This is a genomic window from Streptomyces sp. NPDC002044 (genome assembly GCF_040296725.1).
Lineage (GTDB): Bacteria > Actinomycetota > Actinomycetes > Streptomycetales > Streptomycetaceae > Streptomyces > Streptomyces antarcticus.
Window position 1 is genome coordinate 1 of record NZ_JBEOXU010000029.1, and the last position, 56,960, is coordinate 56,960.

Annotated in this window: 49 protein-coding genes; 31 read left to right on the forward strand and 18 right to left on the reverse strand. The window is 73.1% G+C overall.

Annotated features, from left to right (window positions below; genetic code table 11):
* Together ABT106_RS10550 and ABT106_RS10555 are read right to left on the reverse strand one after the other, a co-directional pair.
* A partial coding sequence (locus ABT106_RS10550; RefSeq protein ID WP_351275090.1) for a DEAD/DEAH box helicase occupies positions 1-1,575 on the reverse strand: 1,575 nt, incomplete at its 3' end.
* A 2-nt stretch (positions 1,576-1,577) separates the two neighbouring features.
* Complete coding sequence (locus ABT106_RS10555) at positions 1,578-2,438, reverse strand: class I SAM-dependent methyltransferase (protein ID WP_351275092.1); 861 nt, start codon at positions 2,436-2,438, stop codon at positions 1,578-1,580.
* A 351-nt stretch (positions 2,439-2,789) separates the two neighbouring features.
* On the opposite strand from ABT106_RS10555, the gene rpsA reads away from it, so the two are divergent.
* The 4 genes from rpsA (at position 2,790) to ABT106_RS10575 (ending at position 6,671) form a co-directional block, all read left to right on the forward strand.
* Positions 2,790-4,301: a 30S ribosomal protein S1 gene (gene rpsA / locus ABT106_RS10560; RefSeq protein WP_351275094.1), complete on the forward strand. Its 1,512-nt coding sequence runs from the start codon at positions 2,790-2,792 to the stop codon at positions 4,299-4,301.
* A gap of 214 nt (positions 4,302-4,515) precedes the next feature.
* A complete protein-coding gene (locus ABT106_RS10565; RefSeq protein ID WP_267722278.1) occupies positions 4,516-5,454 on the forward strand; it encodes a PAC2 family protein in 939 nt (312 codons plus the stop codon).
* A 118-nt stretch (positions 5,455-5,572) separates the two neighbouring features.
* Positions 5,573-6,190, forward strand: coding sequence for a dephospho-CoA kinase (coaE, locus tag ABT106_RS10570; RefSeq protein ID WP_351275096.1), 618 nt, complete (start codon positions 5,573-5,575; stop codon positions 6,188-6,190).
* A 148-nt stretch (positions 6,191-6,338) separates the two neighbouring features.
* Positions 6,339-6,671, forward strand: coding sequence for a tetratricopeptide repeat protein (locus ABT106_RS10575; protein ID WP_351275169.1), 333 nt, complete (start codon positions 6,339-6,341; stop codon positions 6,669-6,671).
* A gap of 61 nt (positions 6,672-6,732) precedes the next feature.
* Here ABT106_RS10575 and ABT106_RS10580 read toward each other — a convergent pair whose 3' ends face one another.
* On the reverse strand, positions 6,733-6,993 hold the full coding sequence (locus ABT106_RS10580; protein ID WP_351275098.1) for a DUF6343 family protein: 261 nt from the start codon (positions 6,991-6,993) through the stop codon (positions 6,733-6,735).
* A 106-nt stretch (positions 6,994-7,099) separates the two neighbouring features.
* The gene (locus ABT106_RS10585) at positions 7,100-7,720 is read right to left on the reverse strand and encodes a hypothetical protein (protein ID WP_351275100.1); all 621 of its coding nucleotides are present in this window, start codon (positions 7,718-7,720) and stop codon (positions 7,100-7,102) included.
* Positions 7,721-7,874: 154 nt separating this feature from the next.
* Between ABT106_RS10585 and ABT106_RS10590 the strand changes: the two genes are divergently transcribed.
* From ABT106_RS10590 to ABT106_RS10600, 3 genes are all read left to right on the forward strand, one after another.
* Positions 7,875-9,515: a helix-turn-helix domain-containing protein gene (locus ABT106_RS10590; RefSeq protein ID WP_351275102.1), complete on the forward strand. Its 1,641-nt coding sequence runs from the start codon at positions 7,875-7,877 to the stop codon at positions 9,513-9,515.
* Between the two features lie 329 nt (positions 9,516-9,844).
* The gene (locus ABT106_RS10595) at positions 9,845-12,646 is read left to right on the forward strand and encodes an SCO1167/SCO6262 family helicase (protein ID WP_351275171.1); all 2,802 of its coding nucleotides are present in this window, start codon (positions 9,845-9,847) and stop codon (positions 12,644-12,646) included.
* Positions 12,643-13,848: an SWIM zinc finger family protein gene (locus ABT106_RS10600; RefSeq protein ID WP_351275104.1), complete on the forward strand. Its 1,206-nt coding sequence runs from the start codon at positions 12,643-12,645 to the stop codon at positions 13,846-13,848. Before ABT106_RS10595 ends, ABT106_RS10600 begins: the two co-directional genes overlap by 4 nt.
* On the opposite strand, the gene ABT106_RS10605 is transcribed toward ABT106_RS10600, so the two are convergent.
* On the reverse strand, positions 13,829-14,377 hold the full coding sequence (locus tag ABT106_RS10605) for an HAD domain-containing protein (protein ID WP_351275106.1): 549 nt from the start codon (positions 14,375-14,377) through the stop codon (positions 13,829-13,831). The genes ABT106_RS10600 and ABT106_RS10605 overlap by 20 nt on opposite strands.
* 150 nt (positions 14,378-14,527) lie before the next feature.
* Here ABT106_RS10605 and ABT106_RS10610 point away from each other — a divergent pair, with 150 nt between their 5' ends.
* Positions 14,528-15,217: a chaplin gene (locus tag ABT106_RS10610; RefSeq protein ID WP_351275108.1), complete on the forward strand. Its 690-nt coding sequence runs from the start codon at positions 14,528-14,530 to the stop codon at positions 15,215-15,217.
* Here ABT106_RS10610 and ABT106_RS10615 read toward each other — a convergent pair.
* Positions 15,210-15,869, reverse strand: coding sequence for a DUF2293 domain-containing protein (locus ABT106_RS10615; RefSeq protein WP_351275110.1), 660 nt, complete (start codon positions 15,867-15,869; stop codon positions 15,210-15,212). The two genes, ABT106_RS10610 and ABT106_RS10615, sit on opposite strands and share 8 nt — an antisense overlap.
* Before the next feature lie 140 nt (positions 15,870-16,009).
* Here ABT106_RS10615 and ABT106_RS10620 point away from each other — a divergent pair, with 140 nt between their 5' ends.
* Complete coding sequence (locus ABT106_RS10620) at positions 16,010-16,384, forward strand: cupin domain-containing protein (protein ID WP_351275112.1); 375 nt, start codon at positions 16,010-16,012, stop codon at positions 16,382-16,384.
* Between the two features lie 81 nt (positions 16,385-16,465).
* Here the strand turns inward: ABT106_RS10620 and ABT106_RS10625 are convergent, their stop codons facing one another.
* Positions 16,466-17,911, reverse strand: coding sequence for a WGR domain-containing protein (locus ABT106_RS10625; protein WP_351275114.1), 1,446 nt, complete (start codon positions 17,909-17,911; stop codon positions 16,466-16,468).
* Between the two features lie 90 nt (positions 17,912-18,001).
* Between ABT106_RS10625 and ABT106_RS10630 the strand changes: the two genes are divergently transcribed.
* Positions 18,002-18,673 carry a nucleoside/nucleotide kinase family protein gene (locus tag ABT106_RS10630; protein WP_351275116.1) on the forward strand — a complete coding sequence of 224 codons (672 nt, stop codon included), beginning with the start codon at positions 18,002-18,004 and terminating at the stop codon, positions 18,671-18,673.
* A gap of 29 nt (positions 18,674-18,702) precedes the next feature.
* Here ABT106_RS10630 and ABT106_RS10635 read toward each other — a convergent pair whose 3' ends face one another.
* A complete protein-coding gene (locus tag ABT106_RS10635) occupies positions 18,703-19,644 on the reverse strand; it encodes a carbohydrate kinase family protein (RefSeq protein ID WP_351275118.1) in 942 nt (313 codons plus the stop codon).
* Complete coding sequence (locus tag ABT106_RS10640) at positions 19,641-20,573, reverse strand: pseudouridine-5'-phosphate glycosidase (protein ID WP_351275120.1); 933 nt, start codon at positions 20,571-20,573, stop codon at positions 19,641-19,643. The genes ABT106_RS10635 and ABT106_RS10640 overlap by 4 nt, the downstream gene beginning before the upstream one ends.
* Positions 20,574-20,751: 178 nt before the next feature.
* On the opposite strand from ABT106_RS10640, the gene ABT106_RS10645 reads away from it, so the two are divergent.
* Positions 20,752-21,174 (forward strand): cupin domain-containing protein, encoded by a 423-nt coding sequence (locus ABT106_RS10645; protein WP_351275122.1) that lies wholly within the window; start codon positions 20,752-20,754, stop codon positions 21,172-21,174.
* Here ABT106_RS10645 and ABT106_RS10650 read toward each other — a convergent pair.
* From ABT106_RS10650 to ABT106_RS10660, 3 genes are all read right to left on the reverse strand, one after another.
* Positions 21,164-22,468: an MFS transporter gene (locus ABT106_RS10650; RefSeq protein WP_351275124.1), complete on the reverse strand. Its 1,305-nt coding sequence runs from the start codon at positions 22,466-22,468 to the stop codon at positions 21,164-21,166. The genes ABT106_RS10645 and ABT106_RS10650 overlap by 11 nt on opposite strands.
* 315 nt (positions 22,469-22,783) lie before the next feature.
* Positions 22,784-23,368, reverse strand: coding sequence for a methylated-DNA--[protein]-cysteine S-methyltransferase (locus ABT106_RS10655; RefSeq protein WP_351275126.1), 585 nt, complete (start codon positions 23,366-23,368; stop codon positions 22,784-22,786).
* 107 nt (positions 23,369-23,475) lie between these two features.
* The gene (locus tag ABT106_RS10660; protein WP_351275128.1) at positions 23,476-24,399 is read right to left on the reverse strand and encodes a glycerophosphodiester phosphodiesterase; all 924 of its coding nucleotides are present in this window, start codon (positions 24,397-24,399) and stop codon (positions 23,476-23,478) included.
* 237 nt (positions 24,400-24,636) lie between these two features.
* Here ABT106_RS10660 and uvrB point away from each other — a divergent pair, with 237 nt between their 5' ends.
* From uvrB to ABT106_RS10680, 4 genes are all read left to right on the forward strand, one after another.
* Positions 24,637-26,799 (forward strand): excinuclease ABC subunit UvrB, encoded by a 2,163-nt coding sequence (gene uvrB / locus ABT106_RS10665; RefSeq protein WP_351275130.1) that lies wholly within the window; start codon positions 24,637-24,639, stop codon positions 26,797-26,799.
* Between the two features lie 88 nt (positions 26,800-26,887).
* Positions 26,888-27,466 (forward strand): TerD family protein, encoded by a 579-nt coding sequence (locus ABT106_RS10670; protein WP_351275132.1) that lies wholly within the window; start codon positions 26,888-26,890, stop codon positions 27,464-27,466.
* 43 nt (positions 27,467-27,509) lie between these two features.
* Positions 27,510-29,480, forward strand: a complete 1,971-nt coding sequence (locus ABT106_RS10675) for a TerD family protein (RefSeq protein WP_351275134.1) — start codon at positions 27,510-27,512, stop codon at positions 29,478-29,480.
* Between the two features lie 265 nt (positions 29,481-29,745).
* Positions 29,746-30,747, forward strand: coding sequence for a TerC family protein (locus tag ABT106_RS10680; protein WP_351275136.1), 1,002 nt, complete (start codon positions 29,746-29,748; stop codon positions 30,745-30,747).
* 36 nt (positions 30,748-30,783) lie between these two features.
* On the opposite strand, the gene ABT106_RS10685 is transcribed toward ABT106_RS10680, so the two are convergent.
* From ABT106_RS10685 to ABT106_RS10695, 3 genes are all read right to left on the reverse strand, one after another.
* Positions 30,784-32,076 (reverse strand): MFS transporter, encoded by a 1,293-nt coding sequence (locus tag ABT106_RS10685; RefSeq protein WP_351275173.1) that lies wholly within the window; start codon positions 32,074-32,076, stop codon positions 30,784-30,786.
* Between the two features lie 226 nt (positions 32,077-32,302).
* On the reverse strand, positions 32,303-32,959 hold the full coding sequence (locus ABT106_RS10690; protein ID WP_351275138.1) for an MBL fold metallo-hydrolase: 657 nt from the start codon (positions 32,957-32,959) through the stop codon (positions 32,303-32,305).
* Positions 32,960-32,969: 10 nt separating this feature from the next.
* Positions 32,970-33,659, reverse strand: a complete 690-nt coding sequence (locus ABT106_RS10695; RefSeq protein ID WP_351275140.1) for a maleylpyruvate isomerase family mycothiol-dependent enzyme — start codon at positions 33,657-33,659, stop codon at positions 32,970-32,972.
* Positions 33,660-33,842: 183 nt separating this feature from the next.
* On the opposite strand from ABT106_RS10695, the gene uvrA reads away from it, so the two are divergent.
* Positions 33,843-36,875, forward strand: a complete 3,033-nt coding sequence (uvrA, locus tag ABT106_RS10700) for an excinuclease ABC subunit UvrA (RefSeq protein ID WP_351275141.1) — start codon at positions 33,843-33,845, stop codon at positions 36,873-36,875.
* A 187-nt stretch (positions 36,876-37,062) separates the two neighbouring features.
* On the opposite strand, the gene ABT106_RS10705 is transcribed toward uvrA, so the two are convergent.
* On the reverse strand, positions 37,063-37,713 hold the full coding sequence (locus tag ABT106_RS10705) for an NAD(P)-dependent oxidoreductase (protein WP_351275143.1): 651 nt from the start codon (positions 37,711-37,713) through the stop codon (positions 37,063-37,065).
* A gap of 68 nt (positions 37,714-37,781) precedes the next feature.
* Here ABT106_RS10705 and ABT106_RS10710 point away from each other — a divergent pair, with 68 nt between their 5' ends.
* Complete coding sequence (locus ABT106_RS10710; RefSeq protein ID WP_351275145.1) at positions 37,782-38,387, forward strand: TetR/AcrR family transcriptional regulator; 606 nt, start codon at positions 37,782-37,784, stop codon at positions 38,385-38,387.
* Positions 38,388-38,391: 4 nt separating this feature from the next.
* On the opposite strand, the gene ABT106_RS10715 is transcribed toward ABT106_RS10710, so the two are convergent.
* Positions 38,392-39,336: a carbohydrate kinase family protein gene (locus ABT106_RS10715; RefSeq protein WP_351275147.1), complete on the reverse strand. Its 945-nt coding sequence runs from the start codon at positions 39,334-39,336 to the stop codon at positions 38,392-38,394.
* 124 nt (positions 39,337-39,460) lie between these two features.
* On the opposite strand from ABT106_RS10715, the gene ABT106_RS10720 reads away from it, so the two are divergent.
* The gene (locus tag ABT106_RS10720; protein ID WP_351275149.1) at positions 39,461-39,892 is read left to right on the forward strand and encodes a Rieske (2Fe-2S) protein; all 432 of its coding nucleotides are present in this window, start codon (positions 39,461-39,463) and stop codon (positions 39,890-39,892) included.
* Positions 39,893-39,943: 51 nt separating this feature from the next.
* On the opposite strand, the gene ABT106_RS10725 is transcribed toward ABT106_RS10720, so the two are convergent.
* Complete coding sequence (locus ABT106_RS10725) at positions 39,944-40,876, reverse strand: hypothetical protein (RefSeq protein ID WP_351275151.1); 933 nt, start codon at positions 40,874-40,876, stop codon at positions 39,944-39,946.
* A 228-nt stretch (positions 40,877-41,104) separates the two neighbouring features.
* Between ABT106_RS10725 and ABT106_RS10730 the strand changes: the two genes are divergently transcribed.
* From ABT106_RS10730 to pgi, 13 genes are all read left to right on the forward strand, one after another.
* The gene (locus tag ABT106_RS10730; RefSeq protein ID WP_351275153.1) at positions 41,105-41,710 is read left to right on the forward strand and encodes a papain-like cysteine protease family protein; all 606 of its coding nucleotides are present in this window, start codon (positions 41,105-41,107) and stop codon (positions 41,708-41,710) included.
* 5 nt (positions 41,711-41,715) lie between these two features.
* A complete protein-coding gene (locus tag ABT106_RS10735; protein WP_351275175.1) occupies positions 41,716-42,504 on the forward strand; it encodes a hypothetical protein in 789 nt (262 codons plus the stop codon).
* Between the two features lie 156 nt (positions 42,505-42,660).
* Complete coding sequence (gene uvrC / locus ABT106_RS10740) at positions 42,661-44,685, forward strand: excinuclease ABC subunit UvrC (protein WP_351275155.1); 2,025 nt, start codon at positions 42,661-42,663, stop codon at positions 44,683-44,685.
* Positions 44,682-45,629, forward strand: a complete 948-nt coding sequence (rapZ, locus tag ABT106_RS10745; RefSeq protein ID WP_267722314.1) for an RNase adapter RapZ — start codon at positions 44,682-44,684, stop codon at positions 45,627-45,629. The genes uvrC and rapZ overlap by 4 nt, the downstream gene beginning before the upstream one ends.
* Positions 45,626-46,681, forward strand: coding sequence for a gluconeogenesis factor YvcK family protein (locus tag ABT106_RS10750; RefSeq protein WP_351275157.1), 1,056 nt, complete (start codon positions 45,626-45,628; stop codon positions 46,679-46,681). The genes rapZ and ABT106_RS10750 overlap by 4 nt, the downstream gene beginning before the upstream one ends.
* Positions 46,672-47,667, forward strand: a complete 996-nt coding sequence (whiA, locus tag ABT106_RS10755; RefSeq protein WP_267722317.1) for a DNA-binding protein WhiA — start codon at positions 46,672-46,674, stop codon at positions 47,665-47,667. The genes ABT106_RS10750 and whiA overlap by 10 nt, the downstream gene beginning before the upstream one ends.
* 169 nt (positions 47,668-47,836) lie before the next feature.
* Positions 47,837-50,797 carry a M14 family metallopeptidase gene (locus ABT106_RS10760; RefSeq protein WP_351275159.1) on the forward strand — a complete coding sequence of 987 codons (2,961 nt, stop codon included), beginning with the start codon at positions 47,837-47,839 and terminating at the stop codon, positions 50,795-50,797.
* 233 nt (positions 50,798-51,030) lie between these two features.
* Positions 51,031-52,035: a type I glyceraldehyde-3-phosphate dehydrogenase gene (gap, locus tag ABT106_RS10765; protein WP_351275161.1), complete on the forward strand. Its 1,005-nt coding sequence runs from the start codon at positions 51,031-51,033 to the stop codon at positions 52,033-52,035.
* Positions 52,036-52,177: 142 nt separating this feature from the next.
* Complete coding sequence (locus tag ABT106_RS10770) at positions 52,178-53,389, forward strand: phosphoglycerate kinase (RefSeq protein WP_351275163.1); 1,212 nt, start codon at positions 52,178-52,180, stop codon at positions 53,387-53,389.
* Positions 53,390-53,395: 6 nt separating this feature from the next.
* Complete coding sequence (tpiA, locus tag ABT106_RS10775; protein WP_351275165.1) at positions 53,396-54,187, forward strand: triose-phosphate isomerase; 792 nt, start codon at positions 53,396-53,398, stop codon at positions 54,185-54,187.
* A gap of 143 nt (positions 54,188-54,330) precedes the next feature.
* The gene (secG, locus tag ABT106_RS10780) at positions 54,331-54,564 is read left to right on the forward strand and encodes a preprotein translocase subunit SecG (RefSeq protein WP_267722499.1); all 234 of its coding nucleotides are present in this window, start codon (positions 54,331-54,333) and stop codon (positions 54,562-54,564) included.
* Between the two features lie 180 nt (positions 54,565-54,744).
* The gene (locus tag ABT106_RS10785) at positions 54,745-55,080 is read left to right on the forward strand and encodes an RNA polymerase-binding protein RbpA (protein ID WP_007263454.1); all 336 of its coding nucleotides are present in this window, start codon (positions 54,745-54,747) and stop codon (positions 55,078-55,080) included.
* A 176-nt stretch (positions 55,081-55,256) separates the two neighbouring features.
* Positions 55,257-56,912, forward strand: a complete 1,656-nt coding sequence (gene pgi / locus ABT106_RS10790; protein WP_351275167.1) for a glucose-6-phosphate isomerase — start codon at positions 55,257-55,259, stop codon at positions 56,910-56,912.
* Positions 56,913-56,960: the final 48 nt, after the last annotated feature.

Sequence of the window (56,960 nt, forward strand, 5' to 3'; positions counted from 1 at the left end):
GGTGGCCGGGGCGGTGACGGTGCCCGTGCCCTGGGAGGGGGCGGTGCTCTTGCCGGCTCCGCCCGAGGACCCCGCGGCGCGCTCCAGGCGTCCGGCCTCCGCCCGCCAGCGGCCCGCGTAGGCGTCGCCGCCCCGGCGGGCCGCCCGCCACGCGCCCGCCAGGTCGTCCCCGTACTCCCGCGGCGGTTCCTCGCTCAGCAGGGCCACCACCTCGGCCGCCCGCCGGGACCCGAGGGCCGGGGCGCCGTCGAGCAGGGCCCGGGCGAGCCGCGGGTGGAGCCCCAGCCGGGCCATCCGCGCGCCGCGCGGCGTCGGCCGCCCGGCGGGGTCCACCGCGCCCACCGCGAGCAGCACCTCGCGCGCCGCGGCCATCGCCCCGGCCGGGGGCGGGTCCAGCAGCGCCAGTCCCGCCGCGTCCGGGTCGCCCCAGCAGGCGGCCTGGAGGGCGAACTGCGCCAGGTCGGCGATGCGGATCTCGGGCGCCGGGTAAGAGGGGAGACGGGCGTCCTGCGCCTCGGTCCAGCAGCGGTACACCGCGCCCGGCGCCTCGCGCCCGGCCCGCCCCGCCCGCTGGCGCCCGGCCGCGCGGGACGCCCGTACGGTAGCCAGCGCCCCCAGTCCCCGCGCGTGGTCCACCCGGGGCTCGCGCGCCAGCCCCGAATCCACCACCACCCGTACCCCCGGCACGGTCAGGCTCGACTCCGCGACCGCCGTCGCGAGGATCACCCGGCGGTGCTCCGAAGCCGTCAGCGCCGCGTCCTGCACGGCCGCCGGAGCCCGGCCGTGCACCTGGAGCACCTCCGCGTCCACCCCGCCGAGCTGCCCGGCGACCCGGGCGATCTCCCCGACGCCGGGCAGGAAGCACAGCACGTCGCCGGAACGTTCCGCCAGCGCCCGCCGCACCACCGACGCCACGTGCGTCAGCTGCGCCGGGTCCACCCGCATCCCGTGCGGCGGCCGCACCGGCCGGGCGGGCGGCGCCCAGACCGTCTCCACCGGGTACGCGGTCCCCGCGGCCTCCACCACCGGCGCGCCGCCCAGCACCCGGGACCAGCCCGCGGCGTCGGTCGTCGCGGAGGCCGCCAGGAGGCGCAGCTCCGGCCGCAGGGTCTCCCGTACGTCCAGCAGGAAGGCGGCGACGGTGTCGGCGTCGAGGTGCCGCTCGTGGCACTCGTCCAGGACCACCACGTCCACGCCCGCCAGCTCCTGGTCCCGCTGGAGCCGCTGGAGCAGGACGCCCGTGGTGACCACCTCGACGACGGTCGACGGGCCCGCGACCCGCTCCCCGCGCACGGTGAAGCCCACCGAGGCGCCGACCCGCTCGCCCAGCAGCCAGGCCATCCGCCGCGCCGCCGCCCGGGCGGCGATCCGCCGGGGCTCGGCGACCACCACCCGGCGGCGCGGCCCGCCGCCGACCAGGCCGGCGAGGACCAGGGGCACCAGGGTGGTCTTGCCGGTGCCGGGCGGGGCGCACAGCACGGCGGCGCCGTGGCCGTCGAGCGCGGCGGTGAGCGCCGGCAGGGCCTCCCGTACGGGAAGGGCGTCGAGGTCGCGGGTGCGCGGGGTCGGGGACACGGTCAGTCGCGCTCGCAGACGAAGATCGCGGTGCCGGGGATCAGGTTGCCGCGCAGCGGGGACCAGCCGCCCCACTCCTGGCTGTTCCAGGCGGGCCACTCCGGCTCGACCAGGTCGACCAGGCGGAAGCCGCCGGCGACGACGTCGCGCACGCGGTCGCCGACCGTGCGGTGGTGCTCCACGTAGACGGCGCGGCCCTCTTCGTCCTGCTCGACGTACGGGGTCCGGTCGAAGTAGGACGCGGAGACGGACAGTCCCTCCGGACCCGGCTCGTCGGGGAAGGCCCAGCGCAGGGGATGGGTGACGGAGAAGACCCAGCGGCCGCCGGGCCGCAGGACGCGGCGGACCTCGCGCATCACGTTCACCGGGTCGGCGACGAAGGGGACGGCGCCGTACGCGGAGCAGGCCAGGTCGAAGGAGGCGTCCCGGAAGGGCAGCCGGCCGGCGTCGGCCTCGACGAGCCGGACCCCCGTCGCGTCGTGACCGCCGATGCGCAGCGCGTGCTGGAGCTGGCGGTGGGAGAGGTCGAGGGCGACCGGACGGGCGCCCCGGGCGGCCAGCCAGCGCGAGCACTGCGCGGCGCCGGCGCCGATCTCCAGGACGTCCTTGCCCTGGAGGGACCCGGCGGGACCGAGCAGGGCGGCCTCGGCCTCGTCGAGCCCCTCGGGGCCCCACACGAAGCGGTCGTCGCCGAGGAAGGCGCCGTGCTCGTTCTGGTAGTCGTCCGCGTTGCGGTCCCACCAGCCGCGGGCCGCCCGGCTGCTCTCCGCTTCCCCCGCGTCACGCCGCGTGGCATCGGCGTCGTCCCCGGGGCCCTGATCGGCTCCGCGGGCGTCTTCGTGGGCGTAGTCCTCTTGGTTCATGGGGCCCGTCGTCGTAGTCTGCGAATGTCTGCCGGATCCGGCAGGGAAGTCCCATCGGGGCGTCCCCGCCTACGAATTGTGCCGGTAATGCGGCGATCCGCCCGGGGTGTGCGCCTTCGCGCATTGACCCTGTCCGGCTGCCCCCGTATGCTACAAGTTGCGCTGCGAGCCTGTGCTCCTCAGACCTAGCAGGCTGCGCTTGTATTTGTTGAGGTCCCCTCGGTTTTCGAGGCCCCTCCGCATCTGCGGAACGGGGGTCTCCTTGGCTGTCCGGCTTCGACAGATGCCGATAAGGGCTCCCGGCGTAGCAGTACCTACGACTTTCTGTCCGTAACCGGAGCCCTTTCCCACATGACGAGCAGCACCGAGACCACCGCCACCACTCCGCAGGTTGCGGTCAACGACATCGGCGACGCGGACGCGTTCCTCGCGGCGATCGACGAGACGATCAAGTACTTCAACGATGGCGACATCGTCGATGGCGTCATCGTCAAGGTTGACCGGGACGAGGTTCTCCTCGACATCGGTTACAAGACCGAAGGTGTCATCCCGAGCCGCGAGCTGTCGATCAAGCACGACGTCGACCCGAACGACGTCGTCAAGGTCGGCGACGAGATCGAGGCCCTGGTTCTCCAGAAGGAGGACAAGGAAGGCCGCCTGATCCTCTCGAAGAAGCGCGCTCAGTACGAGCGTGCCTGGGGCACCATCGAGAAGATCAAGGAAGAAGACGGCATCGTCACCGGTACCGTCATCGAGGTCGTCAAGGGTGGTCTCATCCTCGACATCGGCCTCCGCGGCTTCCTGCCGGCCTCTCTCGTCGAGATGCGTCGCGTCCGCGACCTCCAGCCCTACGTGGGCAAGGAGCTCGAGGCGAAGATCATCGAGCTGGACAAGAACCGCAACAACGTGGTCCTGTCCCGCCGCGCCTGGCTCGAGCAGACCCAGTCCGAGGTTCGCCAGACGTTCCTCACCACCCTGCAGAAGGGTCAGGTCCGCTCCGGCGTCGTTTCCTCGATCGTCAACTTCGGTGCCTTCGTGGACCTGGGCGGCGTCGACGGTCTCGTGCACGTCTCCGAGCTGTCCTGGAAGCACATCGACCACCCGTCCGAGGTTGTCGAGGTCGGCCAGGAGGTCACCGTCGAGGTTCTCGACGTTGACATGGACCGCGAGCGTGTCTCCCTGTCGCTGAAGGCGACGCAGGAAGACCCGTGGCAGCAGTTCGCCCGGACGCACCAGATCGGTCAGGTCGTCCCGGGTAAGGTCACCAAGCTGGTTCCGTTCGGCGCGTTCGTCCGCGTGGACGAGGGCATCGAGGGTCTGGTCCACATCTCCGAGCTGGCCGAGCGCCACGTGGAGATCCCGGAGCAGGTCGTCCAGGTCAACGACGAGATCTTCGTCAAGGTCATCGACATCGACCTCGAGCGTCGCCGGATCTCGCTGTCGCTGAAGCAGGCCAACGAGTCCTTCGGTGCCGACCCGGCGTCGGTCGAGTTCGACCCGACCCTGTACGGCATGGCCGCGTCGTACGACGACCAGGGGAACTACATCTACCCCGAGGGCTTCGACCCCGAGACGAACGACTGGCTCGAGGGCTTCGACAAGCAGCGCGAGACCTGGGAGACCCAGTACGCCGAGGCGCAGCAGCGCTTCGAGCAGCACCAGGCTCAGGTCATCAAGAGCCGCGAGGCCGACGAGGCCGCCGCTGCCGAGGGCGCTGCCGCTCCGGCCGCGAGTGGCGGCAACGTCTCCGCGGGCATCTCGGGCGGTTCGTACTCCTCGGAGTCGGACGAGACCTCTGGCGCCCTGGCGTCGGACGAGGCCCTCGCCGCGCTCCGCGAGAAGCTGGCCGGCGGCCAGAGCTGATCGCAGCACGCTTCGCACCCCGGTGCGAGCATGCCGAGCAGAGCTGAACAGAGCTGAAAGGTAAGGCCCGTCCCCTCAGGGGGGCGGGCCTTACCGCTGTCCCGGCCGCGGCGGCCGGATGATCCGTTGCGTTCTCGTGAAGGGCGTCAACTGGGGAATGGCGGCGCGCGTTTGGACGTTCTTCCAGAGAACGAGGCGAGGAGGAGTGGTGACGGTGCTTGATCCACAAGGTCTGTACGAATGGGATGCCAAGGGACTGGCGGTGGCCGACCTGGCTCTCACCCAGGACTCGGCCGGGCTGGTCATGCTGTACCACTTCGAGGGGTACATCGACGCGGGCGAGGCGGGGGAGCAGATCGTCGAGCGGCTCCTCGACACGCTGCCCCACCAGGTCGTGGCCCGCTTCGACGCGGACCGGCTGGTGGACTACCGGGCCCGGCGTCCGCTGCTGACGTTCCAGCGCGACCACTGGACCGAGTTCGAGGAGCCCCAACTGGAGGTCCGGCTCGTCCAGGACGCCACGGGAGCGCCCTTCCTGCTGTTCTCCGGCCCCGAGCCGGACGTGGAATGGGAGCGCTTCGCGCTCGCCGTCCGGCAGATCGTCGAGCGTCTCGGCGTCCGCCTCTCGGTCAACTTCCACGGCATCCCCATGGGCGTCCCGCACACGCGCCCGGTGGGCATCACCCCGCACGGCAACCGGACCGACCTCATGCCGGGGCACCGCAGCCCCTTCGACGAGGCCCAGGTACCCGGGAGCGCCGAGTCCCTGGTCGAGTTCCGGCTCGGGCAGGCCGGGCACGACGTGCTGGGCGTCGCCGCGCACGTACCGCACTACGTGGCCCGTTCCGCGTACCCGGACGCCGCGCTGACGGTGCTGGAGGCGATCACCGCGGCCACCGGGCTGGTGCTGCCGGCGGTGGCGCACGCGCTGCGGACCGAGGCGCACCGTACGCAGACCGAGATCGACCGGCAGATCCGGGAGGGCGACGAGGAACTGGTCGCCCTGGTCCAGGGGCTGGAGCACCAGTTCGACGCGGCCGCCGGGGCCGAGACCCGGGGCAACATGATCGCCGAGCCCGCCGAGATCCCGTCGGCCGACGAGATCGGGCGGGAGTTCGAGAAGTTCCTGGCGGAACGCGAGGGCGAGAACTGACACCGGCGCCGATACCGGCACCGACACACCGGAACCGATACCGGCGGGGGAGCCGGCGGTGACGGCGCGGGTGCAGGGGGCTGTGGTGGCCACGGGGGCAGGGCCTAGGCTGCTGGCCATGCTGAAAGTAGGACTGACGGGCGGAATCGGCGCCGGCAAGAGCGAGGTCTCGCGGCTGCTGGCGGGGTACGGGGCGGTCGTCGTGGACGCCGACCGCATCGCACGGGAGGTGGTCGAGCCCGGAACACCCGGGCTCGACGCCGTCGTGGCGGCGTTCGGCGAGTCGGTGCTGACCGCGGACGGGACGCTCGACCGGCCGCGGCTCGGATCGGTCGTCTTCGCCGACCCGGAGAAGCTGCGGACGCTCAACGCGATCGTGCACCCGCTGGTCGGGGCCCGGTCCGCCGAGCTGGAGGCCGCCGCGGGGGCCGACGCGATCGTCGTGCACGACGTACCGCTGCTCACGGAGAACGGCCTGGCCCCGCTCTACGACCTGGTGGTCGTGGTGGACGCCTCCCCGCAGACGCAGCTCAGCCGGCTCGTCGCGCTGCGCGCGATGGCGCAGGAGGAGGCGCGGGCCCGGATGGCCGCGCAGGCCACGCGGGAACAGCGGCTGGCGGTCGCGACGCTCGTCATCGACAACGACGGGCCGCTGGAGGCCCTCGAACCGCAGGTGCGCAAGGTCTGGGAAGAGCTCACGGCGCGGGCGGCGGAGCGGTCCGCCTCCGGAGCCTGAGGCACTCGGGGAAGAGGCGCCTCGGGGCGGAAGCGTCGAACGCGCCCGCAGAGGGAAGGAACAGATCGTGTCCGACACCACGCCGCCGTCGTCGCCGTCGCCCTATTCGTCCTCGTCGTCCGGCGCGGCCAGCCCGGAGACGCACGTCATCGACTACCGGGCCGCCGAGCAGCTGCTCGCCGCACGTGATCCGCGCGGCGCGGTCAAGCTGCTCGACTCCGTCATAGCCGCCCACCCGGAGAACACCTCGGCCCGGCTGCTGCGCGCCCGGGCCTTCTTCGCGTCCGCTCAACTGCGCCCGGCGGAGCTTGAGTTCGAACTGGTCCTGGAGCGGGAACCGGACAACGCCTTCGCCCACTTCGCGCTGGCCCGTACGTACGAGCGCGCTGGCCGCCCCCAGCAGGCCCGCAAGCACTTCCGGCTCGCCGCGGCCCTCGACCCCCGGCCGGACTACCTCGCGGCGGCCCGCTTCGACGACTGAGCCGCGGTCCGGGCGGCCGCGGTGCCTGGTGCCCGCTGCCCGGTGTTCGTGGGGACGGGCCTCACGGGCCGGGCGGCGGTTCGTACGGCGGAACGTCCCGTCCGGGCTGGTAGTGCGGCCCCTGGCGGATGTGGCGGACCACCACGGCCAGGTCCACAGCCGCCAGCAGCGCGAGCGCCCCGCAGGCCGCCGCCCACCCGGGGCGGCCGGCCAGCGCGAACACGGCCGTCCCCGCGGCGGCCCAGATCAGCCCCCACAGGCTCAGCCAGAACCTCAGCCGCAGCGGACTGCGGGCGGTCACCGGCTCGTTTCCCGTACGCATCCTCATCGCCTCGGTTCCATGGTCCCACCGGGGCGGCCGCGGCGGGGGCTCCGGATCCCGATCCCGGGCCCCCGGCCCGGGGTCAGGGCCGGGGTCAGGGCCGGGATCAGGGGTTGAGCTTGTTCACGGCCTTGGTGGTGGTCTTCCTGAAGGCCGGGACCGGGGCGTCGGTCAGGTATCCCATCTGGCTCCACTTGACGACGGTCACGGTGGAGCCGTCCCGCCCGATGCCGAAGAGGGCCACGCCCGGCTCGGACTCGGGGATCGAGGTGTGCACGCCGTAGACGTGTGCGCCCTCCTCGACGGAGAGCTTCCCGTAGTCCTGCCAGGAGGCGGTGCCGCCCGGCGTGGTGCGCAGCCAGTCGGAGGCGCAGGCCGCGACCTTGCGCTTCAGGGCGGCGGCGAGCTTGACCGCCGCGGCGTCCGAGGCGGCCCGTACGGAGACCTGCACGGCGCCGGCGTCGACGTCGGTGCCGAACGAGCGGTGCCAGCTGCCGGCCGCCGGGAGAGCACCCTCCAGGCAGAACGGCGCGGTCTCGGGCAGCCCCTTGGTGACCTTGCCGGCGTACCAGGGCGAGCTGGGGTGCGGCGGCAGGTCGGTGCCGCTGATGAACCCGGGGGCGGTGACGGCCGCCGTGGCCGTGGACGAGGCGGTGAGGACGAGCGCGGCGGCCGCCGCGAAGAGCGCGGTGGCGAGGGTGGCGGAGGCGCCTGAGCGACGGAACATGGGTGGATCTCCCCGTTGGTGTCGGTGCGTTGCGGTACGGGGACAACCCTGCCCCGGTGCGGGGTGTCGGGCGACGGATCGCGGGGGATTCGGGACACTGGAACGGCCGTACGTGCTGTCACCTGGGGGAACACCCGCTGCATGGAACGGCGTCGTGGGACGGGGGAACGCCGTGGGCGTGGGTGGGGACAAGAACATGGGGGCGGGAACGGGCATGGGGACGGGTACGGGGACGGGTACGGCTTCCGGGGCGGGTTCCGGCACGGGTTCGGGCGAGTCGGAGCGGTTCGCGCGGCTGATGCGGGAGTTGAAGGAGCGCGCGGGTCTGAGCTACGGGGCGCTGGCGCGCAAGCTCCACACGAGCACCTCGACCCTGCACCGCTACTGCAACGGGGAGGCGGTGCCCACGGAGTTCGCCGTGGTGGACCGCTTCGCGAGGGTCTGCGGGGCTTCGCAGGGGGAGGCGGTGGACCTGCACCGGGCGTGGCTGCTGGCGGACGCGCGTCGCCGGGCGGGGGCTCTCGGGGCGGGAGCGCCGCCGGTGCCGGTGCCCGTGCCGGTGCCCGTGCCGGTTCCGATTCCGGTTCCGGTCGAGGGGGCTGAGGCGGCCCCGGAGGCCGGGGGAGCGGTGGCCGTCGTGCCGCCGCCTGCGGGCGGCGTCGCGCGGGAGTCTGCCCGGGGTGCGGATGCGGATGCGGATGCGGGCGTGGGTGTGGGTGCGGATGTGAATGCCGGTGCCGGTGTGGGGGGCGTTGCCGTCGCCGGTGGGGGCGGGGCCGGTGCGGAGGTCGGTCTCGCCGATGTGGTGGACCTCCTCCCCCCGGAGCCGGTGGTCCGGCTCCCCTGGTACCGGCGCCGGGCGGCCGCGGTCACCGCAGCCGGGGTGACCGCGGGCGTCGTCGCCGTCGCCGTGCTGGCCGCCGCCGGTCCGGAACGGCCCCTGCGGCCGGCCGGGACCACCGCCCAGGGGCCCTCGGCGTCCGCTGCCCCGGCTCCGGTTCCGGCGCCGCCCGGTGCCACGGCCACGGCGCCGGGTTCCGCCGTGCCCTCGCCGCCTCCCTCGGACCCGGCGGCGGTCCCGGGAGCGGACCCGGCCTCGGGAGCGCCGTCCGCGCCGGCGTCGGCGCCGGGGCAGCCGCCGGGTGCCTCGGCACCCCCGGCCACGGGTCCGGCGCAGGGCCCGGCGGTGCCGGTCAGGGCCGCGGTCCGGTCGCACGTCTGGGCTGCGGGATGCGACCACGCCTACCTGACCGAGCGCGGTCCCGCCGCGGTGCCCCCGCCGCCCGTCGAGGCGGACGCGCCCGCCTGGGCCTCCGCGCAGCGGGCCGTACACGCCGGGCAGCAGATCCTGGAGGTCACCGTGCACGGTGCGGGCGCGGGCGCGGTGGTCCTGGAGGGCCTGGACGTACGGGTCACAGCGCGCCGCACCCCGCCGGCCTGGAACCTCTACCAGATGTCGCCGGGCTGCGGCGGGGCGCTCACCCCCGCCGTCTACGCCGTCAACCTGGACGCGCCGCGCCCCGTGGCCCGGCCCGTCGACGGGGGCGACTCCGAGGGCAGGATCCCGGCACCCGCGTTCCCGATGCGCGTCTCGGCCGCCGAACCGGTGGTCCTGCGGGTCGAAGCCGCCACCACGGGCTGCGACTGCGACTGGTACCTCGACCTGCGCTACACCGGACCGTCCGGTTCCGGCCATCTGCGCATCGACGACAACGGCCGCCCGCTGCGCACCGCCGCCGCGACGGGGCGCCCGGCGTACGGGTACGCGTCGGACCAGGGCCGCTGGGCGCGCTGACCTCGCCGGGTGCCCGGCCCCGGCCGCGCCGCCTCCCCAGCCCCGGCCCCGGTCGTGGATCCGAGATACGTGCAGGTCAGCGGCGTTGTCAGTGACCGCGCCTAGACTCGGGCACACAGGAGACCCGTATCGGGACCTCGTGAGGATCCGGCTCGGATCCGCTCGGATCCGTAGCGACGGGGGAGGGAGGGGACGCGGTGAGGGCGACATCGGAGCCGCCGGAGGCGCAGCCGCGACAGCCGTGGCCGCGGTCACCACGGCAGCCGCGGCCGCACGAGCGGCCGACGCGCGCGTCGGAGCAGTCGCAGCCCGCTGGCGGCGCGCTCGCGCTGCTGCGCCATGCCGCCGTCTTCCTGCCCGCCGCCGTGCCCCGTGAGGGCCGTGTGGCCTTCTGGGCGCCCGACGGGGACGACCTGCCCGAGGCGGGCCGGCCGGCCCCGCTCACCGTCGTGCGCGCCTCCGGCACGGGGGTGCGCAGCCGGACCGTGCCCTCCGTGAGCCTCTCCGTCACCGCCGCCCTGCCCCTGCTGGTACGGGCGCCCCGCAGTCCCGCCGCGCATCCCGCCACCCGTGCCTGGGGCACCGCCGCCGTCCAGGCGCTGACGCTGGCGGCCCGCGGCCGCCTGCTCCCCGGCCTGACCCCCGAGGGGATCGACGCGTGGCGTGCCGGTCCGCTCGAAGCGGCCGATGTCGGCCACCTCCGGGCGGTCGCCGCCGCGCTGCCGCACGAGGGGTACGCGACTCCGCTGGCCGGCCGCCGCCCGCTCCAGCTGCCCGAGCCGGAGGCGCTGGTCCGCGCGTTCCTCGACGCGGTGGCCGACGGCCTGCCCCGTACGCCCGCCGCGGGCGCGGCCGCCGGGCGGCCGTTCGCCGCCCGGGAGCCGCAGCGGGTGCCCGGGATACAGGACTGGGCCGCCCAGGTCGCGGCCGGCTCCGACACGGGCGTCGGGATCTCGCTCCGGCTCGACCTGTCCTCCTTCCGCCTCTTCGACGAGGCCGAGGAAGAGGACACCCGGCGGGCGGGCGCCGCCGTGGTCCAGGTGCACAGCCTCGCCGATCCCACCCTGGTCACCGACGCCGCGACGCTGTGGGCGGGCGCCGCCGCGGCCGGGTTCGGCCCCCGGGCGCGGATCGACGCCGTGCTCGCCCTGCGCCGGGCCGCGCGGGTGTGGCCGCCGCTGCTGCGGCTGCTGGACCAGCCCGCCCCCGACGCGCTCGCCCTCTCGGACCCGGAGCTGGAGGACCTGCTGGGCGCCGCCGCGACCCGGCTGGCGGCCGCCGGCGTCCTGGTCCACTGGCCGCGCGAGCTGGCCCGTACCCTGTCGGCGACCGCCGTCGTCCGGTCCACGGCGCCCGGCTCCGCCACCGACGGCACGGCCTTCTTCGACGCCGAGCACCTCTTCGCCTTCTCCTGGGAGCTGGCGCTGGGCGGCGACCGGCTGACCCCGGGGGAGATGGACGCCCTCTCCCAGGCCCACCGGCCCGTGGTGCGGCTGCGGGACCAGTGGGTGCGGGTCGACCCGGAGCTGGTGCGCAAGGCCCGCAAACGGGAACTGGGCCTGCTGGACCCGGTGGACGCGCTGGCCGCCGCGCTCTCCGGCACGGCCGAGATCGCCGGAGAGCCGGTCGAGGTGGTTCCCGTGGGGGCGCTGGCCGCCCTGCGGGAGCGGCTGACGGCCGAGCTGGCCCCGCTCCCGCAGCCCGCCGCGCTCAAGGCCACCCTGCGGGACTACCAGGCGCGCGGCCTGGCCTGGCTGGACCTCATGACCTCCCTCGGTCTCGGCGGGTGCCTCGCCGACGACATGGGGCTCGGCAAGACCGTCACGCTGATCGCCCTGCACCTGCACCGGGACCGCCCCGAGCCGACGCTCGTGATCTGCCCCGCGTCCCTGCTGGGGAACTGGCAGCGGGAGATCGAGAGGTTCGCGCCGGGCACGCCCGTGCGCCGCTTCCACGGCGGCAGCCGCAGCCTCGACGGCCCGGAGTCGGGCGCCGGCGGGTTCGTCCTCACCACGTACGGGACGATGCGGGCCAGCGCCCCTCTCCTCGCCGGGCAGCGCTGGGGCATGGTCGTCGCGGATGAGGCCCAGCACGTCAAGAACCCCCACTCGGCGACCGCCAAGGCGCTGCGGACGATCCCGGCGCCCGCCCGGGTGGCGCTCACCGGCACCCCGGTGGAGAACAACCTCTCCGAACTGTGGGCCCTGCTCGACTGGACCACACCCGGGCTGCTGGGCCCGCTCACCACCTTCCGGGCCCGCCACGCCCGCCCCGTCGAGCACCAGCAGGAGGAGGACGGCGGGAACGAGGCGGCGGTGGCCCGGCTCGCCGCGCTCGTGCGGCCGTTCCTGCTGCGCCGCAAGAAGTCCGACCCCGGCATCGCGCCCGAGCTGCCGCCGAAGACGGAGACCGACCACCCGGTCTCGCTCACCCGTGAGCAGGCGTCGCTCTACCAGGCGGCGGTGGACGAGGCGATGGCCGTCATCGGATCCAGCGAGGGCATCGAGCGACGCGGCATGATCATGAAGCTGCTGGCCTCCCTCAAGCAGATCTGCAACCACCCCGCGCAGTACCTGAAGGAGGACCGGCCCCGGATCCCGCACCGCTCGGGCAAGCTCGCCCTGCTCGACGAGCTGCTGGACACGATCCTCGCCGAGGGCGGCTCGGTGCTGGTCTTCACCCAGTACGTGACCATGGCCCGCCTCATCGAGCGGCACCTGTCGGACCGCGGGATCTCCCACCAGCTGCTGCACGGGGGGACGCCGGTGCCACGCCGCGAGGAGCTGGTCGACCGCTTCCAGGACGGCGAGGTCCCGGTGTTCCTGCTGTCCCTGAAGGCGGCGGGCACCGGCCTGAACCTCACCCGCGCCGGACACGTCATCCACTACGACCGCTGGTGGAACCCGGCCGTCGAGGAACAGGCCACCGACCGCGCCTACCGGATCGGCCAGACCCAGCCCGTACAGGTCCACCGGATCATCGCCGAGGGCACCGTCGAGGACCGGATCGCCGAGATGCTGGAGGCGAAGCGGGCCCTGGCCGACGCGGTCCTCGGCTCCGGCGAGGCGGCGCTGACCGAGCTGACCGACCGCGAGCTGGCCGACCTCGTCTCCCTGCGCAGGCCCGCGTGATCACCGCGCGGGACGACCGCCGCCGCACCTTCGAGACCCTGCCCGCGGGGACGGAGGCCGCCAGCTGGTGGGGCCGGGCCTGGGTGACCTCGCTGGAGGAGACCTCCCACGACGCGGCCCGCCTGGGCCGGGGCCGTACGTACGCCGCCGAGGGTCACGTCGACGCGGTCACCGTCACCCCCGGCCGGATCGTCGCGTACGTACGGGGGAGCCGGGCCCGCCCGTACCGCACCGAACTGGCCCTGCCCGCCTTCGCGGACGCGCAGTGGAGCGAGCTCCTGGAGGCGGTCGCCGCCGACCCCGCCGCGCTCGCGGCCCTGCTGGAACGGGAGGTACCGCAGAGCCTCGCCGGGACGGTCCTGCCCGGTGCGGGCGAGCTTTCCCCGCGCTGCTCCTGCCCGGACGTCGCGCGCCCGCCGTGCAAGCACGCGGCGGCCCTCTGCTACCGCGCGGCCCGGCTCCTCGACGAGGACCCCTTCGTCCTGCTGCTCCTGCGCGGCCGCGGCGAACGGGAGCTCCTGGACGAGCTGACCCGCCGCAACGCCGCCCACGCCGCCCGTGAACAGCCCGACACCGCACCGGACTTCCCCGGCGTGCCGGCCCGGGACGCGCTGGCCCGCGGCGCCCTGCCGCCGCTGCCGGCGCCCTCGGCCGTGCCCGCCGTGACGGGAATCCCGCCCGCCTACCCCGCCGATCCGGCGGCCCCCGATCCGCTGGCCCTGGACCAGCTCGCCTCCGACGCGGCCGCCCGCGCCCTGGCCCTCCTCACCACCGGCGAGGATCCCCTCGCCGGCCTCGGGCTGTGGGAGGACGCCGTCCGGCTGGCCTCCGCGCACCCCACCGCCGGGCTGACCGGGGCGGCCCGCACCCTCTACCGCGACCTGGCCCGCGCCACCGGCCGCACCACCACCGACCTCGCCCGGGCGGCGGCGGCCTGGCGACAGGGCGGCCGGGCCGCGCTCGCCGCCCTGGAGGAGCCCTGGGATCCCCCGGCCGGTCCCTTCGACCGGGCCCGGCCGGCGCTCCTCGCCGCGGCCCGGGGCTCCTTCCGACCCGACCGCAACCGCCTCACGTCCGGCACGCGCCAGCTCCGCCTGGGCCGCGACGGCGTCTGGTACGCCTACGAGTCCCGCCCGGACACCGAGGACTGGTGGCCCACGGGCCGCCCCTCCCCGGACCCGGTCACCGCCCTGCTGGGCTGAGGTCCGCCGCCCAGCGGGTCAGGGCGCGGAAGTCGCGGTCGCGCAGGCCGTGGCGCGGGTGGACGCGCAAGAGGAGGGCCGGGGCCGGGTGGTGGGCGCCGACCCAGGCGCGGTCGAGGGGGGTGATCATGTCGTCGACCCAGGCGAAGGGCCGGCCGGCCGCCCAGTCGACGAGGGCGCGGGTCTTCCAGGAGAGACCGTCGGGGTCGGGAGCGAACAGTTCCGGCCACTCGATCACGGGAAGGTCGCCGGGAAGCCCGATGTGCGGCGCGATCATCGTGTTGGCCTGGTGCATCCAGGTGGTGGCCCAGGCGAGTTCGTAGGGCAGGGCCGTCAGCCGCGCGCCGTGGGCGGGGTGAAGACGCACCTTGAGACCCCGGCGGGCACTGCGGGAGTCCGGGGCCCGGCGGGACATCCAGATGGTCGGGCGCATCCGGTGGCCCGCGTAGCCGCGCAGACCCGCGAGACGCGACCGGAAAGGGTTGAGGGGGCCGTCGACGTCGAGGAGGAGCAGCGGGCGATCAGTCATGAAGTAGGCACTACCCAGTACACGATGGGGTGAAATGCCTACCGGCTCTATAACCCGAATGGGTTCAGGGCGTTGTTCCGGTACGGGTGCAACGCCCGTGAACTCCTCCGGAAGACAGGGAAACTGATGCGTCACAGTCGACGAAATGGCTTGATCGCTGCGGTTGTCGCGGGAGGTGGGCTGGCGGTCGCGGGTGTGGGTGGCCTGGCCCACGCCGATGCCGACGCGGCGGGCAGGGCCGAGCGCTCCCCGGGGCTGCTCTCCGGGAACCTCGTGCAACTTCCCGTGAACGCACCGGTGAACCTGTGCGGCAATACCGTCAACGTGGTCGGCGTGCTCAACCCGGCCGCCGGGAACCGATGTGCCAACGAGGCGCCGGGAAGCGGACGGGACCATCCGGGGCCGCGGCCGGGGCAGTCCTCGAACTCCGGCCCGGGTACCGGGGGTCACGGTGGCGGGGCGGTCGCCGACGGGCTCGGAAAGGATTCCCCGGGGGTGCTGTCCGGCAACGGGCTCCAGCTGCCGGTCGAGTTGCCGCTCAACGTCAGCGGCAACTCCGTCAACGTCGTCGGCATCGGGAACACCTCGAACGGCAACACCTCCGTCAACGGCGAAACCCCCAGCGGCCCCAAGCCCGTGCAGCCGCCCGCCGTGAAGCCGCCCGTGACGCCGCCGGCGCCGCAGACCCAGACCCGGACCCTGCCGCCCCGGCCCGCTGAGCCGCGGCCCGGCGAGGCGCTCGCGCACACCGGGGCCGACGGCGTCGGCTACCTGCTGCCCGGCGGGGGCGCGCTGCTGCTGGGCGGGATGCTCCTCTACCGCCGCTTCCGCCTCAACTGACCTCGGCCGTACGCCAGCCGTCGAGGACGGCGTCGATCCGCGCGGCCAGCCGGGCGCGGGCCGCGAACCGGGGGACCCCCGCCATCAGCAGGGCGTCGTACTCGGTGTCGACGTGCCGCACCGCCGCGCGGACCGCGGCCGAGACGGCCGGCTCGTCGAGCGCCCGGCCCGCCGCGCTGCGTCCCACCCGGCCGCTGCCCCGGACCGAGGCGTGGGTGGCGATGGCGAGCGTCCGGTCGGCCGGGCAGCCGGGGAAGAGCCGCCGTATCTCAGCGGCGAAGGCGGCCGTGAACCGGACGTCCTCGGCGGCGCGGCGCAGCCGGTCGCGCTCCCGGCGGCGGGCCCGCGCCTCGGCGTCCGCGAGGCAGGCGCGTTCCGCACGGGCCAGGGCCGCGTCCTCCACGAGCAGGCCCCGGCGCTCGTAGCGCCGCCGGCGCCTGTCGAAGCGGACGACGACGGCGGAGAGCGAACTCGCCTCCCGGGAGCGGCGGGTGAGCGCCGCGTCCCCCCGCGGGAGGAAGACCAGGTGCCCCAGGTCGGCGCAGTCCAGGCAGCGCGGCACGCCGCACTCGCGGACGAGGTGCCGGAGCGGGCCCTGCCGGCACTCGGCGCAGTTGATCGGCTTCAGGGACTCGAACACCACCGGGCTCATACAGGAGTGATACCGCCGTGCGGGCCCTGTATCACCCGGTGCGGCAGGGAGGTTGATGTTTCATCGATTCCTTGGGGATGTGGTCAGGTCTTCCTACGGTGGAGGCGAGTGGGCCGGGGCCGGCCCACCGGGGAGGACACATGGGCGGGCGGCAGACGAGGGTACGGTCCGCGGGGGCGCGCGTCGCCCCGGAGCCGGCCGGGCGGGAGGTGGTCATCGCCCCGGGCGGCTGCACGGGCTGGCACTACCACCGGGTCCCGTTGAACGCCGTCGTACGGGCGGGGACGCTGACCCGGGTCCTGCACGACCGCTCGGTCGTGGTGCACCGGGCCGGAACCGCCTTCGTGGAACCGGCGGGAGCCGACCACGTCCACCTCGGCCACAACCTGGGCAGCGAGCCGGTCGTGCTCTACGTGACCCCCGGGCTCCGTACGGCTGCGGGAGCCCCCTTCGCCATAGCCACGCCCGCCCCGCGTGGTGCCACGCGGGCGGTGTGCCGCGACCACGCGCCGTGAGCGGGCGCGACGAACCGGCGCCGTGAGCGGGCGCGGCCGGTACGCGCCGTGGTCCGGCCGCCGCGTGGCGCTGCCCGGGTCTCACACCAGGCGGCGAATCTCCCCGCGCACCCGGTAGAAGCCCCCCGAGGACGGGTGCAGCCCGTCCACCACGTACCGGGCGCCCGCCTCCCGTATCCCGCGCGGGAACTGCACGTTCCACGAGGGCTCGAAGCCGCCCGACACCACCTGCACCCGCATCCGGCCGCCCTGCTGGACGCACTCCACCACCACACCGCCCGCCGGGGCCGCGGCCACCGAGACCGTCGCCACCGCCGCGGCCGACGCGGCCGGGGTGTACACCGGGAGCGCCGCCGCCGACTTCACGTCCATCGCCGCCGGAACGGATCCCTGCTGGGCGGCCTCGATCGCCTGCTCGCTCGCGTCCACGCAGACCAGCGAACCGTCCGTGGTGACCAGGTACAGCCGGCCGTCCAGGTACTGCATGGACAGCGCGGACCCGCACCCGGTGCCCAGCTTCCACAGCCGTCGCCCGTCCGCGTCGAAGCAGTACACCGACGAGGAGTAGTCGCCGGCGAAGACGTGCCTGCCGTCCGGTGAGGTCGCGCACGAGTACACGGCCGCGTCGCACAGGTATGTGGCCTCCACCGCGCCGGTGGCCTTCGACAGCCGCTTCACCGCGTGCCGCCCGGTGCCCGCGTACACCGCGTGCTCCTCCTGCCAGCCGAACAGCACGGAGCCGCCCGTGTCGGTGTGCCACAACTCCCGCCCGCCGTCGGCGGCGTAGGCCGTGACGCCCTTGCTGTGCCCGTGGTAGACGCCCCGCTCGTCGGCCCTGACCATCCAGGCGTTGGAGCCGCCCGAGCGCCGCGACCACTGGAACTCGTCCTCGTGGTCGATGACCGTCAGACCGCCGTTGCGGTCCGACACGTTCAGCACGCCCTCGCGGATGTCGAGCCAGAAGATGTCCACGTCCGCCGCGATGTCGTACGCCCCGAACGGCACCTTCGAGGACAGGTCGTACACCGTGCCGTCGTCACAGCCCGCGTAGATCCAGAACTCGTCCGCCACCAGGCACTTCACCCCGTCCGGCAGCGAGTACCGGGCCAGCACCTCACCGCTGTGGCTCAGCGTGTAGACGTCCCCCGCCTGGTTGCCCACCCAGCATCGGTCCTCGTCCACGTGGATGCCGAACGCCGAGGAGCCGGTGCGAAAGCGCCACAGGACCGGGGCCGTCGACCGCGCCGTGGACGGCGCCGAGGTGACCTGGCGGCGGGTCACCGACCGGGCGGTGCGCTGCCCGCGCACGGCCGTGGCGTACCCCTTGCGGACCTTCTCCCCGACCTTCTTCGCGGCGGCCGCCCGGGCCTTCTCGGCGCTGGGGAACGAGGAGCTCTGCACCTGGCCGTCCGCACCGATGCGTCCGTACCGCACGGTGACGTCCACGCCGTCCACCGTCACCTCGTAGAACTTGTGCGCGGCGCCGTCCTCCTGCGACAGCTCCAGGTACGTCGTCTCCCGAGCCATGACAGACCCCTCCCCACGGTCGGGCCGCCGGCTCCTGTGCGCCGGTGATCCCTCGGGAAAAAGCTAAGGGCCGCCACTGACAATGGGCCGGTGCAGCTGGAACCGATCACATGGCAGCGGATGGCCGAGCGTCTCGCCGGTCACCTCGACGACCTCGCGGCCGCCCCGGAAGGCGGCGGCCGGCAGCGGGCGGGCATCGACGGGGCGCCCGCCGCCGGGACCGGCGTGCTCGCGGAGGCGCTCGCGGACTCCCTGCGCCTGCGCGGCCGTTCGGTGCTGGTGGTCCCGGTCGCGGGATTCCTGCGACCGGCCTCCCTGCGCTACGAGTTCGGCCGCGAGGACGTGGACTCCTACCTCGGCGGCTGGTACGACACGGCCGCGCTCTGGCGCGAGGTGTTCGGGCCGACGGACCCCGGCGGCACCGGCCGGGTGCTGCCCGACCTCTGGGACCCCGTCACCGACCGGGCCACCCGCAGCCCGTACGCGCACCTCCCGCCCGACGCGGTGGTGATCGTGCACGGGCCGCTGCTGCTCGGCCACTGGTTCCCCTTCGACCTGAGCGTCCACATCCGCCTCACCCCGGGGGCGCTGGCCCGCCGCACCGAGGAACCGGACCGCTGGACCCTGCCCGCCTTCGCCCGCTACGAGGCCGACACCGACCCGGCTTCGGCCGCCGACGCCGTGGTGCGCGCCGACGACCCCCGCCACCCCGCCTGGACCGGCATCCGCGGCGCCGGTACCACCGCCGGTGCCGACGCGTGACCGGCACGGCCCGGCCCGCACGAGACGCCCTACCCCGGCCGGCCCCCCAGCCGGGTGACCGCCGACGACGCCGCCCGGCAGCCCGCGCGGGCTGCCTCCGCCGGGGCGGCGCCCCCGAGCCGGGCCGCGAGGAAACCGCCCGTGAACGCGTCACCCGCGCCCGTGGAGTCCACCGCCTCGGCCGGCGCCGCCTCGACCTCCGCGGTGATCCGCCCCCGCTCGGCCACCAGGGCACCGGCCGCGCCCCGGGTCACCACGACCAGCGGCACCCGCAGGCTCAGCTGAGCCGCCGCACGGCCCACCCCGGCCGGTTCCGGCAGCCCGGCCAGCAGCCGCGCCTCGTCCTCGTTGGGCAGCAGTACGGCGGCCCCCGCCACGGCGTCGAGGAAGCGCCCCGGGCCCAGCGCCGCCAGGAACCCCGCCGAGGCCGGGTCCACGCTCACCGGCACCCCCCGCGCCACGGCCGCCCGCAGCGCCACCAGGGCCAGTTCCCGGCTGCTCCCGGCGAAGAACAGGTAGCCCGACAGATGCAGGTGGGCCACCCCGTCCAGCAGGTCCGGCGCCCAGTCGGCGGGGGAGAGCCGCAGCGAGGCGCCGCTGTCGGTCAGGAACGTCCGCTCGGCGTCCTTGCCGACCAGCGCGACCACCGTCCCGGTCGGCTCGGCCGGATCGACCACCAGCCGCGGCCGCACCCCGGCGTCCCGCAGCGCCCGCTCGTGCCACGGTGCCGACTCGGCGCCGACCCGCGCGAGGAGGCGTACCTCCGCGGTACCCGTACGGGCCGCCCAGCAGGCCGCGTTGGCCCCCGCGCCGCCCGGGAGGGTGCGGATGCGGGCGGCCGTGTCCGTGCCCGGGGCCAGCGGCTCCGGATGGACCGCCACCACGTCGGTCACCACGTCCCCGACGACCAGCAGCGCCCCCGGTCCCACCCTCGCCGTGCGCGTGCCGTCCCGCGCCGGCCGTCCCGTCATGCCCGCGCCGCCCAGGCCCCCGCGATCCGGGCCCCGAGCCGCACGTTGCCGCGTACCGCCGCCAGGTTCGCCTCCAGGGAGGCCCCGCCCGTCGCCTTCACCAGGAAGCCGAGCAGGTACGGCGTCACCGCCTGCCCCGTGATCCCCCGCTCACGGCACTCGGCGAGCGCCTCCGCCAGCACGCGTTGGTGCAGCTCCGGGTCGAGCTGCTCCGCCCGCGCCACCGGATGGGCCACCAGCAGCGCGGACTGCGGTCCGCCGAGCGCGTCCTGAGCCGCCATCACCGCGGCGACCTCCTCCGGCCGGTGGACGGTCCAGTCCACCGGCTCGCCGGAGTCGGCCAGGTAGAACCCCGGGAAGCGGTCCGTCCCGTAGCCGAGCACCGACACCCCCAGGGTCTCCAGCCGCTGGAGCGTGCCCGGAACGTCCAGGATCGACTTCACCCCCGCGCAGACCACCGTGATCCGCGTCCGGGCCAGCAGCGCGAGGTCCGCCGACTCGTCCTGGGTCCGCGCCCACTCCCGGTGTACGCCGCCCAGCCCGCCGGTGGCGAAGACCCGCAGCCCCGCCCGCGCGGCCAGGAACGCCGTCGCGGACACCGTCGTCGCCCCGGTCGCGCCCGTGGCGAGCGCGGGCGCCAGATCACGGTGGCCGAGCTTGCGCACCCCCTCACCCCCCGCGATCCGCTCCAGCTGCGCCTTGTCCAGGCCCGCGTACGCCACCCCGTCCACGACCGCGACCGTCGCCGGAACGGCGCCCTCCGCGCGGACCAGCGCCTCCAGTTCGACGCCCACCGCCAGGTTGCGGGGACGGGGCAGACCGTGCGCGATGATCGTCGACTCCAGTGCCACGACGGGCCGCCCCCGGTCGAGGGCCTCGCGTACCTCTGCCGACAGGACCGGGACCTCAGATGCTGTGTGCTGTGACATGTCCCCATCCATGGCACGGGACCCACGCCGCCAAACGCCCTCCCGCCCCTCCCGCCCCAAGCTGTCCGAGTAGCGCCCCCGCAGCGGCCGGGCTGGACAGGGTGACTCGTCAGCCGGGCCGTTCCTGGACGCTGTGGCCACCGCGCGGCGCGGGCCGGCCGGATTAGGCTGGCGCGCCATGAGCACCAGTGACCACCACGCCTCCGCGCCCGCCGCCGACCCCGCTTCCTCCGGCCCTTCCGCGCCCGGGCCCGCCTCCTTCGCCGTCAGCCTTCCGGACGTTCCCGACGCGGAGCTGGAGACCGAGGAGCTCGACCCCGGCCAGATCGTCTCGGGCGAGCCGGTGGTGACCGGCAAGGTGCTGTGGGAGTCACCGGACGGCAAGCAGGTGCGCGGGATCTGGCAGATCACCCCGGGGGTGGTCACCGACACCGAGGCCGACGAGCTGTTCGTGGTGGTCAGCGGCCGCGCCACCATCGAGGTCGAGGGCGGCGGGACCCTGGAGGTCGGGCCGGGCTCCGCGTGCGTGCTCCGGGAGGGCGACCGGACGACCTGGACCGTGCACGAGACGCTGCGCAAGGCCTACCACATCAGCTACTGACGTCCTTCGGGGCCGGCTCCGGCGCGGGGTGGCGGCGCGCGGTGAACAGGGCGAGCGCCGCCATCGGCAGCAGCAGCGCGGCACCGATGGCGTTCAGCCAGCCGTAGCCCGCCTGCGCCATGACCAGCCCGGCGGCCGCGCCGCCCAGGCCCGCGGCGGCGTTCATCGTGAGGTCGCCCAGGCCCTGCGCGGCGGCCCGCGCGGGCTGCGGCACCGAGTCCGTCAGCAGCGCGGACCCGGCCACCATCCCCGCGGACCAGCCGAGGCCGAGCAGGAACAGGCCGAGGGCGCTCTGGCCGTGGTGCGGCCCGGCCGTTCCGGCGAGCAGCGCGGCGACGGACAGCAGTCCCGCCGCCAGCCCGATCACCGCCAGCCGGCCGAGGCGGTCCGCGAGCCACCCCATGACGGGGGAGAAAGCGAACATGCCCGCGATGTGACCGCTGATCACCAGCCCGACGAGCTCCAGCCCGGCGCCGTGGTGCCCCAGGTCCATCGGGGTCATGATCATGATCGAGACCATGGTGGTGTGGGACACCGTTACGGTGAGAAGGGCGAGCCGCGCCCGCGGCGAGGCCCTGACGGCGGCGAACCCGGCGCGCAGCGAGCGGCCCTCCCGGCTCTGTTCCGCGGGCCCGGCCAGTGCCCGGGCCGTCAGCAGCGGGTCCGGCCGCAGGAGTACGCCGATCAGCGTGCCGGTCAGCAGGAAGACGACGGCGGCCCACACGAAGGGCCCCGCCGTCTCGGGTATGGAGGTGCCGGCGAAGCTGCGGCTGGCCGGGGCGGACAGGTTCGGCCCGAGCACCGCGCCGACGGTGGACGCCCACACGACGACCGAGATCGCCCGGGCCCGGCGGTCCGGGGCGGCGAGGTCGGCGGCGGCGAACCGGGCCTGGAGGTTGGCCGAGGAGGCGGCGCCGAAGGCGGCCATGCCGAGCAGCAGCAGGGGGAAGTTCCGGACGGTGGCGGCGAGGACGACGAGGGCCGCGCCCGCCGCGCCGATCGCGTACGCGAGGACCAGGCCGGGCCGGCGGCCGCGCGCGGTCATCAGCGCGGCGAGGGGGAGCGAGAGGAGGGCGGTGCCCACCACCGAGGCGGTGGAGGCGAGCCCGGACAGGGCCTCGGTCCCGCTGACCTCGGTGGCGAGGACGGGCGCCAGGGCGATGCTGATCGGCACGCCGAGCCCGCCGAGCACCTGGCCGGCGATCAGCACCCCGGTGGTGCGGCGCCGCAGCCGGTCCAGGTCCGCCGGGGCGACGGGCGCAGCGGTCCGGTCGGTACGGGGCGAGGAGGTCACGCGGCGCACCCCGGACAGGGCTGCGGGACGGGCTCGGGTGCGGCGGCGGGAGCGGCGGAGGCAGAGGTCACCGCGGCAGTCTCGCACCCCGCTCCCCGGCGCGGAACAGGGACGGCGGCGGGCCCGGAACACCCCGGCACCGCCCCGGATCCGCGGCCGGGACTCCGCCCCGGATCCGCCGCCGGGACTCCGTCCCGGATCCGCTGCACGTCCCGCTGCCCCGTGCCCGCTGCCCGGGCTCCGTTCCTCTCCGGGGCCTGGTCCCCACTCCCGGCCCGCTCCCCGCCCCCGGTCCGGGGTCCGGGCCCCGGACCGTCAGAACAGGGGCTGCGGCAGGACGCCCTCCAGGGCGAGCAGCAGGCGCTTGGTCTCCACCCCGCCGCCGAAGCCCCCGATGCCCCCGTCGTTCTCCACGACCCGGTGACAGGCCACCACCAGCGGCAGTGGATTCGAGCCCATGGCGTTGCCCACGGCCTGGGCGGCGCCGGGCTGGCCGACCCGGGCGGCCAGTTCCCCGTACCCGACGACCGCCCCGTACGGCACGGAACGGTCCAGTTCCTGGAGCACCTGCCGGTTGAAGCCGGAGCTGAGCCGCCAGTCCAGCGGCAGATCGAACCGCCGCAGGGCGCCGGAGAAGTACGCCCGGAGCTGGCGGACGGGCTCCGCCAGCAGCACTTCCGCGCCCGGCGCCGGACGCCGCGCGTCGGCGCCGAGCCGGGAGACGAGCGGGCCGATCATCGCGTCGACCCGGTCCGGCCCGGCGTGGAACTCGACCCGGACCAGTCCCTCCGGGGTCGCGGCCAGGAGCAGGGGGCCGATGTCGCTGGAGACGACGGTCCATTCGAGGCGCGGCCCGCGGGGCCGCTCGGTGCTGTCGGTACCGCCCACGGTGGTGTCCACTCGTTCACCGTACGTCGCGCCACCGACAACCCCGGCGACGGCCTCGGGACCCGCCCCCACCCCCGCCCTGCCCCCGCCCCCACCCCCGCCCCGGCACGGTCGGAAGGTCAGAAGAAGTCGACCGCTTCCCGGACCACGTCCGGCGCGTTGGTGATGATCCCGTCCACCCCCATGTCCCGGACCTTGCGGGCCGTCGCCGCGTCGTCCACGATCCAGGTGTCCACCTCCATCGTCCGGCCGTGGGCGCCCAGCAGGCCGTGCACCGCGGCGACCCAGTCCGCCGAGATCGTGGTGTGCCACGGGTTGATCCGGTCGGTGAACTTCGCGTACAGCGGCAGGTCCGTCACCGAGGGCGTGCCGAGGAAGGCCGTCACGAGGTCCGGCCGCAGCTCGTGCACCGTGCGGACGCTGTCGGCGCTGAAGCTCTGCACCACCAGGCGCGTCGAGACGTGGCCCGGGTCGAGCCAGCCGGCCGCACCCAGCACCTTCAGGGTCTCCGCCTCGATCCCGGGGTAGAGCTCCGGCTTCTTGATCTCCAGCAGGAGCCGCTGCTGATTGCGCTGCACCCGGTCGAGGTACTGCCGCAGGGTGGGAACCCGGGCGCCCGCGAACTCGTCGCCGAACCAGCTGCCCGCGTCCAGCCGGGAGATCTCCGCCGCCGTGAAGTCCCTGACCCGCCACGGCTTGCGGTCGGGGAACACCTCCTCGACGTCGGTGGTCCGGGCCAGGGTGTCGTCGTGGATCACCACCAGCTCGCCGTCGCCGGTGCGCTGCACGTCGTTCTCGACCCAGTCGAAGCCCAGGTGCATGGCCAGGTCGACGGCGTCGAGGGTGTTCTCCGGCGCGTACGCCGAGGCCCCCCGGTGGGCGTACACCACGGGGGTCGCGAACACGTCGGCGGCGGCTCGGGGAGCCGCCGGGCGGGACGGGAGGGACGGGGAGGCTGCGGTGGAGGATGTCCCGCCGAGCACGGTGAGGGTGAAGCCCAGGAAGGCGGCGGCTGCCGCGGCGGCGGGTCGGACGACGTACATGTGCGTTCTCCTCGGGTCGTGAACCCTGCTCCTGGCACGAACGGGCGCGGAGCGGAAGACGTGGCGGCGGTGCACTTCACGGAGATCTCTTTCACGGCGATCATGGCGTCGAAGATCACCGGGCCGCCACCGAACTACGACAAACGGACCAGACCCGCGCAGACTCGCCGGACCCGCCGGAGCGCGCGGACCCGCGCCTTTTGCGTGAGTGTCAGTGGCGGGTCGTACGGTTGACCCATGCGGCCCGTATCGAAGATCGAACGCACGGTGGCGCCTTTCGAGGTCGTCAGTTCCTACCAGCCCAGCGGCGACCAGCCGGCGGCCATCGCCGAGCTGGAGAAGCGCGTCCGGGCAGGTGAGAAGGACGTCGTCCTGCTGGGCGCGACCGGCACCGGCAAGTCGGCGACCACCGCGTGGATGATCGAGAAGCTCCAGCGCCCCACCCTGGTCATGGCGCCGAACAAGACCCTCGCCGCCCAGCTGGCGAACGAGTTCCGCGAGCTCCTGCCGAACAACGCCGTCGAGTACTTCGTGTCGTACTACGACTACTACCAGCCCGAGGCATACGTACCGCAGTCGGACACGTACATCGAGAAGGACTCCTCGATCAACGAGGAGGTGGAGCGGCTGCGCCACTCCGCGACGAACTCGCTCCTCACCCGGCGCGACGTCATCGTCGTCGCCTCCGTGTCCTGCATCTACGGCCTCGGCACCCCGCAGGAGTACGTCGACCGGATGGTCTCCCTCAAGGTGGGGGAGGAGTTCGACCGGGACCAGCTGCTGCGCCGTTTCGTCGACATCCAGTACACGCGCAACGACGTGGCCTTCACCCGCGGCACCTTCCGGGTGCGCGGCGACACCATCGAGATCTTCCCGGTCTACGAGGAACTCGCGGTCCGCATCGAGATGTTCGGTGACGAGATCGAGGCCCTGTCCACGCTGCACCCGCTGACCGGCGAGGTCATCAGCGAGGACCGGGAGCTGTACGTCTTCCCCGCCAGCCACTACGTCGCCGGCCCCGAGCGCATGGAGAAGGCGGTCCGCGGCATCGAGGCCGAGCTGACCGCACGCCTCGCCGAGCTGGAGAAGCAGGGCAAGATGCTGGAGGCCCAGCGGCTGCGCATGCGCACCACCTACGACCTGGAGATGATGCGCCAGATCGGGTCGTGCTCCGGCATCGAGAACTACTCGCTGCACATGGACGACCGCGAGCGTGGCACGGCGCCCAACACCCTCATCGACTACTTCCCCGAGGACTTCCTCCTCGTCATCGACGAGTCGCACGTCACCGTCCCCCAGATCGGCGCGATGTACGAGGGGGACGCCTCGCGCAAGCGGACCCTGGTCGACCACGGGTTCCGGCTGCCCTCCGCGCTCGACAACCGTCCGCTGAAGTGGGAAGAGTTCCAGGAGCGCATCGGCCAGACCGTCTACCTGTCGGCCACCCCCGGCAAGTACGAGCTCTCCCGGGGCGACGGATTCGTCGAGCAGATCATCCGCCCCACCGGCCTCATCGACCCCGAGGTCGTCGTCAAGCCCACCGAGGGCCAGATCGACGACCTGGTGCACGAGATCCGCCTGCGGGTCGAGAAGGACGAGCGCGTCCTGGTGACCACCCTCACCAAGAAGATGTCCGAGGACCTCACCGACTACTTCCTGGAGCTCGGCATCCAGGTCCGCTACCTGCACAGCGACGTGGACACCCTGCGCCGCATCGAGCTGCTGCGCGAGCTGCGGGCCGGCGAGTACGACGTGCTGGTCGGCATCAACCTGCTCCGCGAGGGCCTGGACCTGCCCGAGGTCTCCCTCGTGGCGATCCTCGACGCCGACAAGCAGGGCTTCCTGCGCTCGGGCACCTCGCTGATCCAGACGATCGGCCGCGCGGCGCGCAACGTGTCCGGCCAGGTCCACATGTACGCGGACAGCATCACCCCGGCGATGGCGCAGGCGATCGACGAGACCAACCGGCGCCGCGAGAAGCAGGTCGCCTACAACACGGCCCACGGCATCGACCCGCAGCCGCTGCGCAAGAAGATCAACGACATCGTCGCCACCATCGCCCGCGAGGAACTGGACACCGAGGAGCTCCTCGGCACCGGATACCGGCAGGCGAAGGACACCAAGGGGGCCAAGGCGCCGGTCCCGGCGCTCGGCGGCACGGCCGGCCGGGCCGCGGCGGGCAAGGGGACGAAGGGCGCGAAGGGGGCCGGGGGAGCCCGGTCCGGCGAGGTGCTCACCGACCGCCCGGCCGCCGAACTGGCCGCGCTCATCGAGCAGATGACCGAGCGGATGCGCGGTGCGGCGGCCGAGCTGCAATTCGAGGTGGCCGCCCGGATCCGGGACGAGGTGGGCGAGCTGAAGAAGGAGCTGAGGCAGATGAAGGAAGCGGGCCTCGCCTGACCCGGACCCTGTCAGTAGGGTTGGTGCACAGCCGCGGGTACACGTTGCGCGCCCGATGTCGGGGCGGGCCATGGAGAGGGGACAGCGAGTGACGGTCAACATGACCAAGGGTCAGGCCATCAGTCTGCAGAAGGCGGACGGGGGCACGCTGACCGCGGTCCGGATGGGCCTCGGCTGGCAGGCGGCGAAGCGCCGCGGGCTGTTCGGCTCGCGGACCAGGGAGATCGACCTGGACGCGTCGGCGGTGCTCTTCGCCGACAAGCAGCCGGTGGACGTGGTCTTCTTCCGGCACCTGCAGAGCGACGACGGCTCGGTCCGGCACACCGGTGACAACCTCGTCGGCGGCGTCGGCCAGGGCGGGGACGACGAGTCGATCCTCGTCGACCTGCAGCGCGTGCCGGTGCACATCGACCAGATCGTCTTCACGGTGAACTCGTTCACCGGCCAGACGTTCCAGGAGGTGCAGAACGCGTTCTGCCGCATCGTCGACGAGACCAACGGCCAGGAGATGGCCCGGTACACCCTCGACGGCGGTGGCCAGTACACCGCGCAGATCATGGCGAAGGTGTCCCGCGTGGGCACCGGCTGGCAGATGACGGCCCTCGGGAACCCGGCCAACGGCCGCACCTTCCAGGACCTCATGCCGTCGATCCTGCCGCACCTGTAGCAGTACCGGACAAGAGAAGAAGGCACGGGGGAGGGGCTGCACGATGACGGCCGAACTGGTCCGGGGGCAGAACCACCCCGTGTCCCACAGCCGGGTGGAGATCAGGGTCTCGGCGGGCACACCCGTGCTCGCCCTGGCCTCGCTCGCCGACGAACGGGGCCGGTTCTGCGGCCCGGAGGCACTGACGCACCCGGGCGCCCCGTCGCTCCCCGGTGTCCGCTCACCGGAGGAGATCGCCGAGCGGCACGCCTTCCCCGTCGACCTCGACGCCGTTCCCACGGCCGTCCACACGGTCGGCGTGGTGCTGGTGCTGCCGCCCGGCGGCCCGGTGCGCTTCGGCGCGGTCCCGGCCCCGTACGTGGCCGTCGCCGACCCGGAGGGCACCGAACTCGCCGGCTACACCCTGACGGGGCTGGACGGCGAAACCGCCGTCGTGGCGCTGGAGTTCTACCGGCGCCAGGGCGCCTGGAAGGTCCGCGCGGTCGGCCAGGGGTACGCCGAGGGCCTCGGCGCCCTGCTGGCCGACGGCGGACTGCCGGCCCCCGAGGCAGCCGCGCTCGCCGCCGCCGCGCTGCGGACGGCCGCGCGCACCGGCGAGAGCGACCCCACCCTCGCCGCCATGCCGACCCTGGTCCGCGACCTGGGCTCCCCGCGGGCCCCCGACGAGGCGCCCGCCCCCGCCCCCGAGCCGCCGGACCCGCTTCCCGCCTCGGGGAGCCCGTACGCCGGTACGCCGGGCCCCGCGGCCGGCGGTGACGCCTCCCCGCCGACGCTCGGCCCCGGCACCCTCAGCTACGTGCACCCGCGCCGCCGCCCCGGCAGCACCGAGCCGCCCGAGCCGGCCCCCCGGGCCGCCGCGCCGGCCGAGCCCGGACAGCCCCCGCGCCCGGTCGCCGGCGACGCCGACGGCTGGTCCATGGAGGAGCGGCTCTACAACCAGGTCTGGGGCATGTTCGAGGACCTGGCCCGCTCGGTCGCCGCCTATCGCAGCGCCGTCGAGTTCGCCGACTCCCGGATGGACCGCGAGCTCGACGCGGCCCTGTCCGACCCGCGCCACCGCCTCGGCGGCTCCGGCAACGCGGCCCGCGACACCGCGCGGGCCCGCCGCGACGACCTCGTCGCCCAGGCCCGTGCCGTCCTGGACCGGGACCTCGGCCAGCTGGTCGCCGAGTGCGAGGTCGTCGAGCCCGCGCTGCCCGCCGCGTACGCCCGCTGGGACAATCCCGTCTGGCACGGCCACCGCATCCCCGGGGAGAACCCGCTGGCCCTGCGCCTGGGCGACCTGCACCTGCCCGAGCGGCCCGATCTGCGCATCCCCATGCTGGCCAGGGTCCCGCTCGAGCGCGGACTGTGGATCGACAACGGCCGCACCGGCTCCGAGGCCGCGATGGCCATGGACACCGACCGGCTGCGCCGGGCGGCCATGGACATGGCCGTCGCCTACGCGGCGCGGCTCCTCGCGGTCCACCCCGGCGACCGGTTCTCCGTCCACGTCATCGACGCGGCCGGGGCCGGAGCCGCTTCCCTGGCGCCCCTCGTCCGGGCCGGAGTGCTGGCCGCGCCGCCCGCGGCCGGAGCCGCCGGGGTCACGCAGACCCTGGCCGCGCTGACCCGCCGGGTGGACCTCGTACAGATGGCGCTGCGGGCCGGCGCCCCCGAGGACCTCCCCGCGGACGTGGACACCGCCGAGCAGCTGCTGATCGTGCACGACTTCCCGCACGGGTTCGACGACCGGGCCGTCACCCGGTTGCGCTACCTCGCCGACGAGGGTCCGGCGGTCGGCGTGCACCTGCTGATGGTCGCGGACCGTGACGAGGCTTCGGCCTACGGTCCGCTGCTGGACCCGCTGTGGCGATCGCTGATGCGGTTGTCGCCGGTGCCGGACGACCATCTCGCCGACCCCTGGGTGCGGCACGCCTGGACGTTCGAGCCGGACCTGCCCCCGCAGGGCAGTCAAGTCCTTGAGCAGGCACTCAGGCTGATCGCGGAGGCCCGCCGCACCAGTCGCCCCTGAGCGGGGCCGACCCCGCGGCGGCCGGTCCCTAGACCGTCCTATGACCAGTCCTTGGTAGTCCCTTTACCTTTTCCGGCCCGGGCGGGTACCCTGGTGAGCGCGGAGGGGAGTATTCCTGCTTTCCTGCTACGGCGTGCCCGTCAATACGGACTGCAATCGGTCCCGGGGCGTCGGCCCACGGCCTCCAGGCCGCCCGGGTGGAAGAGACCTCCGGCAGCGATGACGCTGACGAAGTGCTGAGCCATCCGCCGGAGGCGTATTCACCATGGAAGTTTCCTGGGCCCTGTGGGCACTGACCATTCTCGGTCTGTCCGTTCTCATCGGCGCCGATTTCTTCATCGGCCGCAAACCGCACGACGTATCGATCAAGGAAGCCGGCACCTGGACGGTCGTCTGGATCGTCCTCGCCGTTCTCTTCGGCCTCGGCCTGTGGTTCTTCGGCAACGGCCAGGCCTCGCAGGAGTTCTTCGCGGGCTTCATCACCGAGAAGTCCCTGAGCGTCGACAACCTGTTCGTCTTCGTCCTGATCATGGCGAAGTTCGCGGTCCCCTCCCACCTCCAGCAGCGGGTGCTGCTCATCGGCGTACTGATCGCCCTGGTGCTGCGCGCGATCTTCATCGCCGCGGGCGCCGCGATCATCGCCAGCTTCTCGTGGGTCTTCTACATCTTCGGCGCGTTCCTCATCTACACGGCGTGGAAGCTGATCCAGGAGGCCCGCAAGGACGAGGACGAGGAGGAGTTCGAGGAGAACCGCCTCCTGAAGTCCGTCGAGAAGAAGTTCGGCGTCGCCGACCGCTACCACGGCACCAAGCTCTTCATCCAGAGCAACGGCAAGCGCATCATGACCCCGCTGATGGTCGTCATGCTCGCCATCGGCACCACCGACGTGCTGTTCGCCCTGGACTCGATCCCCGCGATCTTCGGCCTCACCCAGGACCCGTACATCGTCTTCACCGCCAACGCCTTCGCCCTCATGGGTCTGCGTCAGCTGTACTTCCTCATCGGCGGCCTGCTCAAGAAGCTGGTCCACCTCAGCTACGGCCTGTCGATCATCCTCGGGTTCATCGGCGTCAAGCTGGTGCTGCACGCCCTCCACGAGTCCGGCGTGCACGTACCGGTGATCTCCATCCCGGTCTCGCTGGGCGTGATCTGCGGCGTCCTGGTCATCACCACGATCACCAGCCTGATCGCCTCCAAGAAGCAGGCGGCGGCCGAGGCCGCCGCCCATGAGGAGGGCAGGAGCGAGGACAGGAGCGTCGACGCGTAACAGCGGCGCACGGAGTCCGGCGGCCGCCTTCGCAGGCTATGCGGGGGCGGCCGCTTCGGCTGTCCCCGCCCGTGTCCGTACCACCAGCGGGTTCGTCTCCGGCAGAAGCGCGAAGCAGGCCAGGCTGACCAGGGCCACCCCGGTCAGGTACACCGCGACCGCCCAGGGCGGGCCGGAGCCGTTCGCGAGCGCCGTCGCCACTATCGGGGTCAGGGCGCCGCCCAGCACACCGCCGAGGTTGTAGCCGACGGCCGCCCCGGTGCAGCGGATGTGCGGCGCGTACAGCTCGGGGAGGTAGGCGCCCGCCACCGAGAACATCGTCACCATGCCGAGCAGGGCCACGCCGAAGCCCACCGTCATCAGCAGCGGGTCGGCCGTGCGCAACAGGGCCACCAGCGGGAACATCCACAGCAGGCAGGCCGTGCAGCCGATCAGGCACAGCGGCCTGCGGCCGTAGCGGTCGCCGAGCATGCCCAGCAGCGGCGTCGCGACCCCCTTCACCGCCACGGCGGCCATGATGCAGGCCAGCATCGTGGTACGGCCCACGTCCAGGTGCTCGGTGGCGTACGCGAGGGACCAGGTGGTCACCGCGTAGAACACGGCGTACGCCACGGCCAGCGCCCCGCCGGTCAGCAGGAGCAGCCGCCAGTGCCCGCGCACCACCTCGGCGAGCGGGGCCTGCGCCCGGCCGCCGGTCTGGGCCAGCGCGAGGAACTCGGGGGTCTCCTCCACGGAGCGGCGCAGCCACAGCCCGGCCAGGGCCAGTACGCCGGCGGCCCAGAACGGCACCCGCCAGCCCCAGGACGTGAACTGGGCGTCGGTCAGGGTGGCCGACAGTGCCAGGATGATGCCGTTGGCCAGCAGGAAGCCGACCGAGGGCCCGATCTGGGGGAAGCTCGACCACAGCCCGCGCCGCCGCTCGGGGGCGTGCTCGGCGGTCAGCAGCACCGCGCCGCCCCACTCGCCGCCGAGCCCGAGCCCCTGGAGGAAGCGCAGCAGGAGCAGCAGCAGGGGCGCGGCGATCCCGATCGAGCCGTACGTCGGCACGCAGCCGACGGCGACCGTGGCCGCGCCGGTGAGCAGCAGGGAGCCGAGGAGCACCGGTCGCCTGCCGTAACGGTCGCCGATGTGGCCGAAGACCGCGGAGCCCAGCGGACGGGCGAGGAAACCGACGCCGAAGGTGCCGAAGGCGGCGAGGGTCCCGGCCAGGGGGGAGAAGGACGGGAAGAACAGCGGGCCCAGGACGAGGGCCGCGGCCGTCCCGTAGATGAAGAAGTCGTAGAACTCGATGGCGGTTCCGGCCAGCGAGGCCGTGGCGAGCCGCAGCATGCCGGGCCGGTGCCCGGCGCGTCTGCCGCGTCCGGAGCCCGGCGGCGGTGGGGCCCCCGGGGCCGGCGGGGCCTTGGTGAGCCGCGCGGCGGAGGAGGGGGGCGAGGGCGGGGAAGGGTCCTGTTGCATGGTGCAGCAGATACCCCCTCCCCGTCTCTCAGGGGGTGCTTTCGGTCAGGAGCGACCGGAAGGAGTGCATCGCGTACCGAAGTTGACGGATTCCGGTCTACCAGCCGCGCTCGCGCCACTCGGCGAGGTGCGGCCGCTCGGCTCCGAGCGTGGTGTCGTTGCCGTGCCCCGGGTAGACCCAGGTCTCGTCCGGCAACTGCTCGAAGAGCTTGTGCTGGACGTCGTCGATGAGGCGCACGAAGGCCGCCGCGTCGCCCGAGGTGTTGCCGACGCCGCCCGGGAAGAGGCAGTCGCCGGTGAACACGTGGGGGTGCCCGTGCGGGTCGTCGTAGATCAGCGCGATCGAACCGGGGGTGTGACCGACCAGGCGCCGCGCCGTGAGCGAGACCCGGCCGACGCGCACGGTGTCCCCGTCCGCGACGCGCACGTCGGTCGCCACCGGGATGCCCTCGGCGTCGTCCTCGCCCGCGTACGTCCGCGCACCGGTCGCCTCGACGACCGCCTGGAGCGCGCCCCAGTGGTCGTCGTGGCGGTGGGTGGTGACGACGGACGCGATGCCGTCGTCGCCGATCAGGCTCAGCAGCGTGTCCGCCTCGGCGGCCGCGTCGATCAGGAGCTGCTCACCGGTGGCCCGGCAGCGCAGCAGATAGGCGTTGTTGTTCATCCCGCCCACCGCAACCTTGGAAATCATCAGGTCCGCGAGTTCGTGCACGTCGGCCGGACCGCCGACCTTGACCGCTCCGCTGTACGTCATGACGGCAATCCTAGAGCGGGGGGAGCGTGGGCAGGGGGCCGCCCGCCGCGGCGAGGGACGCGCCCTTGTCGCCGCGCCCGGCCAGCCAGGCCAGGAGGGCGGCGGCGGTGCCCGTCACGGTGACCGCCGGATCGCCCGCGGAGCCGGTGCGCCAGGTGCGGCCGTCGGCCGTGGCCAGCGCCGTCGGGGGCACCTCGGGGCGGCTGGACCAGCGGTCGGCGAGGAAGGCGATCTCGCGGCCGGTGAACTCGTCCGGGAGGTCGGAGAGCTCGTAGCCGATGTTCAGGTCGACGTGGTGCAGCTCGACCTCGACGAGGCGGCGGAAGGGCACGTTGGCGGCGAGGTCGGTCACGCCGTTGCGCAGCTCGACCGTGCGGGACCAGTCCTGGCGGGGCTCGGTGGTGGCGAGGAAGGCGGCCCCGGAATCACGGAGGTCCGGCAGTTGTTCTTCCAGGGGCCGACCGGAGTCGCGCTCGATGTCCGCGTCGCGTGCGGCGGCGCTCTCGTACATCGGACGTCCCTCGAAGACGTTCACGAGGGCGTCGGCGTTTCGCGCGAGATGGGCCACGACGTGACCGCGGGTCCAGCCGGGGAGGTGTGACTCCCCGGCCAGGGCGGCGTTGTCCAGTTTGGCGACGGCGGTCAGCAGCCGGTCCGTCGCCTCACGTACAGATCGCAGGTCGTCCACATGATCAGTCATGGCGGCGAGCCTAGTGGCCGCCGGCCCGCGGCCACACGATCGGGTGAAGCGGTCTCCGGAGTGCCGTAAATCGAATGTGCGTGCTATACGCTCGGAAGTCCAGCTCCACTCCATCGCAGAGGCGCCCCCCATACCCTGGGACGGGGGCCCGTCCCCGCTCTCTCAAGAAAGGTGCGGACCGGCGTGACCGACCGTCTCATCGTTCGTGGCGCTCGCGAGCACAACCTCAAGAATGTCTCGCTCGACCTGCCCCGCGACTCACTCATCGTCTTCACCGGACTCTCCGGGTCGGGCAAGTCCTCCCTGGCCTTCGACACGATCTTCGCCGAGGGCCAGCGCCGCTACGTCGAGTCGCTCTCGTCGTACGCCCGCCAGTTCCTCGGGCAGATGGACAAGCCCGACGTCGACTTCATCGAGGGTCTCTCCCCGGCCGTCTCGATCGACCAGAAGTCGACCTCGCGCAACCCCCGCTCCACCGTGGGCACCATCACGGAGGTCTACGACTACCTCCGCCTCCTCTTCGCCCGCATCGGCAAGCCGCACTGCCCCGAGTGCCGCCGCCCCATCTCGCGCCAGTCGCCGCAGGCGATCGTCGACAAGGTGCTCGCGCTTCCCGAGGGCAGCCGCTTCCAGGTCCTCTCGCCCCTGGTGCGCGAGCGCAAGGGCGAGTTCGTCGACCTGTTCGCCGACCTCCAGACCAAGGGCTACAGCCGGGCGCGGGTGGACGGGGAGACCATCCAGCTCTCCGAGCCGCCCGTGCTGAAGAAGCAGGAGAAGCACACCATCGAGGTGGTCATCGACCGCCTCACCGTCAAGGACAGCGCCAAGCGCCGGCTGACCGACTCGGTGGAGACCGCCCTCGGTCTCTCCGGCGGCATGGTCATCCTGGACTTCGTCGACCTCGCCGAGGACGACCCGGAGCGTGAGCGGATGTACTCCGAGCACCTCTACTGTCCGTACGACGACCTGTCCTTCGAGGAGCTGGAGCCCCGCTCCTTCTCCTTCAACTCGCCCTTCGGCGCCTGCCCCGAGTGCACCGGCATCGGTACGCGCATGGAGGTGGACCCGGAGCTGATCGTCCCCGACGAGGACAAGTCCCTCGACGAGGGCGCGGTCTCGCCGTGGTCGCTCGGCCACACCAAGGACTACTTCCAGCGGCTGGTCGGCGCGCTCGCCACGGAACTGGGTTTCCGGACGGACATCGCGTGGGCCGGACTGCCGCTGCGCGCGAAGAAGGCCCTGCTGTACGGGCACAAGACGCAGATCGAGGTCCGCTACCGCAACCGGTACGGCCGGGAGCGGGCGTACACGACGGCCTTCGAGGGCGCCGTGCCGTTCGTCAAGCGGCGGCACTCGGAGTCGGAGAGCGACGCGAGCCGCGAGCGCTTCGAGGGCTACATGCGCGAGGTGCCCTGCCCGACCTGTGACGGCACCCGCCTGAAGCCGATCGTCCTCGCGGTCACGGTCATGGAGAAGTCCATCGCCGAGGTCGCGGCCATGTCGATCAGCGAGTGCGCGGACTTCCTCGGCCGGATGAAGCTCGACGCCCGCGACAAGAAGATCGCCGAGCGGGTCCTGAAGGAGGTCAACGAGCGGCTCCGCTTCCTCGTGGACGTCGGTCTCGACTACCTGTCGCTCAACCGCGCCGCCGGCACCCTCTCGGGCGGCGAGGCCCAGCGCATCCGGCTCGCCACCCAGATCGGCTCCGGCCTGGTCGGCGTGCTGTACGTCCTGGACGAACCCTCCATCGGCCTGCACCAGCGGGACAACCACCGGCTGATCGAGACGCTGGTGCGGCTGCGCGACATGGGCAACACGCTCATCGTCGTCGAGCACGACGAGGACACCATCAAGGTGGCCGACTGGGTCGTCGACATCGGCCCGGGCGCGGGCGAGCACGGCGGCAAGGTGGTGCACAGCGGTTCGCTGAAGGACCTGCTGAAGAACCCCGAGTCGATCACCGGGCAGTACCTGTCCGGGAAGCGTGCCATCCCGCTGCCGGACGTGCGCCGGCCCGTGAACGGGGAGCGCAGGCTGACCGTCCACGGTGCCAAGGAGAACAACCTGCGGGACATCGACGTGTCCTTCCCGCTGGGCGTGCTCACCGCGGTCACCGGCGTCTCCGGATCGGGAAAGTCGACGCTGGTCAACGACATCCTCTACACCCACCTGGCCCGCGAGCTGAACGGCGCCCGGTCGGTGCCCGGCCGCCACACGCGGGTGGAGGGCGACGACCTCGTGGACAAGGTCGTCCACGTCGACCAGTCGCCGATCGGCCGGACCCCGCGGTCCAACCCGGCGACGTACACCGGTGTCTTCGACCACGTGCGCAGGCTCTTCGCCGAGACCATGGAGGCGAAGGTGCGCGGCTACCTGCCGGGCCGCTTCTCCTTCAACGTCAAGGGCGGCCGCTGTGAGAACTGCTCCGGCGACGGCACGATCAAGATCGAGATGAACTTCCTCCCGGACGTCTACGTCCCGTGCGAGGTCTGCCACGGCGACCGGTACAACCGGGAGACGCTGGAGGTCCACTACAAGGGCAAGTCCATCGCGGAAGTCCTCAACATGCCGATCGAGGAGGCGCTGGGCTTCTTCGAGGCGGTGCCGACGATCGCGCGCCACCTGAAGACGCTGAACGAGGTGGGGCTCGGGTACGTGCGGATCGGCCAGTCCGCGCCGACGCTGTCGGGCGGTGAGGCGCAGCGCGTCAAGCTGGCCTCGGAGCTGCAGAAGCGGTCGACGGGCCGGACGGTGTACGTGCTCGACGAGCCGACGACGGGTCTGCACTTCGAGGACATCTCGAAGCTGATCAAGGTGCTGTCGGGGCTGGTGGACAAGGGGAACTCGGTGATCGTCATCGAGCACAACCTCGACGTCATCAAGACCGCCGACTGGGTCATCGACATGGGCCCCGAAGGTGGTTACGGCGGCGGTCTGGTCGTGGCCGAGGGCACCCCGGAGCAGGTCGCCTCGGTGGGCGCCAGCCACACGGGCAAGTTCCTGCGGGACATCCTGGGAGCGGACCGGGTCTCCGACGCCGCGGCGCCCCCGGCGAGGCCGGTGGCGAAGAAGTCCCCGGCCACGAAGGCGGCGGCCACGAAGGCGGCGGTCAAGAAGGCTCCCGCGAAGAAGGCCGCGGCTCCGGCGAAGAAGGCGGCCGTCAAGAAGACGGCGGTGCCGGCGAAGAAGACGGCCACGCGGGCGCGCAAGGCGTAGCCGGGCCGCCGCGCCGGGCCCGGGCGGGCTTGCGGGGGCGTGCGCCCGGACGGATGGGCCCCGGCCTGGCGGCCGGGCCCCTCCGTCGTCATTCCCACCGCGGTCGCCCCTCCGTCGTCGGCGCCGGTGTGAGATCCGGCGGCGGGCCCGCGCCCGGCGCGTACGACGGTCCGAGCGAGCGCCGGGGTCAGGTGGCCACGCCCACCGCGCGGCGGAAGGTCGCGGGGTCCGTCAGGCTCGCCAGCAGGGCGTGGGCCACGTCCGCGCGGGGGATGACGCGGCCGGCCGGGACGTTGGCGCCGATCACGCGGCGGTACGCGCCGGTGCCGGGGCGGTTCAGCAGCCGCGGCGGGCGGACCACCGTCCACTCGGCGGAGCTGGCGCAGACCGCCGCCTCCATGACCGCCAGGTCCGCGTACAGGTCCCGCAGGGCCCGCCGCAGGACCGGCAGGAGCACCGTCCGCGTGAGGACGCCGTCGCCCGGCACGTCCGGGCCCAGCGGGGCCGCGCTGACCACCGACAGGCGGCTCACGCCCGCGCGGTCCATCGCCGCGAGGACGGCCCGTACGGCGGGCCCGGTCACGGGGGCGGCCTTCGCCTGCTTGTTGCTGCCCGCGCCGAGCGCCGACACCACCGCCGACCGGCCCGCCAGCACCGGCGCCAGCGCGTTCTCGTCCGTCAGGTCGGGTACGACGGCCACGTCGAGCCGGTCGTGCGCCGCCACCCCCAGCCGGGCCGGGTCGCGGACGACCGCCGTCACCTCGTGGCCCGCGGCCAGGGCTTGGGCGACCACCTCCCGGCCGACTCCGCCCGTCGCTCCGAACACCGTGATCTTCATGCCTGGCTCCCGCCCCGCTCGGGGTGGGTGAGTGCTTACTCACCCCTGTTCTCCTTTAGGGTGAGCGCATGCTCACCCCGAAGTCAAGCCGTTCCACCCCCGAGCGCCTGCTCGACGCCGCGGAGACGCTGATGCGCACGAGCGGGCTCGCCAGCGCCACCACCAAGGCCATCGCCCGCGGGGCCGGCTGTTCGGAGGCGGCGCTCTACAAGCACTTCACGAACAAGGAGGAGCTGTTCGTCCGGGTGCTGATGGAGCGCACGCCCAACGCCGGGCCCCTGATGGCCGCCCTGCGCGCCGAATCCGGGGAGCGCGGGGTCGAGGAGGTGCTCACGGCCATCGCCCGGCACGCCTCGCTCTTCTACGCCGACGCCCTGCCCATGGCCGCCGCGCTGTTCGCCGAGCCCGCCCTGCTCACCCGCCACCGCGAGGGGGTCCGGCAGATCGGCGCCGGTCCGCACGTGGTCCTGGAGGCCCTCGCCGCCCGGCTGCTTCGGGAGCGGGACGCGGGCAGGCTGCGGCCCGACGCCGACCCGGTCACCGCGGCCGCCCTGCTGCTCGGCGCCTGTTTCCAGCGCGCGTTCTTCCTGCACTTCTCCGGTGCCGAAGCGGTCGCTCCGGTGGAGGAGTTCGCCCCCGCCGTGGCCCGGACCGTCTGGGCCGCGCTGCGCTGAGGCGTCAGAGCTCCGCCGCGTACGGGGGCTCGGCCCCCGCCCGGGTGCAGGTCAGCGCGGAGGCGTGCGCGGCGTACGCCAGGACGTCCGGCCAGTCCACCCCGCGCCAGTCCACCCCTCCCCGCTCCACCCCTCCCCGGTCCACCCCGTGGGAGTCCACCGCATCGCGCGGAGGGGCCGCCGTGCCCGCGAGGCGGTGCAGCAGGGCCGCGTTGACGGTGTCGCCCGCCCCGATCGTGTCCACCACGCCGACCCGGCGGGCCGGAACCGAGCACTCCCCGCCGTCCCGCGTCCAGACGGTCAGGCCCGCCGCGCCCCTGGTCAGCACCACCGCCGAAGGCCCCGCCGCCAGCCAGTCGCCGACGCCGCCGCCCAGCCAGGCCGCGTCCTCCTCCGACAGCTTGAGCACCGAGGTGTACGGCAGCAGCCGCTCCCGGAACCGGGCGCGGTACCCCGCCGGGTCCGCGATCAGCGCCGGCCGGATGTTGGGGTCCAGCAGGGTCAGCAGCCCGCGCCGCGACTCCCGGCGCAGCAGGGCCTCGTACGCGCTCGCCCCGGGCTCCAGGACCAGGGAGCAGGTCCCGAGCGCGAGGGCCCGTACGCCGTCGGGGAGGGCGGGCGGCAGCGTGAACAGCCGGTCCGCGGTGCCCTCGACGTAGAAGCCGTACGAGGCCGAGCCGTCCGGGGCCAGCGAGGGCACGGCGAGGGTGGTCGGCTCCGGGCCGCGCTGGACCAGCGAGAGGTCCACCCCGGCCGCCCGCAGCCCGGACAGCAGGCTCTCGCCGAAGCCGTCGGCCGAGACCCGGGAGCAGAAGGCGGCCTCGGCGCCGAGCCGCCCCAGCGCGAGGGCGGTGTTGTACGGGCCGCCGCCCGGTCTCGGCAGCAGCGCGCCCGGCGGCCGCGCCGCGGGCACCAGGTCGATGAGGGCTTCTCCGCCGACGACGATCACGCGGGGGAAGCTACCCCATCGGCGCCGGTATCGTCGGGTGCGCCGGAGCTCCGGCCGACTCCCCGGCCGCAGCCGCGCACGGCCCCCAACGGCCGCCCCGCCCCCGCACCGCCTGGAGAACCGCATGTCCGCGCCGCAGCCCGCCGCCCGCCGCACCGTCCTGAAGGGCGCCGCGGCGCTCGCAGGGGCAGCCGGTGCCGGGCTCACCCTCGCGGCCTGCTCGACCGCGACCGACAGCGGTGGCGACACCCCCGCGACTCCCACGGCTCCGGTGGACCTGGGTGCGGCGGCCGACGTCCCGGTGGGCGGCGCGAAGCTGTACCGGGAGCGGAAGCTGATCGTGAGCTGCCCGGCGGAGGGCCAGTACAAGGCGTTCAGCGCCCAGTGCACCCACGCGGGCTGCGTCCTGGACAAGATCGTCAAAGGCGAGGGCAACTGTCCCTGCCACGGCAGCCGGTTCGACGTGGAGACGGGTGCGGTCCTGCGCGGCCCCGCCACCGACCCGCTGCCGGCCGTACCGGTGAGGGCGCAGAACGGCACACTGATCGCGGGCTGACCCCGGGCTGATCCCGGGCCGAGCGCGGCCGAGCGCATGCCGAGCACGCGATCAGTCCCAGTCCCACGCGATGCCGAGGATGCCGCGCCGCACCCCCTGCTCCAGCAGGTGCACCGCCCGGTGCCGGCCGCTCGGGGTCAGGTCCGTGAGACCGGTGCGCGGGGCCTGGGGGCCGCTGCGGGCGAAGCGCCGGCAGCGCACCGGCAGGGCCGCCTCGTCGAAGCGGACCTGGAGCATGTACTGCCCGCCCGCATAGCTGAACCCGCGCACGTACTCGTCGCTGCGGGCGCCCGTGCCGTCCTCGACGCCGTAGCCGAAGACGTACGTGTCCCCGCGCCGCAGCCGCGCGTCGAACAGCAGCTCGGCGACCACGACCCCGGCCGCCGGGTGACACCGCACCCGGCCGGTGCGGCAGTTCTCGTACGCCGTCACGCCCACCCGGGAGGCGTCGCAGCCCGGATCGCCGTGGTGGACGGCGAGGTAGCGGTCGACCCCGTCGCGGTGGGCCCGGACGATCTGCTGGGACTCCCGGGACCGCAGCTCCCCGGCGGCGCCGATGCGGACCCGCTCGTGGTGGCCGACGGAGTGCAGTCCGCCGTCGGGCGGCAGCTCCATCCCCTGGAGCAGCTGCTCCACCGCCGCACCCACCCCGACCAGCGCCCGGTACGAGCGGGCGGCCGGGCGGGCCGGGCCGGCGGCCGCCTCCGGCGCGCGGAGCAGGCGCGACAGGGCCCCGTCCGGAAGCTCCAGGATCTGCTCCAGCGCGGCAACGGCCCGCAGGGACTCCGGGTGGCGCGGCCGCCGGGCGCCCTGCTGCCAGTAGCTGAGGCTGGTGACGCCGACCTTGATGCCGCGCGCCGCGAGCCGGTGCTGCACCCGGTGCAGCGGCAGGCCGCGCGCGGCCAGGGCGGCGCGCAGGGCGAGGTGGAAGGGGCCGGCGCGCAGCAGGTGTCCGATATCCGCCGTGTCCCCGGCCGGCCGCATGGCGACTCCTCTGTGAACGTTCACACGTGTCGGAGCGGGGCCCGCGCCGGTGGCTCCGGGGGACCAGGTGAAACGACAGCAACCGTTCACACCGCAGCCCCACTGTTCACACTGCAATGTCACCGCGTATTGAAGCGTGTTGACCTGATCGCGACAACACCCCGATGCTCCTCCACAGCGTCCGGACGCGCTCCTCCACCCCCACATCCCCGCCTCGGGAGGAACGCGATGCGCAACAGAAAGCGGCGGCCGTACCCGGCCGCCCTCCTCACCGCCCTGCTCCTCGCCCTGTCCTTCAACACCGGCACCGCCACCGCCGTCGGCGCCGGTACGGACAGCGCGAGTGCGGCCCTCGCCACCAAACGCCTGAACATCACCATGCAGGCGCAGGTGAAGACCAACTGGTGCTGGGCCGCCGGCGGCAACACCATCGCCACCTGGTTCGGCCGCACCTACAGCCAGAACCAGTTCTGCAACGCCGCCTTCAACCGCCAGCAGGGCTCCGAGTGCCCCAACAACCAGGCGACCCTCGGCAACGTCCAGACCGGCCTGCGCTGGGCCGGCGTCAACCCGGGCTCCTACGTGACCGGCTGGCTCCAGTACTCCACCGTCCAGACCGAGATCAACGCCAACCGCCCGGTCGAGACCCGGATCCAGTGGTCCAACGGCGGCGGCCACATGCACGTCCTCTACGGCTACGACACCGCGAGCAATTGGGTCTACTGGGGCGATCCGTGGCCCTCCAGCGACCGCTACAACTGGGCCTCCCACGCCTGGTACGTCAACAACAGCACCTTCTCCTGGACCCATTCCCTCTACCGGATCGGGGCGTGAGCGCCATGACCCCGCGCACCACAGCCGCCGCCGCGGTCCTCGCGGCCAACGTCCTCCTCGGCCTCGGCGGACAGGCCGCCGCCGCGCCCGTGCCGCAGCCCGGAGCGGCCACCGCCGAGACCCTGGCCGCCGCCGACCGGGCGGCCGCGTCCCCCGAGAGCCTGGCCACCCTCTCCCGCTTCTTCGCCCGGGAGGGCAAGGTCTCGGCCGCCGCGGCGCGGCCCCGGGTCGAGGGCGCGGCGATCCCGGTCAGCTACCTCTCCCCGGAGTTCGTCGCGGGGAAGGCGGGGGCGCCGGTGGCCCGCCTGGAGTTCCTCGCCAGCGAGGCCGTCGCCGCCGACGGGCAGCGCGCCGCCCTGTGGACCGCCCGTACGGAAGCGGGCTGGCAGGTGGTGAACATCGCCACCGGGGACGACGAGTTCCGCTACGCGCGGCTCGGCGCCGCGAAACTCCCCGGCGGGACCGTGTTCCGGGAACCGCAGATCGACGCCTGGTACGTCGCCGGGGGCAGCAGGGTGCTGCCACTGGACGAGGACGCGGTGCGGGCCGTCGGAGCCGGGGGCACCAGCCTCACCGGCTACCGGGCGCGGGTCGCTCAGGCGTACGGGAACAAGCTGCCGGGCTCGGCCTATGCCGAGGGGGGCATGGCGGGGGGCTTCGACGAGGCCCCGTCGCCCGCCGGGTCCGCAGGTGCTCCGGTGGAACTGATCGCCGGAGCCGGGGTGCTCGCGCTGGGCGGTGCGGGGGCACTGCTCCTGGCGCGCTCCCGGCGGCGCACCCGCGCCGGGGCGTAGCCCCGCGCGCGGGGTCCGGCTCCCGCCAGGGGCCGGGCCCCGCCGCGTCCGGGCCCCGCCGAGTCCCGTGCGGGACCGGACCGGGGCCGGGGCCGGGTGCCGACGGTGCCGTGGGCGTCCGGCCCGTTGTCGGTGGGCGCAAGTAGGGTGGGCGGCATGGCCGACCCTTCCAGCTACCGCCCCAAGCCGGGACAGATCCCCGACTCCCCGGGGGTCTACAGATTCCGCGACGAGCACCGCCGGGTGATCTACGTCGGGAAGGCCAAGAACCTGCGCCAGCGGCTGGGCAGCTACTTCCAGGACGTCGCCAACCTGCACCCCCGCACCGCCACCATGGTGACCACGGCCGCCTCCGTCGAGTGGACCGTCGTCTCCACCGAGGTCGAGGCCCTCCAGCTGGAGTACACCTGGATCAAGGAGTACGACCCCCGGTTCAATGTCAAGTACCGCGACGACAAGAGCTACCCCTCCCTCGCCGTCACCCTCAATGAGGAGTACCCCCGGGTCCAGGTCATGCGCGGCCCCAAGAAGAAGGGCGTGCGCTACTTCGGCCCCTACGGGCACGCCTGGGCCATCCGCGAGACCGTCGACCTGATGCTGCGGGTCTTCCCCGTCCGCACCTGCTCCGCCGGAGTCTTCAAGCGCTCCGCGCAGATCGGCCGCCCCTGCCTCCTCGGCTACATCGGCAAGTGCTCCGCGCCCTGCGTCGGCCGGGTCACCCCCGAGGAGCACCGCGAACTGGCCGACGACTTCTGTGACTTCATGGCCGGCCGCACCGGCACCTACCTCTCCCGCCTCGAACGGCAGATGCACGAGGCCGCCGAGGAGATGGAGTACGAGAAGGCCGCACGGCTGCGGGACGACATGGGCGCGCTGCGCCGCGCCATGGAGAAGAACGCCGTCGTGCTCGCCGACGCCACCGACGCCGACCTCGTCGCGGTCGCCGAGGACGAGCTCGAAGCCGCCGTGCAGATCTTCCACGTACGCGGCGGCCGGGTCCGCGGCCAGCGCGGCTGGGTCACCGACAAGGTCGAGGCCGTCGACACCGCCGGGCTCGTCGAGCACGCCCTCCAGCAGCTGTACGGGGAGGAGAAGGGCGAGGCCGTACCCAAGGAGGTGCTGGTCCCCGCGCTCCCCGAGGACACCCCGGCCCTGAGCCAGTGGCTCGCCGAGCGCCGCGGGTCGAACGTCAGCCTGCGCATCCCGCAGCGCGGCGACAAGAAGGCCCTGATGGAGACCGTCCACCGCAACGCCCAGCAGTCCCTCGCCCTCCACAAGACCAGGCGGGCCAGCGACCTCACCACCCGCTCCCGGGCCCTGGAGGAGATCGCCGACGCCCTGGACCTGGACGGCGCGCCGCTGCGCATCGAGTGCTTCGACATCTCCCACCTCCAGGGTGACGACGTGGTGGCCTCCATGGTCGTGTTCGAGGACGGCCTCGCGCGCAAGAGCGAGTACCGCCGCTTCCAGATCAAGACGTTCGAGGGCCAGGACGACGTCCGCTCCATGCACGAGGTGGTCTCCCGCCGCTTCCGCCGCTACCTCCAGGAGAAGCTGAAGACGGGCGAGTGGTCCCCCGAGGACGCCGACGCCGACGCGGGCCTCCCTGCCGGGGCGGAGGACGACGGGCGGCCCAAGCGCTTCGCCTACCCGCCCCAGCTCGTCGTGGTCGACGGCGGCCAGCCGCAGGTGGCCGCCGCCAAGCGGGCCCTGGAGGAACTCGGGATCGACGACGTCGCCGTGTGCGGCCTCGCCAAGCGGCTGGAGGAGGTCTGGCTGCCGGGCGAGGACGACCCCGTCGTGCTGCCCCGCACCAGCGAGGGGCTGTACCTGCTCCAGCGGATCCGCGACGAGGCCCACCGCTTCGCCATCCAGTACCAGCGCAACAAGCGCGGCAAGCGCTTCACGTCCGGGCCGCTGGACGAGGTGCCCGGCCTCGGCGAGAGCCGCAGGCAGGCCCTGGTCAAACACTTCGGTTCGGTGAAAAAGCTGCGACAGGCGACAATCGACCAGATCTGCGAGGTCCCGGGCATAGGCCGCAAGACGGCCGAGACCGTGGCCGCGGCCCTCGCCGGAGCGGTGCCCGCCGGCCCTGCGGTCAACACGGCCACAGGAGAGATCATTGAGGATGAGACTCCCGCGTCCGCGGGAGCATCGTCCGAACGGGGGACCGAGCAATGACCGAGCACGAGACCACGCACGACCGAGACGGAGCACAGGTGAGTACGGGCACGACAGTGGAGCCCGGAGATACCGCCGAGGCGGCCATCCCCGAGCTGGTGATCATCTCCGGCATGTCCGGGGCCGGCCGCAGTACGGCGGCCAAGTGTCTGGAGGACCTCGGCTGGTTCGTCGTCGACAACCTCCCGCCCGCGCTGATCCCCACCATGGTGGAGCTCGGCGCCCGCTCCCAGGGCAACGTGGCGCGCATCGCCGTCGTCGTCGACGTCCGCGGCCGCCAGTTCTTCGACGCCCTGCGCGAATCCCTCGCCGACCTCGACAGCAAGGGCGTCACCCGGCGCATCGTCTTCCTGGAGTCCTCCGACGACGCGCTGGTCCGCCGCTTCGAGTCGGTCCGCCGCCCCCACCCCCTCCAGGGCGACGGACGCATCACCGACGGCATCGCCGCCGAACGCGACCTGCTGCGCGAGCTGCGCGGCGACGCAGACCTGGTGATCGACACCTCCAGCCTGAACGTGCACGAACTGCGCGCCAAGATGGACGCCCAGTTCGCCGGGGACGAGGAGCCCGAGCTGCGGGCCACCGTCATGTCCTTCGGCTACAAGTACGGCCTCCCCGTCGACGCCGACCTCGTCGTCGACTGCCGTTTCATCCCCAACCCGCACTGGGTTCCGGAGCTGCGCCCCTTCACCGGGCTCAACGAGGAGGTGTCGGGGTACGTCTTCAGCCAGCCCGGCGCCAAGGAGTTCCTCGACCGCTACACCGAGCTGCTCCAGCTCATCGCCACCGGCTACCGCCGCGAGGGCAAGCGGTACGTGACCATCGCGGTCGGGTGCACGGGCGGCAAGCACCGCAGCGTGGCCATGTCCGAGAAGCTCGCCGCGCGCCTCGCCTCCGAGGGAGTCGAGACCGTCGTAGTCCACCGGGACATGGGGCGCGAGTGACCCCACGGACCCCCCGGCTGAGCCGCCTGCGCCGCCTCACCCCGGGACGGGGCGAGGACGGCGCGGGCCGTTCCGGCCGACGGCGCGGCGCCGCCCCCAAGGTGGTCGCGCTCGGCGGCGGCCAGGGCCTGTCGGCCTCCCTCGCCGCCCTGCGCCGCATCACCGGTGACCTCACCGCCGTGGTCACCGTCGCCGACGACGGCGGTTCCAGCGGCCGGCTCCGGGAGGAGCTCGGCGTCCTGCCGCCGGGCGACCTGCGCAAGGCGCTGGCCGCGCTGTGCGGCGACGACGACTGGGGCCAGACCTGGGCCCGCGTCATCCAGCACCGCTTCCAGTCCGAGGGCCACCTGCACGGACACGCCGTCGGCAACCTGCTGATCGTCGCCCTGTGGGAGCAGCTCGGCGATCCCGTCCAGGCCCTCGACCTGGTGGGCAGGCTCCTCGGAGCGCAGGGCCGGGTGCTGCCCATGTCGGCGGTGCCGCTGGAGCTCCAGGCCCTGGTCAAGGGCCACGACCCGGACCGCCCCGAGGACGTCGACACCGTACGCGGGCAGGCCACGGTGGCCCTGACCCCCGGCGAGGTGCTCTCCGTCCAGGTGGTGCCGAGCGACCCGCCGGCCGTGCCGGAGGCCGTGGCCGCGGTGCTGGACGCCGACTGGGTGGTGCTCGGACCCGGGTCCTGGTTCTCCTCGGTGATCCCGCACCTGCTGGTGCCGGAACTGCTCGACGCGCTGGTCGAGACGAAGGCCCGGCGGGTCCTGTCGCTGAACCTCGCGCCGCAGCCCGGTGAAACAGAGGGCTTCTCTCCGCAGCGTCATTTGGAGGTTTTGGCCCGACACGCCCCTAAACTCGCCCTGGACGTGGTGCTGGCCGACGAGGCCGCCGTACCCGACCGCGAGTCCCTCGCCGATGCCGCGAAACGCTTCGGCGCCGCGGTCGAGCTGGCTCCCGTGGCCAGGCAGGACGGCTCTCCGAAGCACGATCCGGAGCTGCTGGCCGCCGCGTACGACCGTATTTTTCGGATGCATGGAAGGATCGGCCCATGGCGATGACGCCCGCGGTGAAGGACGAGATCTCTCGTCTGCCCGTGACCCGGACCTGCTGCAGGAAGGCCGAGGTCTCGGCGATCCTCCGGTTCGCGGGCGGGTTGCACCTGGTGAGCGGCCGCATCGTCATCGAGGCGGAGCTCGACACGGGCATCGCCGCGCGAAGACTCCGCAAGGACATCCTGGAGATCTTCGGCCATTCCTCGGACCTGGTCGTCATGGCTCCCGGCGGTCTGCGCCGCGGCAGCCGGTACGTGGTCCGGGTCGTGGCCGGCGGTGACCAGCTGGCCCGTCAGACGGGCCTCGTGGACGGCCGCGGACGCCCCATCCGGGGCCTTCCGCCCCAGGTGGTCTCCGGGGCGACCTGTGACGCGGAGGCGGCCTGGCGCGGCGCCTTCCTGGCCCACGGCTCGCTCACCGAGCCGGGCCGGTCCTCCTCCCTGGAGGTCACCTGCCCCGGCCCGGAGGCCGCTCTGGCCCTGGTGGGCGCCGCCCGCAGGCTCTCCATCGCCGCCAAGGCGCGCGAGGTGCGGGGCGTGGACCGGGTCGTGGTCCGCGACGGCGACGCGATCGGCGCCCTGCTCACCCGGCTCGGCGCGCACGAGTCGGTGCTGGCCTGGGAAGAGCGGCGGATGCGGCGCGAAGTGCGCGCCACCGCCAACCGCCTCGCCAACTTCGACGACGCCAACCTGCGCCGCTCGGCGCGCGCCGCGGTGGCCGCCGGAGCCCGCGTGCAGCGGGCGCTGGAGATCCTCGCCGAGGAGGTCCCCGAGCACCTCGCCGCGGCGGGCCGGCTGCGCATGGAGCACAAGCAGGCCTCCCTGGAGGAGCTGGGCGCGCTCGCCGATCCGCCGCTGACCAAGGACGCGGTCGCGGGCCGGATCCGCCGGCTGCTCGCCATGGCCGACAAGCGGGCCCAGGACCTCGGGATCCCGGGAACCGAGTCGAACCTTGACCTCAGCGAGGAGATGGCCGACAACATGGCCGGCTGAGCGCCGGCCGGGCGGCCGCCGCCGGCCGCAGTCGCCGTACGCACGCCGCGAGGGGCCCGCACGAGTGATCGTGGGGGCCCCTTTCGGCAGGCCCCATTGACATGTGCACGGGCTGGTCGTGAGCCTGTCGTCCGAACGCTTTCGTGGCAGACGACGCCCAGGGGGGCACATGAGGCACCGCGCGAGATCGATCCTCGCCGCAAGCGCACTCGTCTTCGCAAGCACACTGGCCGCGTTACCCGCGGCGGCCCAGGACCGGGCCGCGACCGCCACCCCGTCCGGCGCCGACGAGGTACGGGTCTACGACGCCGACATCACCCGTGAGCAGGTACCCCTCGTCCTCGCCGCCGGCCAGGACGCCCACGAGCTCACCGAACGCGCCCCCGAGACCGGGACCGCCAAGGTCGAGCTGTTCCTCACGGGCGGCCAGGCGAAGGAGCTCGCCGCCCAGGGGGTCCGGCTCGCCGAGCGCAAGGTCCCCGCCGCGGGCCTGGCCCGCGCCAAGGCCGCCGGCGACGGCGTGTTCCGGCCGTACAGCGGCAAGGGCGGCCTCCAGGAGGAGATCCTGCGGACCGCCCGGGAGAACCCCGGGCTCACCAAGGTCGTCTCCATCGGCAAGACCGTCCAGGGCAAGGACATCCTCGCCCTGAAGGTCAGCAAGAACGCCGGGAAGACCAAGGACGGCGACAAGCCGGCCGTGCTCTACATGTCCAACCAGCACGCCCGTGAGTGGATCACCCCGGAGATGACCCGGCGGCTGATGCACCACACGCTCGACACCTACGGCAAGGACCCGCGGGTCACCAGGCTGGTGGACTCCAGCGAGCTGTGGTTCCTGCTCTCCGCCAACCCCGACGGCTACGACCACACCTTCGCCGCGGACGGCCGGCGGCTGTGGCGCAAGAACCTGCGCGACAACAACGGCGACGGCAAGATCACCGCGGGCGACGGGGTCGACCTGAACCGGAACTTCGCCTACAAGTGGGGCTACGACAACGAGGGCTCCTCGCCGAACCAGGCGAGCGAGACCTACCGCGGGCCCAAGGCCGCCTCCGAGCCGGAGACCGTCGCCGTCGACCGCTTCCAGAAACGCATCGGCTTCGAGTACGCCATCAACTACCACTCGGCCGCCGAGCTGCTGCTCTACGGCGTGGGCTGGCAGGTCGCCACCCCCACCCCCGACGACGTCGCCTACAAGACACTCGCCGGCACGCCGGAGAACCCGGCCGTCCCCGGCTACTACCCGCAGGTGTCCTCGGAGCTCTACACCACCAACGGCGAGGCCGACGGACACGCCTCCAACATCAACGGCATCATGATGTTCACGCCGGAGATGACCACCTGCCAGACGGCCTCGGCGATCGACCCGAACGACCCGTGGCGGCCCGAGGACTGCGCCTCCGGCTTCAACTTCCCGGACGACGAGAAGCTCATCCAGGCGGAGTTCGCCAAGAACGTCCCCTTCGCCCTCTCGGTCGGCGAGAGCGCCGCGCACCCGGACCGGCCCGCCTCCACCGTGGGCCTGAGCGCCGCGGACTTCACCCTCGACCCCTTCACCACCTCCTACGCGGCCCGCGGCCAGGACCAGGAGGTCGCCGTCACGGCCCGGAAGTCGCTGCGCGACAAGGAGCTCAACTTCCGGATCAACGGCGGCCGCACGCAGGACGAGGACCTCAAGGCATGGAAGGGCGGTGACGTCTACGGCGGCGAGGACAACAACTGGTTCGACGAGTACCAGGCCGAGGTCGACGGCACCAGGCCAGGCGACCAGGTCGAGGTCTGGTTCACCGGACGCGACCGCACCGGCCGACGGGTCTCCAGCGAGCACTTCACGTACACGGTGGCCGAGCGGCCGCGCGCGGACGTGCTGGTGATCGCCGAGGAGGGCGCCACGGCCCAGCACGCCGGGACGTACGTGGACGCCCTGCGCGCCAACGGCCGGTCCGCCGCGGTCTGGGACGTCGCCGCCCAGGGGGCGCCGCACCACCTCGGGACGCTCTCCCACTTCCGCACGGCCGTCCACTACACCGGGGCCAAGACGCCCGGCGGGGACACCCAGCTGGCGGTCCGCGACTTCCTCAACGAGGGCGGCAAGCTGATCGAGGCCGGCGAGCTCGCCGGCGGCAACGCCCAGGTCGGGCGCGCCGTGACCAACGACTTCAGCCAGTACTGGCTCGGCGCCTACGGCCGTACGAGCACCTCCGGCGCCACCGGCTTCACCGGCGCGGCCGCCCTGGCCGGCGCCCGCGGGGGCCTCGGCGACGCCGCGGGCAACCCGCTGAACGCCCCCGGCTCCTACACCGTGACCTCCGCAACGCTGGCGCCCGCGCAGTTCCCGCAGTTCAAGAGCGCGCAGGCCGGCCAGTTCGCCGGGGTCGTCAACCCGTACGCCCCCTACGCCGGCACCGGGATGGCCTCGGCCCTGCACACGGACGACGACTGGAAGCGGCTGTCCCGCACCATCGACCTCACCGGGGTCTCCGCCGCGGACAAGCCGCAGCTGAAGCTCGCCCTGAACTGGAACACCGAGAACGGCTACGACCACGCGGCCCTGGAGGCCCGCACGGCCGGCGGGGACGACTGGACGACGCTGCCGGACGCGGGCGGCCTGAGCAGCCCCACCGTGCCCGAGGAGTGCGCGGCGGGCTTCTTCGTGAACGGCCACCCGTTCCTGCGCCGCTACCTGACGCTGGACGCCGCGGGCTGCGCCCCGCAGGGCACCAGCGGCGCCTGGAACAGCTTCACCGGGTCCTCCGGCGGCTGGAAGCAGGTCTCCTTCGACCTGAGCGCGTACGCGGGCAAGAGCGTGGAGGTCTCGCTCTCCTCCATCACCGACCCCGGCTCGGGCGGCCGCGGCGTCTTCGCGGACGAGGCGCGCCTCTCGGTCGGCGGCGCGGACCGCGCCGTCGAGGGCTTCGAGACCTCGCTCGGCGTCTGGGCGGCCCAGGCCGCACCTGCCGGAAGCCCCGACGTTCCGGGCGATTGGTCCCGGTCCGGGGAGCTGTTCACGTCCTACGCGGCGGTGACTACGCGTGACACGGTTCTCCTCGGCTTCGGCCTGGAACACCTGCCGGCGGCGGCGGACCGTGCCGTACTCGTCGGTAAGGCGCTACGCACACTGAACCACTGACAGGCAACCCCGTCCCACCCTCACTCTGAGTGACGGACCGAAGGTCCCGGGGGTCCCGTGCCGGAACGGCTGGTACGGGGCCCCTGCGGGGCCTCCCCCGGCAGGAGGGGGAGTGTCAGGCTCACGCCGATGTCACTCAAAAGCTCACGGAGAGGTAGGGTCGTAAGCGGTCGGGGACATCCCATACAGCTCGCCGGCGGACTTTACCGGCGCACCAACGAGGAGATCGGTTCGTGACGATCCGCGTAGGCATCAACGGTTTTGGCCGAATTGGCCGCAACTACTTCCGTGCGCTCCTGGAGCAGGGAGCGGACATCGAGATCGTCGGTGTCAACGACCTGACGGACAACGCCACCCTGGTGCACCTGCTCAAGTACGACACCATTCTGGGCCGCCTCAAGGCCGAGGTCTCCCACACCGCAGACACCATCACGGTCGGTGGCAACACCTTCAAGACCTTCGCCGAGCGCGACCCCGCGAACCTCCCCTGGGGTGAGCTGGGCGCCGACATCGTCATCGAGTCGACCGGCATCTTCACCAAGAAGGCCGACGCCGCCAAGCACATCGCGGCGGGCGCGAAGAAGGTCCTCATCTCGGCTCCGGCCAAGGACGAGGACATCACGATCGTCATGGGCGTGAACCAGGACAAGTACGACGCGGCCAACCACCACGTCATCTCCAACGCCTCCTGCACCACCAACTGCGTGGCGCCGATGGCCAAGGTCCTCCTGGAGAACTTCGGCATCGTCAAGGGCATGATGACGACGGTCCACGCGTACACGAACGACCAGCGCATCCTGGACTTCCCGCACTCGGACCTGCGCCGCGCCCGCGCCGCCGCCGAGAACATCATCCCGACCACCACCGGTGCCGCCAAGGCCACCGCGCTGGTGATCCCGGAGCTCGCCGGCAAGCTCGACGGCATCGCGATGCGCGTCCCGGTCCCGACCGGTTCCGTGACCGACCTCGTCATCGAGCTCGAGCGCGAGGTCACCCGGGACGAGGTGAACGCGGCGTTCCAGAAGGCGGCCGAGGGCCAGCTCAAGGGCATCCTCGACTACACCGAGGACGCGATCGTCTCCTCCGACATCGTGAACTGGCCGGCGTCCTGCACCTTCGACTCCTCCCTGACCATGGTCCAGGGCAAGAGCGTCAAGGTCATCGGCTGGTACGACAACGAGTGGGGCTACTCCAACCGTCTCGTGGACCTTACGGTCTACGTCGGTGGCCAGCTCTAAGGTCGCCCCGGTTCCAAGGCAAGGCACCACGATGTGAGCACAGGGTCCGGGCAGCGCGACGAAGCGCCGCACGGGCCCTGTTGCTTGCCTCGTTCTCCCTTCCTCGCCCTTAGGGTGAAGGGCTCCAAAGGAGTAGAAACACATGAAGACGATCGACGAACTGCTCGCCGAAGGCGTCAAGGGCAAGCGGGTCTTCGTCCGCGCGGACCTGAACGTCCCGCTGGCCGAGGGCACCATCACCGACGACGGCCGCATCCGCGCCGTCCAGCCCACGATCGCGAAGCTCGCCGCCGCCGGCGCCCGCGTCATCGTGGCCTCGCACCTGGGCCGCCCCAAGGGCGCCCCGGACCCGGCCTTCTCGCTCGCCCCGGCCGCCAAGCGGCTGGGCGAACTGCTCGGCACGGACGTCGCGTTCGCCACCGACACCGTTGGCGACTCCGCCAAGGAGACCGCCCTGGCCCTCGCCGACGGCCAGATCGCCGTCATCGAGAACCTGCGCTTCAACGCCGGTGAGACCGCGAAGGACGACGCCGAGCGCGGCGCCTTCGCGGACCGGCTCGCGGAGCTCGCCGACGTCTACGTCGGCGACGGCTTCGGCGCCGTCCACCGCAAGCACGCCTCGGTCTTCGACCTCCCCGCGCGGCTCCCGCACGCGGCCGGCTACCTCATCGCCACCGAGGTCGGCGTCCTGAAGAAGCTGACCGACGACGTCAAGCGCCCGTACGTCGTCGTCCTCGGCGGCGCCAAGGTCTCCGACAAGCTCGCCGTCATCGACGAGCTGCTCGGCAAGGCCGACCGCATCCTCATCGGCGGCGGCATGGCCTACACCTTCCTCAAGGCCCTGGGCCACGAGGTCGGCATCTCCCTGCTCCAGAAGGACCAGCTGGAGAAGGTCACCGAGTACATGGAGCGCGCCAAGGCCACGGGCGTCGAGCTGGTGCTCCCGGTCGACGTGCTCGTCTCCACGGACTTCCCCGACCTCAAGGGCAAGACCCCGGCGGACTTCGAGACCGTGGACGCGGACAAGATCCCGGCCGACAAGGAGGGCCTGGACATCGGCCCCCGGACGCGCGAGCTGTACGCGTCGAAGATCGCCGATGCCGGGACCGTCTTCTGGAACGGCCCCGTGGGCGTCTTCGAGCACCCCGACTACGCCAATGGCACCAAGGCCGTGGCGCAGGCCCTCGTCGACAGCGGCGCCTTCACCGTCGTCGGCGGCGGAGACTCGGCCGCGGCCGTGCGTACGCTCGGCTTCGACGAGAATGCTTTCGGCCACATTTCCACCGGTGGCGGCGCCTCCCTCGAATACCTCGAGGGCAAGACGCTCCCCGGCCTCGCCGCCCTGGAGGGCTGACACCGCATGACTGCACCCGTTTCCGCCGGCCGCACCCCGCTGATGGCGGGCAACTGGAAGATGAACCTCAACCACCTTGAGGCCATCGCCCACGTCCAGAAGCTCGCCTTCGCGCTCGCCGACAAGGACTTCGACGCCGTCGAGGTCGTGGTCCTGCCGCCCTTCATCGACCTCCGGTCGGTGCAGACCCTGGTCGACGGCGACAAGCTGAAGATCAAGTACGGCGCCCAGGACCTCTCGGCGCACGACTCCGGCGCCTACACCGGCGAGATCTCCGGCGCGATGCTGTCGAAGCTGAAGTGCGCGTACGTGGCCGTCGGCCACAGCGAGCGCCGCCAGTACCACGGCGAGGACGACGAGACCTGCAACGCCAAGGTCAAGGCCGCCTTCCGCCACGGGCTGACCCCGATCCTGTGCGTCGGCGAGGGCCTGGACGTCCGCAAGGCCGGACAGCAGGTCCCGCACACGCTGGCCCAGCTCGACGGCGGCCTCAAGGAGGTCCCGGCCGAGCAGGCCGAGACCGTCGTGATCGCGTACGAGCCCGTCTGGGCGATCGGGACGGGCGAGGTCGCCACCCCCGAGGACGCGCAGGAGGTCTGCGGTGCCCTCCGCGGCCGCCTCGCGGAGCTGTACTCGCAGGAGCTGGCCGACAAGGTCCGCATCCAGTACGGCGGCTCGGTCAAGTCCGGCAACATCGCCGCGATCATGGCCCAGCCCGACGTGGACGGAGCCCTGGTCGGCGGCGCCGCGCTGGACGTCGACGAGTTCGTCGGGATCGTCCGCTTCGGCGACGCGTAGCGACTGCGGTGAGTATGCGGTAGGGCGGATCCGTCGTACCCTTGCGGGGGCCGGAGGCTGAACCATCAGCCGCCGGCCCCCGCGCACGTCTCAGCGGAGCCCGGAAAGCCAGAAAAGCCAGAAAGTAGGAATCAGCCGTGATTATGGGGTTCTCGATCGCCCTGATCGTCTTCAGCGCCCTGCTGATGCTCCTCGTGCTGATGCACAAGGGCAAGGGCGGCGGCCTTTCCGACATGTTCGGCGGCGGCATGCAGTCGTCGGTCGGCGGTTCCTCCGTCGCGGAGCGCAACCTCGACCGCATCACCGTGGTCGTCGGTCTGCTGTGGTTCGCCTGCATCATGGCACTGGGACTTCTCATGAAGTCGAGCGCCAGCTGACCGTTCTGGCCATTCCGCCAGTCCCGTCGGTGCCGTCCGGCCTACTATGAAGTCCGGCGTCCATCGCCTGGAATGAGTAACTCCGGTCCCTGGACGTGCGTTGGGCCTTACGTAGACTTGGGCGCCCGCGGCGGAATTCCACTCACGCTCCGCGGCACCATTACGCAGGGAGTTACGACCGTGGCAAGTGGCAACGCGATCCGTGGTAGCCGGGTCGGAGCGGGGCCGATGGGTGAGGCCGAGCGCGGCGAGTCCGCGCCCCGCCTGCGCATCTCCTTCTGGTGCTCGAACGGGCACGAGACGCAGCCGAGCTTCGCCAGCGACGCGCAGGTGCCGGACACCTGGGACTGCCCGCGCTGCGGGTTCCCGGCCGGCCAGGACCGGGACAACCCGCCGGCGCCGCCGCGCACCGAACCGTACAAGACGCACCTGGCGTACGTACGGGAGCGGCGTACCGACGCCGACGGCGAGGCGATCCTCGCCGAGGCACTCGCCAAACTCCGCGGCGAGATCTGAACGGCCCGTCAGAAGCGTGCACCGGGGCCCGGCGCGGCAGGGGGAGACTCCCGCCGCACCGGGCCCCTTCGCGTGCCCCCGCGCCGACGGCGCCTGTCCGGCATTGCCGCTTCGCATCCTTTAGGTTGGAGATCGGCGGGGCACGACAGGACGCGAGAAATGGGTTGATGGCCAGGATGAATGCAGACAGCCGTACGAAGCTCACCCGGACGCCGGAGTGGCTGGCACTCGGCAAGCACCGGGAGGAGCTCGGGCAGACGCATCTGCGAGAGCTGTTCGAGGAGAACCCGGGCCGCGGCTCCGGCTACACCCTGCGCGCCGGTGACCTGCGCATCGACTACTCGAAGCACCTCGTCACGGACGAGACGCTGACGCTGCTGCGCGAACTCGCGGCGGCGACGGGCGTGGCCGGGCTGCGCGAGGAGATGTTCCGCGGCGACAAGATCAACACGACCGAGGACCGGGCGGTCCTGCACACCGCCCTGCGCGCCCCCGAGGGCGCCGTCGTCGAGGTGGACGGCGAGAACGTCGTCCCCGGCGTGCACGCCGTCCTCGACAAGATGGCCGCCTTCGCCGACCGCGTCCGGTCGGGGGAGTGGACCGGCTCCACCGGCAAGCCGATCAGGAACGTCGTCAACATCGGCATCGGCGGCTCCGACCTCGGTCCGGCGATGGCGTACGAGGCGCTGCGCGCCTTCACCGACCGCGCGCTGACCCTGCGCTTCGTCTCCAACGTGGACGGCGCCGACCTCCACGAGGCCGTGCGGGACCTGGACCCGGCCGAGACGCTGTTCATCATCGCGTCGAAGACCTTCACCACCATCGAGACCATCACCAACGCCACCTCGGCGCGGAACTGGCTGCTCACGGGGCTGGGGGCCGGCGAGGAAGCCGTGGCGCGGCACTTCGTGGCGCTGTCGACGAACGAGGAGAAGGTCTCCGGATTCGGCATCGACACGGCCAACATGTTCGAGTTCTGGGACTGGGTCGGCGGACGCTACTCCTTCGACTCCGCCATCGGGCTCTCCCTGATGATCGCGATCGGCCCGGACGCCTTCCGCGAGATGCTCGACGGCTTCTCCGCCATGGACACCCACTTCCGCACGGCGCCGCCCGAGGAGAACGCGCCGCTGCTGCTGGGCCTGTTGGGCATCTGGTACATCGGCTTCTTCGACGCGCAGTCGCACGCCGTGCTCCCGTACAGCCACTACCTCTCGCGGTTCACCGCCTACTTGCAGCAGCTGGACATGGAGTCCAACGGCAAGTCCGTGGACCGGGACGGCAATCCCGTGGAGTGGCAGACCGGTCCGGTGGTGTGGGGCACGCCGGGCACCAACGGCCAGCACGCTTATTACCAGCTCATCCACCAGGGCACGCGGGTGATCCCCGCCGACTTCATCGGCTTCGCACGGCCCGTGGCCGACCTGGAGCCGTCGTTCGCCGCCCAGCACGACCTGCTGATGGCGAACTTCTTCGCGCAGACGCAGGCGCTGGCCTTCGGCAAGACGGCCGACGAGGTGCGGGCGGAGGGCGTCCCGGAGTCCCTGGTCCCGCACAAGACCTTCCGGGGCAACCACCCGACGACCACGATCCTGTCCGCCGAGCTGACCCCGGCGGTGCTGGGCCAGCTGATCGCGCTGTACGAGCACAAGGTGTTCGTCCAGGGCGCCGTCTGGAACATCGACTCCTTCGACCAGTGGGGCGTGGAGCTCGGCAAGGTCCTCGCCAAGCGGATCGAGCCCGCGCTGACCGAGGGCGCGGACGTCCCGGGCATGGACTCCTCGACCAGGGCCCTGGTCGCCGGGTACCGGGAGCTGCGCGGCCGCGGCTGAGCCGCCGGACACGACGCAGCGCCCCGCACCTTCGAGGTGCGGGGCGCT

Coding starts and splice junctions, on each gene's coding strand:
- pgi (WP_351275167.1), top strand. CDS start 55,257: ATGAATGCAGACAGCCGTACGAAGCTCACCCGGACGCCGGAGTGGCTG.
- rapZ (WP_267722314.1), top strand. CDS start 44,682: ATGACCGAGCACGAGACCACGCACGACCGAGACGGAGCACAGGTGAGT.
- ABT106_RS10585 (WP_351275100.1), bottom strand. CDS start 7,720: ATGTTCCGTCGCTCAGGCGCCTCCGCCACCCTCGCCACCGCGCTCTTC.
- ABT106_RS10635 (WP_351275118.1), bottom strand. CDS start 19,644: ATGACGGGACGGCCGGCGCGGGACGGCACGCGCACGGCGAGGGTGGGA.
- ABT106_RS10625 (WP_351275114.1), bottom strand. CDS start 17,911: ATGGCTCGGGAGACGACGTACCTGGAGCTGTCGCAGGAGGACGGCGCC.
- ABT106_RS10620 (WP_351275112.1), top strand. CDS start 16,010: ATGGGCGGGCGGCAGACGAGGGTACGGTCCGCGGGGGCGCGCGTCGCC.
- tpiA (WP_351275165.1), top strand. CDS start 53,396: ATGACTGCACCCGTTTCCGCCGGCCGCACCCCGCTGATGGCGGGCAAC.
- coaE (WP_351275096.1), top strand. CDS start 5,573: ATGCTGAAAGTAGGACTGACGGGCGGAATCGGCGCCGGCAAGAGCGAG.
- whiA (WP_267722317.1), top strand. CDS start 46,672: ATGGCGATGACGCCCGCGGTGAAGGACGAGATCTCTCGTCTGCCCGTG.
- uvrC (WP_351275155.1), top strand. CDS start 42,661: ATGGCCGACCCTTCCAGCTACCGCCCCAAGCCGGGACAGATCCCCGAC.
- ABT106_RS10640 (WP_351275120.1), bottom strand. CDS start 20,573: ATGTCACAGCACACAGCATCTGAGGTCCCGGTCCTGTCGGCAGAGGTA.
- ABT106_RS10735 (WP_351275175.1), top strand. CDS start 41,716: ATGACCCCGCGCACCACAGCCGCCGCCGCGGTCCTCGCGGCCAACGTC.
- ABT106_RS10695 (WP_351275140.1), bottom strand. CDS start 33,659: ATGACTGATCATGTGGACGACCTGCGATCTGTACGTGAGGCGACGGAC.
- ABT106_RS10555 (WP_351275092.1), bottom strand. CDS start 2,438: ATGAACCAAGAGGACTACGCCCACGAAGACGCCCGCGGAGCCGATCAG.
- ABT106_RS10770 (WP_351275163.1), top strand. CDS start 52,178: ATGAAGACGATCGACGAACTGCTCGCCGAAGGCGTCAAGGGCAAGCGG.
- uvrB (WP_351275130.1), top strand. CDS start 24,637: ATGCGGCCCGTATCGAAGATCGAACGCACGGTGGCGCCTTTCGAGGTC.
- ABT106_RS10615 (WP_351275110.1), bottom strand. CDS start 15,869: ATGAGCCCGGTGGTGTTCGAGTCCCTGAAGCCGATCAACTGCGCCGAG.
- ABT106_RS10580 (WP_351275098.1), bottom strand. CDS start 6,993: ATGCGTACGGGAAACGAGCCGGTGACCGCCCGCAGTCCGCTGCGGCTG.
- ABT106_RS10720 (WP_351275149.1), top strand. CDS start 39,461: ATGTCCGCGCCGCAGCCCGCCGCCCGCCGCACCGTCCTGAAGGGCGCC.
- ABT106_RS10725 (WP_351275151.1), bottom strand. CDS start 40,876: ATGCGGCCGGCCGGGGACACGGCGGATATCGGACACCTGCTGCGCGCC.
- ABT106_RS10685 (WP_351275173.1), bottom strand. CDS start 32,076: ATGCTGCGGCTCGCCACGGCCTCGCTGGCCGGAACCGCCATCGAGTTC.
- ABT106_RS10730 (WP_351275153.1), top strand. CDS start 41,105: ATGCGCAACAGAAAGCGGCGGCCGTACCCGGCCGCCCTCCTCACCGCC.
- ABT106_RS10680 (WP_351275136.1), top strand. CDS start 29,746: ATGGAAGTTTCCTGGGCCCTGTGGGCACTGACCATTCTCGGTCTGTCC.
- ABT106_RS10690 (WP_351275138.1), bottom strand. CDS start 32,959: ATGACGTACAGCGGAGCGGTCAAGGTCGGCGGTCCGGCCGACGTGCAC.
- ABT106_RS10605 (WP_351275106.1), bottom strand. CDS start 14,377: ATGACTGATCGCCCGCTGCTCCTCCTCGACGTCGACGGCCCCCTCAAC.
- ABT106_RS10675 (WP_351275134.1), top strand. CDS start 27,510: ATGACGGCCGAACTGGTCCGGGGGCAGAACCACCCCGTGTCCCACAGC.
- rpsA (WP_351275094.1), top strand. CDS start 2,790: ATGACGAGCAGCACCGAGACCACCGCCACCACTCCGCAGGTTGCGGTC.
- ABT106_RS10660 (WP_351275128.1), bottom strand. CDS start 24,399: ATGTACGTCGTCCGACCCGCCGCCGCGGCAGCCGCCGCCTTCCTGGGC.
- secG (WP_267722499.1), top strand. CDS start 54,331: ATGGGGTTCTCGATCGCCCTGATCGTCTTCAGCGCCCTGCTGATGCTC.
- ABT106_RS10760 (WP_351275159.1), top strand. CDS start 47,837: ATGAGGCACCGCGCGAGATCGATCCTCGCCGCAAGCGCACTCGTCTTC.
- ABT106_RS10705 (WP_351275143.1), bottom strand. CDS start 37,713: ATGAAGATCACGGTGTTCGGAGCGACGGGCGGAGTCGGCCGGGAGGTG.
- ABT106_RS10710 (WP_351275145.1), top strand. CDS start 37,782: ATGCTCACCCCGAAGTCAAGCCGTTCCACCCCCGAGCGCCTGCTCGAC.
- ABT106_RS10645 (WP_351275122.1), top strand. CDS start 20,752: ATGAGCACCAGTGACCACCACGCCTCCGCGCCCGCCGCCGACCCCGCT.